49 protein-coding genes are annotated in these 57,671 nt (G+C 67.5%); 8 read left to right on the forward strand and 41 right to left on the reverse strand.

Features of this window, described 5'->3' with window-relative positions; genetic code table 11:
• Positions 1-165: 165 nt before the first annotated feature.
• Both FPZ12_RS16120 and FPZ12_RS16125 read right to left on the reverse strand, forming a co-directional pair.
• Positions 166-612 (reverse strand): VOC family protein, encoded by a 447-nt coding sequence (locus tag FPZ12_RS16120; protein ID WP_144752436.1) that lies wholly within the window; start codon positions 610-612, stop codon positions 166-168.
• A gap of 437 nt (positions 613-1,049) precedes the next feature.
• The gene (locus tag FPZ12_RS16125; protein WP_208025866.1) at positions 1,050-1,913 is read right to left on the reverse strand and encodes a fumarylacetoacetate hydrolase family protein; all 864 of its coding nucleotides are present in this window, start codon (positions 1,911-1,913) and stop codon (positions 1,050-1,052) included.
• A 36-nt stretch (positions 1,914-1,949) separates the two neighbouring features.
• Here FPZ12_RS16125 and FPZ12_RS16130 point away from each other — a divergent pair, with 36 nt between their 5' ends.
• Together FPZ12_RS16130 and FPZ12_RS16135 are read left to right on the forward strand one after the other, a co-directional pair.
• Entirely contained in the window at positions 1,950-2,645 is a 696-nt protein-coding gene (locus FPZ12_RS16130) for a FadR/GntR family transcriptional regulator (RefSeq protein WP_144752433.1), read from the forward strand.
• A gap of 17 nt (positions 2,646-2,662) precedes the next feature.
• The gene (locus FPZ12_RS16135) at positions 2,663-3,895 is read left to right on the forward strand and encodes a DUF3500 domain-containing protein (protein ID WP_144752430.1); all 1,233 of its coding nucleotides are present in this window, start codon (positions 2,663-2,665) and stop codon (positions 3,893-3,895) included.
• A gap of 28 nt (positions 3,896-3,923) precedes the next feature.
• Here FPZ12_RS16135 and FPZ12_RS16140 read toward each other — a convergent pair whose 3' ends face one another.
• The 5 genes from FPZ12_RS16140 to FPZ12_RS16160 form a co-directional block, all read right to left on the reverse strand.
• On the reverse strand, positions 3,924-4,658 hold the full coding sequence (locus FPZ12_RS16140; RefSeq protein ID WP_144752427.1) for a hypothetical protein: 735 nt from the start codon (positions 4,656-4,658) through the stop codon (positions 3,924-3,926).
• Positions 4,659-4,668: 10 nt separating this feature from the next.
• The gene (locus tag FPZ12_RS16145) at positions 4,669-6,810 is read right to left on the reverse strand and encodes a hypothetical protein (RefSeq protein ID WP_144752424.1); all 2,142 of its coding nucleotides are present in this window, start codon (positions 6,808-6,810) and stop codon (positions 4,669-4,671) included.
• A gap of 13 nt (positions 6,811-6,823) precedes the next feature.
• Entirely contained in the window at positions 6,824-7,342 is a 519-nt protein-coding gene (locus FPZ12_RS16150; RefSeq protein WP_144752421.1) for a hypothetical protein, read from the reverse strand.
• Between the two features lie 257 nt (positions 7,343-7,599).
• Positions 7,600-8,868, reverse strand: coding sequence for an ROK family protein (locus tag FPZ12_RS16155; RefSeq protein ID WP_144752418.1), 1,269 nt, complete (start codon positions 8,866-8,868; stop codon positions 7,600-7,602).
• Positions 8,869-9,005: 137 nt separating this feature from the next.
• Positions 9,006-10,643: a CocE/NonD family hydrolase gene (locus FPZ12_RS16160; RefSeq protein WP_166462766.1), complete on the reverse strand. Its 1,638-nt coding sequence runs from the start codon at positions 10,641-10,643 to the stop codon at positions 9,006-9,008.
• 395 nt (positions 10,644-11,038) lie between these two features.
• Between FPZ12_RS16160 and FPZ12_RS16165 the strand changes: the two genes are divergently transcribed.
• From FPZ12_RS16165 to FPZ12_RS16190, 5 genes are all read left to right on the forward strand, one after another.
• Positions 11,039-11,506, forward strand: coding sequence for a C-glycoside deglycosidase beta subunit domain-containing protein (locus tag FPZ12_RS16165; RefSeq protein WP_144752412.1), 468 nt, complete (start codon positions 11,039-11,041; stop codon positions 11,504-11,506).
• Entirely contained in the window at positions 11,503-12,474 is a 972-nt protein-coding gene (locus FPZ12_RS45600) for a sugar phosphate isomerase/epimerase family protein (RefSeq protein ID WP_166462767.1), read from the forward strand. The genes FPZ12_RS16165 and FPZ12_RS45600 overlap by 4 nt, the downstream gene beginning before the upstream one ends.
• Positions 12,471-13,964, forward strand: coding sequence for a GMC oxidoreductase (locus FPZ12_RS45605; RefSeq protein ID WP_166462768.1), 1,494 nt, complete (start codon positions 12,471-12,473; stop codon positions 13,962-13,964). Before FPZ12_RS45600 ends, FPZ12_RS45605 begins: the two co-directional genes overlap by 4 nt.
• Positions 13,965-14,004: 40 nt before the next feature.
• Positions 14,005-15,417 (forward strand): MFS transporter, encoded by a 1,413-nt coding sequence (locus FPZ12_RS16185; RefSeq protein ID WP_144752406.1) that lies wholly within the window; start codon positions 14,005-14,007, stop codon positions 15,415-15,417.
• Positions 15,418-15,556: 139 nt separating this feature from the next.
• The gene (locus FPZ12_RS16190; RefSeq protein WP_243769875.1) at positions 15,557-16,768 is read left to right on the forward strand and encodes an FAD-dependent oxidoreductase; all 1,212 of its coding nucleotides are present in this window, start codon (positions 15,557-15,559) and stop codon (positions 16,766-16,768) included.
• An 89-nt stretch (positions 16,769-16,857) separates the two neighbouring features.
• Here FPZ12_RS16190 and FPZ12_RS16195 read toward each other — a convergent pair whose 3' ends face one another.
• The 13 genes from FPZ12_RS16195 to FPZ12_RS16255 form a co-directional block, all read right to left on the reverse strand.
• Positions 16,858-18,282 carry a C-glycoside deglycosidase beta subunit domain-containing protein gene (locus tag FPZ12_RS16195; protein ID WP_144752403.1) on the reverse strand — a complete coding sequence of 475 codons (1,425 nt, stop codon included), beginning with the start codon at positions 18,280-18,282 and terminating at the stop codon, positions 16,858-16,860.
• 37 nt (positions 18,283-18,319) lie between these two features.
• Positions 18,320-19,936, reverse strand: a complete 1,617-nt coding sequence (locus FPZ12_RS16200; protein ID WP_144752400.1) for a GMC oxidoreductase — start codon at positions 19,934-19,936, stop codon at positions 18,320-18,322.
• 130 nt (positions 19,937-20,066) lie between these two features.
• The gene (locus FPZ12_RS16205; RefSeq protein ID WP_144752397.1) at positions 20,067-21,212 is read right to left on the reverse strand and encodes a flavin reductase; all 1,146 of its coding nucleotides are present in this window, start codon (positions 21,210-21,212) and stop codon (positions 20,067-20,069) included.
• Positions 21,213-21,227: 15 nt separating this feature from the next.
• A complete protein-coding gene (locus FPZ12_RS16210; RefSeq protein ID WP_144752394.1) occupies positions 21,228-21,833 on the reverse strand; it encodes a carboxymuconolactone decarboxylase family protein in 606 nt (201 codons plus the stop codon).
• Positions 21,830-22,939: an LLM class flavin-dependent oxidoreductase gene (locus FPZ12_RS16215; RefSeq protein ID WP_144752391.1), complete on the reverse strand. Its 1,110-nt coding sequence runs from the start codon at positions 22,937-22,939 to the stop codon at positions 21,830-21,832. The genes FPZ12_RS16210 and FPZ12_RS16215 overlap by 4 nt, the downstream gene beginning before the upstream one ends.
• A gap of 109 nt (positions 22,940-23,048) precedes the next feature.
• Positions 23,049-24,236 (reverse strand): PucR family transcriptional regulator, encoded by a 1,188-nt coding sequence (locus tag FPZ12_RS16220; RefSeq protein WP_166462769.1) that lies wholly within the window; start codon positions 24,234-24,236, stop codon positions 23,049-23,051.
• 100 nt (positions 24,237-24,336) lie between these two features.
• Entirely contained in the window at positions 24,337-25,329 is a 993-nt protein-coding gene (locus FPZ12_RS16225) for a Gfo/Idh/MocA family protein (protein ID WP_144752385.1), read from the reverse strand.
• 62 nt (positions 25,330-25,391) lie between these two features.
• A complete protein-coding gene (locus tag FPZ12_RS16230; RefSeq protein ID WP_144752382.1) occupies positions 25,392-26,624 on the reverse strand; it encodes an alpha/beta hydrolase in 1,233 nt (410 codons plus the stop codon).
• Between the two features lie 43 nt (positions 26,625-26,667).
• A complete protein-coding gene (locus FPZ12_RS16235; protein ID WP_166462770.1) occupies positions 26,668-27,732 on the reverse strand; it encodes an ABC transporter substrate-binding protein in 1,065 nt (354 codons plus the stop codon).
• Between the two features lie 95 nt (positions 27,733-27,827).
• On the reverse strand, positions 27,828-28,772 hold the full coding sequence (locus FPZ12_RS16240; protein WP_166462771.1) for a cyclase family protein: 945 nt from the start codon (positions 28,770-28,772) through the stop codon (positions 27,828-27,830).
• Between the two features lie 52 nt (positions 28,773-28,824).
• The gene (locus tag FPZ12_RS16245) at positions 28,825-29,943 is read right to left on the reverse strand and encodes an ABC transporter ATP-binding protein (RefSeq protein ID WP_144752373.1); all 1,119 of its coding nucleotides are present in this window, start codon (positions 29,941-29,943) and stop codon (positions 28,825-28,827) included.
• 81 nt (positions 29,944-30,024) lie between these two features.
• Complete coding sequence (locus FPZ12_RS16250; RefSeq protein ID WP_144752370.1) at positions 30,025-31,839, reverse strand: ABC transporter permease; 1,815 nt, start codon at positions 31,837-31,839, stop codon at positions 30,025-30,027.
• Positions 31,840-32,332: 493 nt separating this feature from the next.
• Positions 32,333-33,871, reverse strand: coding sequence for a GMC oxidoreductase (locus FPZ12_RS16255; protein ID WP_166462772.1), 1,539 nt, complete (start codon positions 33,869-33,871; stop codon positions 32,333-32,335).
• Positions 33,872-34,319: 448 nt separating this feature from the next.
• Between FPZ12_RS16255 and FPZ12_RS16260 the strand changes: the two genes are divergently transcribed.
• Positions 34,320-35,306 (forward strand): LacI family DNA-binding transcriptional regulator, encoded by a 987-nt coding sequence (locus tag FPZ12_RS16260; protein WP_166462773.1) that lies wholly within the window; start codon positions 34,320-34,322, stop codon positions 35,304-35,306.
• A gap of 12 nt (positions 35,307-35,318) precedes the next feature.
• Here FPZ12_RS16260 and FPZ12_RS16265 read toward each other — a convergent pair whose 3' ends face one another.
• The 21 genes from FPZ12_RS16265 to FPZ12_RS16360 all read right to left on the reverse strand — a co-directional run bounded on the left by FPZ12_RS16265 (position 35,319) and on the right by FPZ12_RS16360 (position 57,460).
• Entirely contained in the window at positions 35,319-36,722 is a 1,404-nt protein-coding gene (locus FPZ12_RS16265; protein ID WP_144752360.1) for an MFS transporter, read from the reverse strand.
• A gap of 141 nt (positions 36,723-36,863) precedes the next feature.
• Positions 36,864-37,304 carry a cupin domain-containing protein gene (locus FPZ12_RS16270; RefSeq protein ID WP_150980350.1) on the reverse strand — a complete coding sequence of 147 codons (441 nt, stop codon included), beginning with the start codon at positions 37,302-37,304 and terminating at the stop codon, positions 36,864-36,866.
• A gap of 12 nt (positions 37,305-37,316) precedes the next feature.
• Positions 37,317-37,793, reverse strand: a complete 477-nt coding sequence (locus FPZ12_RS16275; protein ID WP_144748057.1) for a cupin domain-containing protein — start codon at positions 37,791-37,793, stop codon at positions 37,317-37,319.
• Between the two features lie 48 nt (positions 37,794-37,841).
• Positions 37,842-38,702: an aspartate/glutamate racemase family protein gene (locus tag FPZ12_RS16280; protein ID WP_144748058.1), complete on the reverse strand. Its 861-nt coding sequence runs from the start codon at positions 38,700-38,702 to the stop codon at positions 37,842-37,844.
• Positions 38,699-39,652: a sugar phosphate isomerase/epimerase family protein gene (locus FPZ12_RS16285; protein ID WP_166462774.1), complete on the reverse strand. Its 954-nt coding sequence runs from the start codon at positions 39,650-39,652 to the stop codon at positions 38,699-38,701. The genes FPZ12_RS16280 and FPZ12_RS16285 overlap by 4 nt, the downstream gene beginning before the upstream one ends.
• 410 nt (positions 39,653-40,062) lie before the next feature.
• Complete coding sequence (locus FPZ12_RS16290; RefSeq protein WP_144748060.1) at positions 40,063-40,605, reverse strand: cupin domain-containing protein; 543 nt, start codon at positions 40,603-40,605, stop codon at positions 40,063-40,065.
• 270 nt (positions 40,606-40,875) lie between these two features.
• Positions 40,876-41,028 (reverse strand): hypothetical protein, encoded by a 153-nt coding sequence (locus FPZ12_RS45610; protein ID WP_166462775.1) that lies wholly within the window; start codon positions 41,026-41,028, stop codon positions 40,876-40,878.
• The gene (locus tag FPZ12_RS16295; RefSeq protein WP_144748061.1) at positions 41,025-41,663 is read right to left on the reverse strand and encodes a TetR/AcrR family transcriptional regulator; all 639 of its coding nucleotides are present in this window, start codon (positions 41,661-41,663) and stop codon (positions 41,025-41,027) included. Before FPZ12_RS16295 ends, FPZ12_RS45610 begins: the two co-directional genes overlap by 4 nt.
• A 3-nt stretch (positions 41,664-41,666) precedes the next feature.
• Positions 41,667-44,111, reverse strand: coding sequence for a glycoside hydrolase family 3 protein (locus tag FPZ12_RS16300; RefSeq protein ID WP_144748062.1), 2,445 nt, complete (start codon positions 44,109-44,111; stop codon positions 41,667-41,669).
• 2 nt (positions 44,112-44,113) lie between these two features.
• On the reverse strand, positions 44,114-45,214 hold the full coding sequence (locus tag FPZ12_RS16305; protein WP_144748063.1) for an LLM class flavin-dependent oxidoreductase: 1,101 nt from the start codon (positions 45,212-45,214) through the stop codon (positions 44,114-44,116).
• A 23-nt stretch (positions 45,215-45,237) separates the two neighbouring features.
• Positions 45,238-46,356 (reverse strand): flavin reductase family protein, encoded by a 1,119-nt coding sequence (locus tag FPZ12_RS16310; protein ID WP_166462776.1) that lies wholly within the window; start codon positions 46,354-46,356, stop codon positions 45,238-45,240.
• 154 nt (positions 46,357-46,510) lie between these two features.
• On the reverse strand, positions 46,511-47,569 hold the full coding sequence (locus FPZ12_RS16315; protein ID WP_144748065.1) for a maleylacetate reductase: 1,059 nt from the start codon (positions 47,567-47,569) through the stop codon (positions 46,511-46,513).
• Positions 47,556-48,428, reverse strand: a complete 873-nt coding sequence (locus FPZ12_RS16320; protein WP_144748066.1) for a dioxygenase family protein — start codon at positions 48,426-48,428, stop codon at positions 47,556-47,558. The genes FPZ12_RS16315 and FPZ12_RS16320 overlap by 14 nt, the downstream gene beginning before the upstream one ends.
• Positions 48,429-48,433: 5 nt before the next feature.
• The gene (locus FPZ12_RS16325) at positions 48,434-49,171 is read right to left on the reverse strand and encodes a siderophore-interacting protein (protein ID WP_208025867.1); all 738 of its coding nucleotides are present in this window, start codon (positions 49,169-49,171) and stop codon (positions 48,434-48,436) included.
• A gap of 2 nt (positions 49,172-49,173) precedes the next feature.
• Complete coding sequence (locus tag FPZ12_RS16330) at positions 49,174-50,112, reverse strand: VOC family protein (RefSeq protein ID WP_144748067.1); 939 nt, start codon at positions 50,110-50,112, stop codon at positions 49,174-49,176.
• Positions 50,109-51,290 carry an alpha/beta hydrolase family protein gene (locus FPZ12_RS16335; RefSeq protein WP_144748068.1) on the reverse strand — a complete coding sequence of 394 codons (1,182 nt, stop codon included), beginning with the start codon at positions 51,288-51,290 and terminating at the stop codon, positions 50,109-50,111. Before FPZ12_RS16335 ends, FPZ12_RS16330 begins: the two co-directional genes overlap by 4 nt.
• Positions 51,280-53,085 carry a CocE/NonD family hydrolase gene (locus FPZ12_RS16340; RefSeq protein ID WP_144748069.1) on the reverse strand — a complete coding sequence of 602 codons (1,806 nt, stop codon included), beginning with the start codon at positions 53,083-53,085 and terminating at the stop codon, positions 51,280-51,282. Before FPZ12_RS16340 ends, FPZ12_RS16335 begins: the two co-directional genes overlap by 11 nt.
• A gap of 26 nt (positions 53,086-53,111) precedes the next feature.
• Positions 53,112-54,236, reverse strand: a complete 1,125-nt coding sequence (locus FPZ12_RS16345) for an FAD-dependent monooxygenase (protein WP_144748070.1) — start codon at positions 54,234-54,236, stop codon at positions 53,112-53,114.
• Positions 54,237-54,415: 179 nt separating this feature from the next.
• On the reverse strand, positions 54,416-55,477 hold the full coding sequence (locus FPZ12_RS16350; protein WP_144748071.1) for a sugar phosphate isomerase/epimerase family protein: 1,062 nt from the start codon (positions 55,475-55,477) through the stop codon (positions 54,416-54,418).
• Entirely contained in the window at positions 55,474-55,869 is a 396-nt protein-coding gene (locus FPZ12_RS16355; RefSeq protein ID WP_144748072.1) for a C-glycoside deglycosidase beta subunit domain-containing protein, read from the reverse strand. The genes FPZ12_RS16350 and FPZ12_RS16355 overlap by 4 nt, the downstream gene beginning before the upstream one ends.
• A gap of 40 nt (positions 55,870-55,909) precedes the next feature.
• Positions 55,910-57,460, reverse strand: a complete 1,551-nt coding sequence (locus FPZ12_RS16360; protein WP_144748111.1) for a GMC oxidoreductase — start codon at positions 57,458-57,460, stop codon at positions 55,910-55,912.
• Between the last annotated feature and the right edge of the window lie 211 nt (positions 57,461-57,671).

Below are 57,671 nucleotides of genomic sequence, written 5' to 3' on the forward strand. Positions count from 1 at the left end.
GGAGCAGGCGGGCCCCGGCCCCGGCCCCGGCGCCCGCCTGCTCCTGGTCACCTGGCATCCGGCCGGCCGCACCGCGACCGCCGCCGGGCTCGTGCGCAATGCGGCGGGGCACCTGGCACCGGTGGTCCGACGGCGGCACCGAACCGGCCAGGACGGCGTTCGTCCTCATCGGCGCGGAGCAGGACCGGCGAGTACCACGACACCGTTACGGCTGCGCGATTTTACCCTCGGCTGGCTCGCCGACTGGCTGGCGGGCACCACGGCCCAACCTTCACCGACTGTGAGCAGCTCCGGCGATGGCCGGTCACCGGCCTGCCCGGTTCCTGATCCGCGGTCAGGGAATTCCGCGCCATCCCGCTCCACATGAAGCCACTGGACGGTCCCCTCCGGCTGGCCGGAATTGGCCTCGAACTGGGAGAGTCGGACTGGAATGTCCTCGCGCTTCTCGATAGCGCGATGCTGCCGGGTGGCGACATCCGAGGAGACCGCGGCGACGTAGCCGTCCCCGTCGAAGAACCGCGCGCCGTAGCCACCCCCTGGGGTTGCCCAGCTTTTGGGCTGGTGGACGAGCCGCACTCCCTGCTGGACGAGCTGGGCGGTCAAAATGTCCACGTCCTCAGCCGAAGCAGCGCGTTCAAACAATCTCTCGCGATATGGCACATCAACCAGGTTGACAGGGTGTCGCGACATGGACTTCAACCGCGTCGACCTCAACCTGCTGATCGTCCCGCGCGAGGCGTTCGAGGGACACGCGCTCTTCCCGCATGCCGAGCTCTTCACGGACCGGTACCTCGTGGCCGTCGACAACGAGCATCCGGAGACCGGCGACGAGATCACCCTCGGGCAGTTCAGCACGCTCCCCTACCTCGCCACCTCGTCGGGGCATCTGAGGTCGCGCTCCGAGATGCAGCTGGACCTCCTGGGTGTGCCGAGGAACGTGGAGATCACCACGGCCTTCGGCCTCGCACCCTTCCTGCTCAAGGGAACCCGGCTCATTGCCCTCATCCACGAGCGGCTCGCGAACCGGACAGTCGTCTGCGGGGATGGGGTCACGCCGTTCCCGGACTACGGCGGGAAACGATCGTGTTGCGCAGCACGCCGAGCCGGTCCACCTCGACCTCCACGACGTCTCCCGGCTGGAGCAGCCACCGCGGGGTCCGCGCGTAGCCGACTCCCGAGGGGGTCCCGGTCGCGAGGAGATCCCCGGGCCGGATGGTGAACGTGCGTGAGATGTGGGCGAGCGTGTCTCCCACGGTGTAGACCATCTCGCTCGTGCTGCCGTCCTGCACGGTCTCGCCGTTGACGCGGGTTCGCACGCGCAACCCGTCGCGCAGATCGCCGACCTCGGCGGCAGGGACCATCGGCCCGAGCGGGCCGGAGGAATCGGCGTTCTTGCCCAGGATCCATTGCGAAGTCAGCTTTTGCGCACGCCGCGCGGTGACGTCGTTGAACGTCGAGTACCCGGCGACGGCGGCGAGCGCCTCGTCGGGCCCGGCGTCGGCGAGCGTCCGGCCGACCCAGGCGACGACCTCGCCCTCCCAGTCGAGCCCTTCTTCACTGGACGGCACCGGGATCTCCGCGCCGCCGACGGTGAGCGACTGCGTCCAGCGGGCGAACAACGTCGGGTACTCGGGCAGCTCGGCGTCGCGGTAGGAGCCCTCGGCGACGTGCTTGAGGTAGTTCAGCCCGATGCAGATCACCCGTGCACCGGGCAGCACCGGTGGAACGAGCCGCATTTCCGAGACCGGCACGGTCGCGCCGGCCGGCGGGCGTGCCAGGAAACCCCCGGCGTCGCACCAGAACTCCTCCAGTCCCGCGATGACGGTGGCGGTCTCGCCGTCCTCGGCCAGGCTCGCGACCTCGACGCCGCCGTCCCGATCCACTCCCACGATGCGCATCCGTGCCTCCTCCATGCCTAAAGGTTAGAACCTTTATGGTTGAATGACACTATGCCGAACGACACGCCGGGTCTGGCGGCCGGACTGGCCACGAGTGACCGCACCCGGGCCGAACAACTGGCCGACCTGCTGGAAGAGCGCATCCGCGCGTTGGGGCCGGGCGCGCCGGTCGGCACCATCGAGGAGATCCGCGCCGAGTCCGGCCTGGCCCGCGCCACGGTCAGCGAGGCTATCCGCCTGTTGCGTGACCGCGGGCTGCTGGCGATCAGGCCGGGCCGCGGCGGCGGGCTGTTCGTCGCCGAGCAGGGGCCGGTCGTGCGGATGCGGCAAACACTGCTCGGCGTCCGCGAGAATCCCTCGACGGTCGCCGACGCGGTCGAGTTGCGCAACCAGCTCGAAGAATTGATCGATGTCGGCGCCGCGCGCCGCTGCGGCCCGGACGACGCGGCCGAGCTGCGCGCCTGCCTTGCCGTGATGGAAACGGCATCGTCGTGGGAGGCGTTCGTCCGCGCCAACTGGGCACTGCACGAACGCATCGCGCAGCTATGCCCGAACGCCATGGCCCGCGCCGTATACCTCGGCACCCTCGGACACCTCGCGGCCACCGAACCGCAGCCGTCCGGCACCCGTGCGGACGCGTACCGCGCCAGGCGCCTGACTGTCCACAGTGAACTCGTCGAAGCCATCGCCGCGGGTGACACCAGGAAAGTGCGCACCGTCGTCACCCGCCACAACAAAGCCGACTGAGCGCGAAGGAGCCCCGCATGTCCCCCGCCGACTTCCGCCGCTACCTGTTCCCGCCCGACTCGCCGCGCATCACCGCGGTCAAGGGCCTGGACGCGTACGAGTACCGGGAGGCCGCCAAAGCGCACCCCTTCACCGGCGGGCTCATCCGCGGCTGGAAACCGTTGCAGCTCCAGGAGTTCCGCGGGATCACCGAGGACGGACAGCTGCAGCCGGACGTTCATCCGTTCACCCCCGCGCGCCCGGGCGAAGAGGCGCCCACCGAGCCCATGATCGCGGCCGCGCGGGCCTTGGAAGAAGCCCTCGACGACGAAGGGCGCGCGAAGCTGTCGTACCCGGTCGACGCCGTCGAATGGCAGACCTGGGCGAACCCGGAGTTCCTGCAGTTCGACACCGGCGTCAGGCTGGAGTTCCAGCCGCCCGAAGTCCGGCGGGCGGCGCTCGACCTGGTCCGCGCGTCGCTGAGCCCGGAGGGTTACCGCCTGGTGCACGACATGATGCTCGTCAACGGGTTCCTCGGGGAGGTCGTCGGCCTGGAACCGATCCTCAACGAGTTCAGCTACAACTTCGCGCTGTACGGCAGGCCCGATCCCGTGGAGCCGTGGGGCTGGCAGCTGTTCGGGCACCACTGCGCGGTGAACTGCCTCGTGATCGAAGGGCGGATGGTCGTCAGCCCGGTGTTCCTCGGCGCGGAGCCGAATGAGATCGACGAAGGCCCCCGCGCGGGCACGACGGCGTTCACCGACCGGATCGAGCTCGGCACCGGCCTGATGGCCGCACTACCCGAAGACCAGCGGCGCGCGGCCGTGGTCTACGAGCGGATGGTCGACCCGGCCATGCCCCCGGACCGGGTACACCCCGGCGACGAACGGCACCTGGGCGGTGCGTTTCAGGACAACCGGATCATCCCGGCCGAGGGAATCCCGGTCGCGGAAATGCCCTCGCGGGCCAAGGAAATCGTGCTTTCCATCGCGGAGTCCTTCGTGTCCCTGCTGCCCGAAGGCCCCCGCGCTGCCCGGATGCGGGAGATCCGCGAGCACCTCGGCGAGACATGGTTCAGCTGGATCGGCGGGCACGAACCGGGGGACGTGTTCTACTACCGCGTGCAGTCGCCGGTCCTGATCGCGGAACTGGACCACCACTGCGGGGTTTTCCTCGACTACGACACGCCGAAGCCCTTCCACATCCATACTGTGCTGCGAACTCCGAATGGGAACGATTATGGTCGCGCCTGGGTGCGGCAGCGGCAGTAGCCTCCCAGGACGGGGCGCGGCGTCCCGGCTACTGACCGGTCCGGGGCGAACGTCCGGGGGTGGTACCGCGAGCTCCTGGGTTGAGGTACTCGGCGAAGCGTCGCGCTTCGTCAGGATGACCGAAGCGGGCCATACCCGCCTCGACGAGCTCGATCAGGCGTACTTTCTCCTCCCACGAAAGGGCGCGGGTGAATTCGACGAGAATACGCCCTGCCTCACGCCAGGACTGCTCCGCGTCATTGTCCGAAATTTCGCCGAGCAATGTTTTTATCTTGCCATAGCTATCGATTTCTATGTCATCGGGATGCTGCATGAACCAGTACGCCATTGCCGACCCCGGGTTGGCCAGAACGCTACGGCGGAATCTCTCGAGCCTGGTGATCTCATGCGAGAGAAGCTGGTCCTCGAGCTTTTCCCGCCGAAGCCGGGACTGGTGTTCTCGCGCTTCCTCCATGACACTGGCAGGAACGTAGAGCCGGGCAGTCGCGGACGTTATCCGCACCTCTCCGCGCCCGTCCTCCCGGAGACGGCCAAGTTCACTGTCGACCCGATCCTGAGCCGACGAGCATTCCAAAATCGAATAGCCTGAGGCGGCCCGCGCGGCATCGGCAACAGCCACCCGGACGACGGCCTCAGGGTTTCGTTGCAGCCCGCGCCTTCCCGGTCGCCACTCTGCCACGAAGTCCGCGGAAAACGACAAGCCGACGTCACGGCTCGGTATTTCACCACCAAACCTGATGAAGGTTGATCTACGTTTCCACATTGCGACGTTGTTACACTCGAAGGTGCACGTGCGACAAAATCACATCACGAACTCGCGCGCGCGATTCAGCGTCCGCCGAGTCGTCGTCGACCGGGGCCCAACGGTACAGAAGGCGTGTCAGGAACACCGGCCGCCGTTCGTCAAGTTCCCCGGGTTGCCATCCCTTTGCGGCTGACGCGAGGAGTTCGGCCAGGTCGGCTTGGAACGCCGGATATCGAATGGCAGCCCCGAGCCATGAGGCAAGCACCTCGCCGGCCGCCGGCGGCCGGGTGTCCAGCACGGCTCTCCACCCTTTGATCAGCTGATCACGCGTTGCTTGGCCACTCTCGTCCGTGCGCGCCAGCTCCGGCAGGTCGGCGCGCCGGTCATGGAGGGCCGCCAACGCGAGAAAGACCGTCGCACCGAGGGGCCGGTTGCCGGGGTCCTCACACCACTTGACGACACGGCCGAGAATGTGCCGATCAGCATCCTGACGCGCCCAGAGGGCGCCGATCGCGTCGACGACCGCCTGGCGTACCTCCGGGTCGGAGTTCTGCCCGATCTCGCCCAGCCTGCGAAGCGCGAGCCGGGGATGGATCAATCCCCACGGGCCGCCACACACCGCTGCAGCCAATAACGGGAGTGGCGCCTCGTCTTTTCGTTTGGCGAAGGCAAGCAGGTCAGCACGTGTCCTCTTACCGACGTCGTCATCTCTCAACGCGACTGCCGTAACGAGATCCGCGACGACCGGGCGCAGTTCGACATCGACGGCCCACTCATTGGTCACAGTGCGAAGGAGCTCGACCTCCCCCTGCCGCTCTGTCCACCGCAGCACATACTGCGCGACACGGTTGGCAACCACGACGCGATCGGTGGCTATGATGCGCGGCAGGGCACCCAGCCACTTGACGAAGCGGGCTCGCAGATGCTGGCGATCAGCCCAGAAGTAGTCCAGCACCGCGTCTGCGTACCCCGGCCTCGTGAACTTGACGCGATCATCGTCAGCAAGTTCAGCACGAACCTTGCGAGTCAGTTCCAGAATTCCCGGGCCACGCTGCCCCGCCACATCGGGTCCGCTTTCTCCCAGAGCGACGGCCAACTCCACTGTCGCCTCGAATACGGCACCGGCTGTCCCTCCCTCCATGGCCGCCGCGGCGAGCAGGTAATTACGAACAAAGCTGTCGCCATTGGCTATATGCCAGTCGAGCAGCTCCTTACGCCAGTTGTTGAGGATTCGGAGGACGGCATCGATCCGGTACCGCATCCGGTCGTCCGCCGTCCATCGGGCGGTGTCGGCATCGGTGTCTTTCAGGACCAAGGTTTCGTCGCCGGAGTAGTGAACGGTCTCGATCACCTGGGCGTGACGCAAAGCCTCGGCGGGCGTCGCTGACGACAGCCTCTCGACCAGCTGTTGCTCCCGAAGATACGGCTCCGGATCAACAGGCCTGTCGCCGACCGACAGCTGCTTACGAACTATCACGCGCGCGGGAACGCGAGCCAGCCTGTACTCCAGCGGTTCAGCGCCACCACACACCCGGCTCCACGTATTCGGCTGGACGATCACGACCAGGTAAGAGCCTTTGTCACGTAGTTGGTCCTGCAACGACCACAGCGTGAGACCAAAGGAGGGATCGAGCTCGGTGTCGTTGCGCAGATCGAGCAACCACCCGGAACTCCGATCCAGCTGCAGGGCGTCCAAGTCGAGGCGATCACCGGGTTCCCTGAACACCTGACGTGGGACGACGTCCCCGCGACCGGCCAACAGCGTCACCGCCGCATGATGTCGCCCGGCATCCTGTTCGGCGACGACCACCACCACGTGGTGAAAGTCGAGTATCCTCCTCGATTTCGAGAAATCCTCAGGGGCGGCGAAGGTCTTCCCACGCTGCTCGACATAGGCTGACGGCAGGTTGTGCGCGGCCATCGCACGGCCGACGACTTGCTGGACGAACCCGGCTACCGTCCCGCCGTCGTTGCGGTCGACCTTGACCTCCACCCGCACGGGGACGTGCCGGGAATCGCGCGGATCTTGCTCGGCCCCGGCAGCGGGCTCGAGGTTCTGGCTCGGTTCGCCCTCAGGGTCTTCGGTTTCGGTCGAGCCTGGATCCGCTTCGGCCGCCGACGACTCGCCGATGCTCGGATTGCTGAAATCAGCCGGCTCCGGACTGCCCACGGAAGTTGCCTCCTCAGCCAATCTCGTCCGCCCGGACCCCGATGACCGAGCCCCCTCGGCGGACCTGCTCGACATCGACGTCCACAGTTCCCCGACGGACCCGTTTCGCGTCCATCCCGACCATTTCTCCCGAAACCGTCTTGGCTTTCAGCTCGGCATGAATCTCCGACCGTCCGGCCTCGCCATCGAATGTCAACGGCTGGTCATAGATCTGCTCCAGCATTGTCCGCAATCGCCCGAGCGCGGACCGGAGTTCCCCATCACCGATGTCCAGCTGATCAGGGTTGCGATCGTAAGTGCTCAGCATTCCCATCAGCTCCCGCAGTTGCGGAAGAGCCCCCTCGACCAGATCAGCGCGTGGCTTCAGCGAGGTGAATTCTTCCCGGAGCACCGCGGGACAATCGACCTCGTCCTCGCGCTGCTCTCCCCGCCCGCGTTTGTCGAGCAAACTGGCAAGTCGGCCGAACAGAAAATTGAACGCCTGATTCAACGCCGCCCCGGCCAATGCCGGAAAACTCAACGGATCAACCACGACGACCACGCTACCGAGAACCCCATGCGCCGCGCGGCGGTTTCGCATGGGTCCACTCATTCAGCCCAGCTTCCCGGACCGGGCGGACAATCGACTCCGCCACCCGTCGTATCAGGTTTGACACCAAGTCACGCGGAAATCGCCTCCGTCCCCCGGGCGGCGGCATGGGAACGCCTCAGCGGGTCACTCTTCGAAACGGCGGCGCGCTCGGGCAGGGCGCCGTTCGCCGGAAAGCCGGGCCCCACACGGTGCCGGACTCAGGCCGCGGAAGTCGGTGCGGCCGTCGTCGCTCGTTCGAACCACAGCGCGGAGTCGTCGGCCCGGAACAACTCTTGCAGGGCAAGCCCCGCGGCCGCGCTGACGCCTTCGTCCGCCGCGATCGGATGGTGCAGGACCTTGACGCTGGTGGCGGAAGCCTGGAACGACCGCTGCAGCAAAGCTCGCCGCACCGTCGCCTGGTAGTAGTCACCCACGTCGGGCAGGACCCCGCAGAGATACACGATCCCCGGATCGAAACCGGTGGCGAAGTTCGCCAGCGCCTCCCCCAGTTTGCTGGCGGACCTCTGGAGCAGCGCGACCGACACGGGGTCGAACTCGCGGGCGCCCTCGATCACGTCCTGGACCGTGAGGCGCCCGGCTTCAGCCAGGCGGGCCGACAGGGCCCGCGTCTGGCCATCCCGGGCGGCCTCGGTCGCGTCGCGGACCAGACCCCAGCCGGCCGCGACCGTTTCCAGGCATCCGGTCTGCCCGCAGATGCAGGGCGCGGCGTTCTCGCCCGTGACGACGACGGAGTGGCCGATGCCTCCGGCTCGCCCGAATCTCCCCCGGTGCACCCGCCCACCGGACAGCATCGCCATCCCGATGCCGTTGCTGACCTTGACCAGGAACATGTCACTGTGGTCGGCATCCTGGGGCGAGTGCTCCCAGACTTGCCGGGCGAGCAGGTTCAGGTCGTTTTCGACCCAGACGGGCACCGCCGTGTAGCCGGCGAACCAGCCGGGGATGTCGAACTCCAGCCACCCCGGCATGTCCAGCGCGCTCGTCAGCGACCGGCGGCGATCGGCGTCCACGGGCCCGGGAAACCCGACCACAACCGCCCAAGGGTCGCGCGGGTCGCCCAGTTCAGCCGCCAGGGAGGCCAGGCTATCCCGGACGACGGTCAACGTCGCCTCCGGACCGATCCGCAGATCGGAGGCCACCGTTCGCCGGCCGAGCACCCGCGACGACAGATCCGTGATCGCCATGGAGATGTGCGCCCCGCCGATGTCGACGGCGTGGATGCGGCCGCGGTCGCCGCGGAACCGCAGCCGGCGCGACGGCCGCCCCCCGGTGGATCCCGCGTACTCGTCGTCGGCGAGTATCCCGGCGAGGATCGCCTGGTCGACACGATCCTCGACAGCCGTCCGGCCCAGCCCGGTAACTCTCATGAGCTCCCGCCGGGTGGTCGCCTGACCCGCCCGGACGAGGTTCACCACGCGAGTGGTCAGCTCATCGGGTGCGCGGAGCGATGTGACTTTGGCCGACATCCGTGCTCAAGCCCCCTTCTCTCCCTGTCCACCCGGCGCGGGCGGTTCCGCTGTGCGGCAAGACATCCCGGCCTGTCCGGCCATGCGGCTCAACGATAACGCCCCCGGACTTCGCCACCGCGCCCGTCGCGCGGTCGCTACTCGGTGCCGGCGGGCACCACCGGCACCAGCAGGTGGGAGTCATATCGCCCACCGGTGTGAACGACGTGGCTGCCGGTGTTCACCAGCTGTGTATGAGTCATGATCACGACATCCTCGGGATAGTCGAACGTGTCTTGGCCCTGAACGGTCACGCGAATCGACTCGCCGGCCTGGAAACTCGTCGACGACGGCCAGATCTCGATGTCCACCGGCACGATCTCGCCCGGCTTCAGCTTTTTCTCGCCGGTGTGCCGGTGCACGGGCTGGTGCTCGGTCGACAGATCCGGATCGAGTTCGCGATGCGAGGCCCGCAGCCAGCCGAGCGCGACGGGCCCGTCGGTGAACACCGAGAAGAACGCGAACGTGACCCGTTCGCCGGCCGCGTCCAGCTTGTCGATGGCGACGAAGAGGTCCAGATCGTCGCCGTCCGGGGCTTCGACCCAAAGCCGGAGCTTCATGTGCCCGGTCAGCTCGGTGGTTTCGGCGAACGTGTGGACGAACTCCGCACGGCCGTCCGCGGCCGCTGAATCGTAGACGGTCCGGCCCTCGTCGGTGACCCGATCCGGGCCGAGCCTGCCCGTCGACGCGTCGAGATACAGCGGGACGTACCGGGTGCGGGCCGGCGGCCATTCCTGTTCGTCGCGCCAGGTGCCGGCGTAGGCCCGGTCGCGAACCTCCAGGCGCACCGGCGGCCAGGACGTCAGCTCGTTGTCCTGTCCCTTGAGGAAGTGGTCGAAGAAGACGCGGAGCCGCTCGACGTTCTCCGGCCGGTACTGGTACTCCCACTTCTTCTGGCCGTGGACCTCCAGCCATTTCCGGCCGGACCCGATCCCCTTGAAGCCCTCGAGGGTTCCGCGGGTGTGCAGACCCTGGTCCGACCAGCTTGCCACCACGTAGGCAGGGACCTCGATGCGGTCCAGATCCGCCTTGTTCTCCGCCCAGTACTCGTCGAAGAACGGATGCTCCGCCATCATGGCGATCCCGTCTTCGGTTTCCCGGAGCGAATACGCCGTGTCCGTCGTCCACCAGAGGGTGTTCAGCCCGTCTTCCAGGATCCCGCCGTGGAAAACGGTTTCCCGGTACCGGTCGCTGAACCCTTCCCACGGGCTGATGGCGGCCAGGTGCGGCGGGCGGGTGGCGGCCGCGAACCACTGGATGATGGCGTAATAGGAGACACCCGCCATCCCGACCTTGCCGTTGGACCAGTCCCTGGTGCCGAGCCATTCGATGAGATCGTGGACGTCTTCGGCTTCGTTCTTGTTCAGGTGCCCGCGGACCGTGCCGTCCGTGTACCAGGTGCCGCGGGGATTCACGTAGACCACCGCGTAGCCGTGCGCGGTCCAGTACGCCGGGTCCGGAGCCTCGAAGATGCAGTACCGCGACGTCCATTCCGGCTTCACGTCGGCGTCCGGCGCGTACCGTCCCGGAACGCGCTGCTTGCCATAGGCACCCCAGCCGATGATCACGGGGATGTCCCGGTCCTGGCCATCGGGCAGGAACAGATCGGCCAGGATGTGCACCCCGTCCCGCATCGGCACGGGCTGGTTGTACCGGATGGACATCCCGTCGGCGGTGACCTCGCGGTAGGACGGGTCCAGGTAACCGCTGTCGGCGGGGTGGGCTCCAGGTTTCATGATTCGCTTGAACCCTGGCTCGGTCATGTCGTTCCCTCCGGCTGGATCGTTGAGCTTGACGAGCCGCGGCAACGGCCCGGGAGATCGGCTGGCCGTACCGGGCTGACGCACACCCGGGGCGCCGAAAGAGGCACTGAGCACCGTATCTCCCACTTTGGCATATCGCAACCTTAAGTCACTTCGCCCACCATTGAAGTCTCTCACCTGCATGAACTGACCAGCAAGGAGCGCAAGATTAACTATTGCCAAGAGAGAGAGGTCTCCCTACTATTGCATTTCATAAGCCAAAGTTCGGCGCGTACGACTCGAAACTCTCGACACCAGCCCTCGGGCCCGGCCGGGCCCCTGTTCGGTCACGAGTCCAGCCGATCACCCTCAGGACCAAGGAGAAGACAGTGGAGTCGGCCTCCGCGTTCGCGCCAGCGACCTCCCCGCCATCCGCGGCCGTACCGGTACGGCAAACCGACCGCGGCCGCGCTTTCATCAGCGGCCACCCGCTGACCCGCACCACCTTGGACGGACAGCCCGCAGTGGTGGTCAAGGTGCGCCTGACCAGCTACCGGTCCCTCCCGCTGTCCTGCGTGGAGCGCATCGCGCTCTCCATCGACGGGACCGAGATCCCCGAGGACGACCTGCGATTCGTCCTCGGGGCCAGCACCTTCCGCCTGTCCGACCTCGCGGCGCAAAGCACGGTCTGGTGGTTCATCCTCGACCACGCCGAACTCGTCGTCCGCACACCGGAACCGCTGAGTCAGGGGACTCATGTCATCGCCGGGACCCTGGTCACCGTCGAGCCGTACATCTCGAACGGCCGGTTCCACTTCCACTTCACGTCCACCCGGGAACTGGAGGTCCGGCCATGACCACGGATCCCGGCCTGCGCCTCGGCGTCACGCTGCACAGCTTCACGAACGAGTACTGCTCGTTCGTCTGGTCCTTCGAAGACCTCATGCGGATCGCCGGCCTGCTCGGCGGCGGCGTGGAGATCGTGGGACCCGCCCACCACCGCGGGTTTCCCTTCGTGACCGACGAGTTCGAGTCGCAGTTCAAGAGCTCGGTCGACCGCAACGGCCTCACGCCGACCGCCTACGGCAGCTACGCGGATCCCTTCCGGCTTCCCGACCGGGACCTGACCGGCGACGAACTGGTCGAATACACGATCCCCCAGCTGCAAGGCGCGAAGAAGCTCGGGTTCCCGATCGTCCGGCTCCAGCACTTCACGGCCGAGGTGATCGACCGGCTGCTGCCCTGGGCCGACAAGCTCGACCTCATCCTAGGCTGGGAACTGCACGTCCCGATGACCATCAACTCGGACCGGACCCAGCAGCTCCTGGAACTGGTCCGCAAGTACGACACGCCTCGTCTCGGCCTCATCCCGGACGCGGGGATCTTCGCCCGCTCGGTCTCGCAGGGGCATCTCGCGATCGGCCGCGACGCCGGAGTTCCCGAGGAACTGATCGGCATCGTGGTGGACGCCTGGAACCGCGAGCTCACCTTGGAAGAAGCGCTCGCCGCCGTCGGGAACCCGGCCCACGACTCCCCGATCACCACCTGGGTCGGGTTCGTCTGGGACACCTTCGGGCATTCCGACCCCGCGGAACTGACCGAGCTCCTTCCGCACGTGGTTCACGTACACGGCAAGTTCTTCCACATCGAGAACGGCGACGAGCCCGACCTGCGCTATCGCGAGCTGGTGCACGTGCTCCACCAGGGTGGCTACGCGGGATGGATCTCCAGCGAGTACGAGGGCGACGCTCCCGACTCCTTCGAAATCGTGTCCGCGCACCAGACGATGATCCGTCGCCACGAAGCCGAGGTTGCCCGATCATGACCACTGCCCTCACACCCGGGACGGCCGAGCTCGTCACCGATCTGGCGGATGGGACGATCCTGACCGCCGATGTCGCCATTGTCGGCACAGGCGCCGGCGGCGGCGCTGTCGCCGGCGAACTCGCACGGGCCGGGCTCGACGTGGTGATGATCGAGGCGGGTGGGCCGCTGGCGGGCTCCCGGCCGGGCGCGCACATCCGCAACGCATTCCCCGCGGAGGCGCAACTGGAGACGCACTACGGGCCGGAGGTCTGGAACAGCCTGACGCCCTACGCCGGCGGCAAGGAGCGCTTCGACGCGATGCGCGGCGCACTGGCGATCCACTCGGTCGGCGGCATGTTGTCCTACTGGTCGCACATGTGCGCCTCCCCGGATGTCGAAACCGAGACGGAGCCCGCGATTCCGGCGCCCTCGATGCGCGACCTGCTGGAGAGATCCCGCCGCCTGCTGTGGGCGAACCTGGACATCGAGGCACCGGGAGTGCGGCAGCACCGGGTCCTGGCGGCCGTGCGGCAGGCCTTCCCAGGATTGCCCGCAGGACGTGAAGTCCAGCAGCTGCCCGTGGCGATGCAACGCACTGCCGCCGGTCCGATCGAGTTCGCCGGGATCGATGCACTCCTGACACCAGGCGAAACAGGTGGGGCCAAGCCCGTCCGGATCGTGGCGGGCCATCCAGTCCGGCATGTCGAGCCGGGCCGGTCCGCGGGTTCCGGAGCCACCGTCACCGCAGGCGCGTCAGGCGGCTCGGGCCGGGTGCAGGTGCAGGCGGCGACAGTCGTGGTCGCTGCCGGCGCGCTGGGGACGCCCCAGCTGCTGCACGCCTCCGGGATCCGGCCCGCGGCGCTCGGGCGGTATCTGACCGATCACACGCAGCTGGTGTCCAGGGTGAAGCTCCGGGACGACCTGCTGGACGGTGTCCCGGCGGACGACCCCACGTTCTCCGTCTGGATCCCGGCGAGTTCGGCCCGGCCGATGCACACCCAGATCTCCCGTGGCTGGATCACCAGCTCCCCCATCCTGGCGGATCTGCCGTCCTGGCAGACCGCCGACATCGGCCAGTTCACCGGAGTCGACCCGCGCCCAGAGAACCGCCTGGTGTTCGACCCCGTCCACCTGGACGGTTTCGGCCTGCCTCGCGTCTCCGTCGAGTTCAGCCTCAGCCGCGCCGATCGCGACCGGGCAACGGAAATGTTCGCCGATCACTACCGCGTCGCCGAAGCGATCGCCGATTTCGGCTACGCATTGGAAGCGTCCGCGATGCCGGCCGGCACCAGCCTGCACCTCATGGGCACCCACCGGATGGGCAGCAGGGACGACGGCACCTCGGTGACCGACAGCGTCGGCCGGGTCTGGGGCCACGACAACCTTTACCTCGCCGGAAATGGCCTGATCTCCACCCGGAACGCGGGAAACCCCACCACGAACACCGTCGCGCTCGGGCTTCGGACCGCGGACGCGATTCTCGGCAGGCCCACACGGGACGCCTCCTAGCAATCCAGGGCAGCACCTGCCCACCCTGACTGGAGTCTCAATGACGAGTGCAGCACGGGATACATCCGGCACCTTGACCGACAAGAACGGCCGGCCCGGCCCGAAGCGAACCGTCCCGGTTTCCGAGAGAATCGGATTCACGATCGGCGACCTCGCGTCGAACCTCACCTGGTCGACGGTCGGGAGCTACCTGCTCTACTTCTACACCGACGTCGCGCTCATCTCCGCTGCCGCCGCCGGGACACTTCTCCTGCTGGCAAGGATTTTCGACGCCGTGATCGACCCGCTCGTCGGCGTTCTGCTGGATCGCACCAACACCCGGTTCGGGCGGGCCAAACCCTATTTGCTCTTCGGCTCACCCGTTCTCGCGATCCTGACGCTCTTCACCTTCTGGACCCCGGGGACCCACGGGACGTTCGACCTCGTCTGGGCCTACCTCACCTTCATCCTCGTCGGCATCGCCTACTCCGCTGTCAACGTTCCCTATGGCGCGCTGATGGCGATGGTCACCCGCGACTCGAAAACGAGGATGGCGCTGGCGAGCTTCCGCAACGTGGGTGCCACGGGCGGGTTGCTGATCGTCTCGATAGCCACCACCCCACTCGTGCGGCTCCTGGGCGGCGGCGATCAGCAACGGGGATGGTTCCTCACCGTCGCGCTCTACAGTGCGCTGGGCATGGTCTTCTTCTGGATCGTGGTCAAGCTGACCAAGGAGCGGATCCCCGTCGAACAGGCGACGCGTGCCAGGGGTTCACTCCTCGCCGACCTCAAGGCGCTGGTCCGGAACCGGCATTGGGTCGCGGTGTTCCTCGCCTCGCTCACCCAGTTCGCGCGGCTCGGCGTCGTCACCGGCGGCGCGATCTACGTGGCGGCCCACGTCTTCGACAGCCCTGACACCGTGGGCCTCATCCTGCTCGCCTTCTCGGTCTCGGGGTTGCTGTCTTCCTTCGTCGCACCGGTGATCACCCGGATCTTCGGTCAGCGACAAGGTCTCATCCTCTCCCTCGTGGTGTACGTCGTCCTGACGCTCGTGCTCGCGCTGCTGGTCCACAACCTGCTGGCGTTCGTGGGAGTCTTCTTCGTCGCAAGCCTGTTCGGCGGGATCGGCTTCGTCGCGCTGCCGGCACTGGTTTCCGACAGCGTCGAGTACCAGGACTTCAAGACCGGCCGGCGCAACGAAGGGCTGCTGTACTCCGGATACAGCTTCTCCACCAAGGTCGGGGCCGCGGTCGGTGGTGCGGCACTGGCCTGGGGACTGAGCGGTATCGGCTACTCCGCCGAAAGCGAGAGCAGCGCGGTGTCGGGCGGGATCGCGGCATTGTTCATCTGCCTTCCGGTCGTGCTGGCGGCACTGCAGATCGCCGCCCTTTCCTTCTACCGGCTGGAAAAGGACCTCCCTGGAATCACCAAGGCACTCGAAGCACGCAACTCCGGAAGCACGGTCGGCGAGTAACCGCGCACGGCAAGGAAAAGGTTCCAGCGCAACGGCTGCGAGATCCGGCCGGCGCCGCGCGATCGGGATAGCGCGGCGCCCGGCCCGCTCGTAATGTCCGCGGCGTCCGCCGTTGTCCGACGCCAAGTCTGGAGCCGTTGTGACATCACCCTCGTCTCCCGGGAACGTCGCCGTGCTGGGCTGTGGACCGGCAGGCATGGCCGCGGCGATGTCGATTGTCCAAGCAGGACACGACGTCACGCTTTTCGAGCGCTACCCGGAGGCCAGGCCGGCCGGAAACATCCTCAACCTCTGGCCGCCGCCGTTGAAGGCACTCGGCATCCTCGGCGTGGACACGGAAGACCTGGGCGCGCCGTGTCGGCAGGAACTGCGCTCGGCACGCGGCCATCTCCGGGCGAAGGTCGCGCTCCCCGGTCCGATCGAGCGCGAGTTCGGCGGCACGTTCATCGGTTTGCTGCGCCCGGAACTGTACGAGCGGATGCTGGCGGCATTGCCATCCGGTGTTCTCGAGACCGGCCGAGAGGTCACCCGCGTCGACCAGGACGCGGAAAAGGTCACCTTGCATTTCCAGGACGGAGCCACCGGGCGATTCGACGTCCTCGTCGGTGCGGACGGCATCAACTCCACGGTCAGACGGAGTCTCTGGAACGACGGGCCGCCGCGGGAACACAATCTGCGGCTCGTCGGTGGCTACACCTTCGCGCGGGACACCGGTGCCGTGCCAGGCCAGGCTGTCATCATGTTCGACAGGAAGTCCCAGGGGTCGCACACTTCCATCCGGCACAAGGGCCGCGACGGCTTCCAGTGGTGGGTGCTGGGTGCCTACCCGGCCGATGCTCCGGCCCCGTCCGATCTCCCGGCGCACGCGGCGAAACTGGTCCGGAACTTTCCCGGTCCGATGCCGAAGCTCGTCGCTGCCACGGATCCGGACTGCGTGCAGACCTGGATGATCCGCGACCGGCCGCCGATCCCGCAATGGTCCCGGGGCCGCATCACCTTGGCCGGCGACGCGGCCCACCCGACCTCTCCGTACGCCGCTTACGGGGCGGGGATGAGCATCGAGGACGGCTACTTCCTGGGGCGCGCCCTCGCCCACCGTGACCTGACCGACGCCACTCAGGTCGAAACAGCCTTGCGGGCCTACGAGGACCCTCGTAAGACTCATACCTCTTGGCAGACAGAACTCGCGTACCGCAATGGCCGGCTTTTCCACCACGTACCCGCGCCGCTGCGCCCGCTCCGGGACCTCGTTCTCGACCACACGCCGCTGCTGCAGCGGCTCATGGGGCGCAAACGACCCGGCGCGATCATGGAGCAGCTGGACCTCATCGAGTCCCGTGCGGTTCTGTAGCTTTCCCGGGTTCAACCGCGGGCAAACCGACGGTGCCCCGTTCATCACATGATGAACGGGGCACCGTCACCCCCAGCGGCGGCCGACGCTCACGGCGTGCCGACCGCGCGCCGCAAACTGTCGCGCATCAGCAAATGGTGTCGCCGCACCTGCTCACAGCTGTCGGTGTCGAAGGCATCCTGGGTCAAACGCTGTCCTTCGTATTCGCTGTCGAGCGAGCCGGTGTACCCGCCGGCCACCAAAGCATCGATGACCGGGCCGTACGGGACGCTCTCCTCGACACCTTCCCGCGTGACTTCGTAGAACTTCGCGTGCACGTTCATCACGTGCGGAACGACGTTGGCCAGTGCCTCGGGTTTGTTGCTCGGCGGGCCGAACGCCGCCGTGCGCATCGCGAGCGCGCGCGCCGCCTCACCGCCGCCCTTCTCCTGCACCCGTTCGGCGATTTCCTCCGGCGCCTGCCCTTGCTCGAATGCCCGCGCCACGAACTCGACGAGCTCAGGCTCGACGCCCTGCCGCCGGGCCAGACCGAGCATGGCCGGGGGCATCCTGGTGCAGAAGACCCCCAGGTCCAATGTGAAGCCCAGATGCTTCGTGCCCGAAGCCGCGATCAACTCGAGGTAGGACGTGACGAGCGGTCCGTCCAGCCGGACGGGCGCGTGGATCTCCGGGGCGACCAAGATGCCGAGTTCCTCGGCGAAGGGCAGCGACGCGGCGATCAGCTCGGGCGCCGCGTCCGCCACCGGGCCCGTAGTGGGCCTGATCATGGTGAATCCGAGGCGCTTCGCCAGTTTCATCTGGATGACGAGGTGGTCGACCGCCTCGTCCCGCCGCATCACGCGGTGGCCACCAAGGGACACGTCCACAAAGGTGTCCATGACGGTCGGGCGGGTGCCATGACGTTCCATGAGTGCGTGCCAGGCGTCCACCCAGGACGCGGGCGGGTCGGGGTAACCCGGCATCATCTGTTCCGGCAGCAGCTGCACGCCGCGGGCCCCGATCGCGGCCACCTCGGCGACACAGTCCTCGAGCGACATCGCTCCGGTGAAGTATTCCTCCTGATAGCTGTAAAGGCTCACCCCGAGACCGATCGCCGAGCCGGTGGGCCGGTCCTGGCACAGCGTCATCGTCCGCGTCGCGACGCTGACGAAACCGTTGCCAGGCATGTAGGACGGCAAGATGGCCTGCCGGATGGTGATCTCATGCGCTCCCGGCGTCAGGCCGCCCGGTTTGAGCACGGTCAGCAGGGCCGGCTCATCGAATTCCCAGCGCGCGCTTTCTTCGGCGGCCATCTCGGACATCGTGTACTGCCGGCCGCCGACGCCGAAAAGGAGCTGCCCGTCGCGGAAAGCCTCCCCGTCGACCGCCAGCTCCAGGTCGCTGACAATGGCGAGAGAGACGCCGCGGTAGTAGCCGATTCTGATCCTGACCTCGAAACCGATGACCTTCCCGTCGGCGGTCACGTTGCGCAGGCCCTGAGTTTCCAGAAGATACTTCTCGTTGATGGGAATCACTCGCCTTTCGTCGATCGACTCACCTGCCGGGCGTCCGTCAGCCGTCCACGGTCATCGGCCGCGCCGCGGCCAGCCGGTCCACGGCGGCCCGTGCCGTGCGGACCGCGTGCGCGACGCTCGTGAGGGTGGGGTTGCCCGCGGTGGCTGTGGGAATCAAGCCGTTCCCGCCGAGGAAAAGGTTTTCGAGGCCCCAGACCCTGGCGTGCCGGTCGCAGACCGACGCACCGTCGTCCCGGGCCCCCATCCGGTAAGTGCCTTGGTAGTGCAGCGAAGACCCGTTCGGCATCAGGCTCGGCTCGCGTCCCGCGGCGAACCCGCCCAAGGCCCGCGCGACACGGCCCTGTAAGTGTTTCGCCCCTTCGATGCCGGCCAAGTCGGCTTCGGTGAGCTCGTACCGCCATCGGATCCGCGGCATCCCGTATTCGTCGGTCTCGGCTTCGGAAAAAACCAGCCGGTCGTCGAACCGGATGTCCTTCGGGACGAAGTGCCCCATCCCGATGACATGTCGCTGATCCCGGACCGGCCCCTCCCCCAGCGGCATCGGTGAGAGGTCGAGGTGCATGAGCTGGCCATGGAAAGGATGCTCGTCGGAGTAGGGAATCCAGTGCACCCCGACGAGGGCGTCCTCGGTCTGCCGACCACCGGGATGTCCGTTCAGCGAGCGTTCCGCCGCGACGGCGGACACCAAAGCAGGGTCGAGCTGAACGCCGGCCATGACCTGGATGTGGTCGTTGAGGTAGTGCCCGAGCGCCTTCGGGCGGATTCCCGAGGCCCACAACAGCTGTGGTGTCCGGAGCCCGTCGGCCGCCACCAGCACGAGATCGGGCGAGACGGTCCACCGGCCTCCCGTCGCCCGGTCCTCGAGAACGGCGTACCGGACCCGTCCCTCCTCCACGACGAGACCGCGGCAGAGTGTCTCGGGAAGCAATGTGAACGACGCCGCCGGATCGGTGGGCAGCGTGCCGAGCACGGTGTCCGCACCGGTCCATCGCCGAGCACCGCCGGGCAAAACGGTGCAGGCAAGCGGCATCGGCTGAACCTTGCGCCCGTCCGGCAACCCGGCGTCGAACTCGCCGGAGAGGGCGCGCCGGACCGCTTCCCCTTGCAGGGTGGGCGGAAACGCCTCCTGGGTCACGGCCAGCAGTTCACGGGCCCGGTGCAGCGCCGGCTCCCACTCCTTGCCGGGCACGAACGGCGGCAGCTCCCGGCCTGCCGGATACGGGCATGCGCACGTCCAGTGCGCCCCCATTCCCCCGACGACCGTGGAGAGGGCCGCAGCGACGGCGAACCGGGGGTCGGCGACCGCCGCGGCTTCAGGATCCAGGTACCCGGTACCCGGTCGCGGGTCGGCACCTGACGGGGGCTTGCCGATCAGGGCGGCCGCCCGGGCGATATCGGCCTCTGACCAGGACGGCCCCTGTGAGCGGACCTGAGCCACCAGGCGCTCCCGTTCGCCGGGGATGTTCTTCACGTGCATCCCAGGCGGCGTCGTCACCACGGGCCCGGCGTCGACCATCAGGATTTCCGTTGCCGGACGCAGATCCGCGACAACCCGCGCGAAGGCCGAGCCGATCGGACCGCTGCCGACGATGAGGACCTCCGGGCGAACCGGCCCGCGGTGGTCGGCGAGCCTTGCCTCCGGCAGATCGACCATGCGCACTCCACACTGGGTTCCGGCTGAGGTTCTCTTCGACCCTAGGGTCGAAGTCCCGCCTGTTCTATCCAGTTCTGGCGGCGGTTATCCGCTTCCCGAAGAATGTTGAAGTCCACAATGGCCAGACGAGTCAAAGAACTCCGCCGTGCATCGCCAAGACCTCCCTGGCACGGTCCTTCGCCAGGGTGTTGTAGGCACGAGCCGCATCCCGCGCACCAGCTTTGTCCCCGGCCTCGAACGCTTCCACGATCCGTTGCTGCTCCTGGAGAAACCTCTGCGAGGACTCCTGTGTCGCGCCGAAACTGCGCGTCATCACCTGTTTGATCGCCAGCCCCTCGAACATCGTGGTGAGGACCCGGCTTCCGGCGAAGTCCACCAGTGTTTCGTGGAAACGGTAGTTGGCATCGAGGTAGGCGTCGAAGTCGACGAACCGGTCGTCGCGCAGGAACTCGGCCATGGCGTCGAACCGCTGCCGGAACTTGTTCTTTTCCCTGGCACCGAGTTCACCGACCACCTGCTCGATGACACCGAGTTCGATGACCAGCCGCGCATCGAAAGTCGTGTCCGAGGTGCGCGCGTCGAAGGCGGTCACCACGTAGCCGCGATCGGCTTCACGCGTGACAAGCCCATCGGCCTCCAGCCGGGTCAACGCGTAGAACGCCGACGAAGGCTCGATCTCGATCCCGTCGGCCAGATCGACGACAGTGATGACACTCCCCGGGGCGAACGCGCGCTTGAGCACCAGGTCGCGGACCGTCCGGTACGCGGCATCCTCCTGGGCCAGCGCGAAGCGGCCGAACCCGCCACGGAAGTAGGTCAGCGGCCGCCCGGAATAGGCGGTCGCCGCGACGACCCTGCCGACGAAGATGGAGTGTGTGCCTGCCATGATCCGTTCGACGACCTCGCATTCCAGGTGCGCCAGTGCATCCGCGAGCAGAGGCACTCCCAGCACGCTGTCGAGCAGCGGCACCCCGGCGAACTTGTCGTCGTGCGGTGTGGCGAAGCGCGTGGCGAGGGTTCCGTTCGCCTCGCCAAGGACGTTCACCGCGTAGCGGCCGGATCGAGCTACGGCGGCGGCGGTGGGCCCCGAGTTGTTCAGGCAGGCGAGCATCGTGGCCGGATCCGCCGACAGCGAGGTCACCGAACTGGCGGTCATCCCGTACGTGATCTCGTCCTCCGCCGTCGTGACGATCGTGACGCCACTGGCCAGATGACCGACGACGTGCCGGAAGTGACGGCCATCGACGCCGGAATGCGGACTGGTTGCCGATGTCATCGAGCATCCTCCTTGCTACCGAGCGGATCCGGGTTCGCCGCCACGCACGGCTGCCCGGCCACCGAGTGGTGGCAAAGCCGGCGCTCCGTCGGGAGGCGGCGTCCGGGCGACATTCATCATCAGCGCGAGAGTCGTGTAGTAGCCGACTGTCCCCACCAGTTCGACGATCGCCTTCGGTCCCAGGCCGGAAAGCCGGTCGTAGAGCTCGTCTGTCAGCGATCCACGGTGCAGGAGCGTGTGCACCGCGTCCCAGACTTCGGCCAGTCCTGGTCTGCCACCGCTGGGACGCCGGCACTGGGCGACATCCTCGACCACGGCTTCCGGTACGCCGGCCCGGTTGGCCAGCGGCCGGTGGAATCCCCACTCGAACCCCTGATCCCAGTGCCGCGCCACGATCAGGATCGTGAGCTCGAACAGGTCGTCGTCGAGTGCCTTCCCGAATCGAAGGTGTTCGCCGACCAGCTGAAGCCGGGTCATGAACTCGGGGCTGTGCATCAGCGGCACGAACGGCCCGTACAACTCGCCCCGTGGCCCCGAGACGATCCGTTGCGCGGCCTGGTGTTGCTCGTCCGACCACGCCTCCTCCGGCGGCAGGGGCAGCCGCTGCGGCCCCGGGGTCACCCTGCCGCCGCCGGCGAGATCGCGGCGTTGACGGCAGGCATGACCTTCTCGGCCATCAGCTCCATCGAACGACGCCCGAGCCGTTGGTCGGCCCAGTCCATGCCGGCGTAGACCAGCTCGCCGAAGTCACCGATCCGTTCCCGGAGCGCGAGGATCTGTTCGGCGACCTCGTCGGGCGTGCCGGCGAGGACCAGGTCGTCCAGGACTTTGTCGAGCGTGACCTCGTCGTCGGCCTGGTCCCGGCTGGTCTTGAAAAGCTCGAGCCGTCCCAGCATCCGCATCTTCGCCAGCATCTGCGAGTAGTAGAAACGGTAGGGGCTGTCGGCGGCCCGCTTTCCGTACCGTTCGGCTTCCTCGTGGGAGTCCGCGACGAAGATGGTGCGGGCGACGCGCCAGTCCGCGGGGTCCGCCTGCTTCCGGACGCTCTCCCGTCCCTGCGCGTAGTTCGGCCAGTGGGTGGCGACCCATTGCGGCAGCAGGAAGTTCGCCGACAACGGGTGGAAGTCCTGCCGTCCCATCGCGATCACGCCCTTGGAGAACGGCGCGACGACGGTTCCGACGATCTCCGGCCGCGGCGACTGCAGGGGCTTCGGCAAGACGCCGACTCCGAGGCTGAGATCGCGGGTGCGACGGGTGGACACCTTGAAGCGATTACCCGGGACGTCCAGGTCGTACGGTGATTCGGACTGCCACAAGGCGGTGATGACCTCGATCGCCTCCGCGAAGAGCTTGTTCCGGTCCTCGTCGAGGATTCCCAGCACCTCCGCGTCGGTTTTCAGGGCGCCCGGGCTCACGCCGAGGATGAACCGCCCGCCGGAAAGGTGGTCGAACATCGCAGCGTTCGCCGCGACGAGCACCGGGTGCTGGTGGGACAGGTTCGTCGTCCCCGTACCGAGCTTGATCTGCCGGGTCTCCGCGATGAGCGTGGCCAGGAAGATCATGCTGTTGGTCACGTTCTCGTGGACATCCGTCAGGTGTTCCCCGATGAAGGCGTCGTGGTAACCCAGCTGGTCGGCGAGGATCACCGCGGCCCTGTCTTCGGCGAGGGTCTCACGCCAGGTCCGGCCGAGCGGGTGCACCGGCATCGCGAAGTAGCCGAGTTTCATCAGAGTTCCTTGTCTCCTCGTGCTTCTTGGTCATCGAGTTTTCCAGCGGAATCGCCTTCCGGCAGTGGCGTACCGGACGAAATGCAGAGGCCGGAGATGACGTCTCACGTCATTCGCTTTGCCGCTTTCGGAGTAGCTTGCGAAGCCGGAGCGCCACCTGGATTTCGGTCTGTCTCTCCTGCACAGGCCCGACGAGCTCCTCCACGCGGCGAAGCCGGTTCCGCACCGTGTGCTCGTGCAGGCCCAGTTTTTCCGCGGCGGCAACGTGGCTGCCGAGCCGGAACGAAGCTTCGACAGTGGCGCGCAGCTTCTCCGCTTCGGACGTCTCGTCCGCGAGCGGGCCGAGTTCCCGGGCCACGAACTCCGCCGCGAGAAGCTCGTCTCGCAGCAACAGGATCTCCAGCCGGTAATCGGCGTAGCGCACCACCGACGAGGCATCACCGTCCGCTGCACTGGGCCGTGCCGCGTCGACCTGCTGGACCTGCTCGAACACCCGGGCGAACCCGGCCGTTCCGGCCGCGGTGTCGCTGACGACGGCGGTCAGGCCCGCGGTTCGCAGCGCGCGGACGGCCTGCCGTATCCGGGCGTCGGTCCACGCCCGGCTCGCACCGAGCCAGACGACCGAGGTATCGAGACGTGGCGCGTAGACCAGCGAATATTGCTGGTGTACCGCCGATCGCAGGGTCGCCGCCACCTGGTTCGCCTGTGCGGCGGGAACATCAGGGAGCAACACAGCGAGATGCCATGCCTCGGGCGGGTAGTCCAACGTCGCCAGGTCCTCCGCGGAGAAGCCGTCGCCGTGGCAGGCAAGGAGGTCCCGCACGAGGCGCTGCCGGATGTGCGCCCGCGACCGGTTCAGTGCGGCCTCCGAGTCCGCGAAAGTCCGCGATACCCGGGAAACCACCGCATCCGAGTACGCGTGCACCACGGCCGCCACGGATTGCTGGGCGAGAACGGACTCGGCCGTGTCCGCTCCCGCCCGCACGCCCGCCGCGGCGACCACCTTCGACCACTCCTGCCACTGCAGGAAGTGGCTGAGCCGGTACGAACGCTGCATCTCCGCTTGGCTGACACGCGCTTCGGCTTCGAGGGAGCTGAAGCGCATCCGGTGGGCGAGCGGCACCTCGCCGATCGCGAGCGCGCCCACCAGGACCTCCCGCAAGGCCCCGACGTTTTCCTCGACGCTGTGGGTCAGCGATTCCAGGAACACCGGATCGGATCGCCACGCCGGGAAGACCGACCGCACGCACCGGTCGACGACAAGGTCCCGCAGGGGCGTCACTGGCTGTCGCGACACGGCCGCCACCGCCCACTGCGGCAGCTTCAGGGGGATGTCGCTCTGAAAGCCTGCGGCGGCCTGTCCATCCGCGACAGTGCGATCCACTTCAGTCATCCGGCTACACGCGCTCGACCCGGCCGCTGCTCGCCGAACGCACGATCGCCTCGAACGTGTCGGCATTCAGCTGGATCTCGGCCGGCGTCACCGGGTACGGATCCGCGCCTTCCGCAGCCCCGGCGAACCGCTCGAGGTTGGCACGCACCCCCGAGAACGCCGGGAAAGCGTGCTTTTCGTTTTCCTCCCCCCGCCGGGACACCACGACGTCCCAGCCTTCCGACTTCTCCGGATGACTCCGGTCGCGGATTTCGGCCCAGCCCTGGGAACCGAGAACGCACACCCGCCCGATGAACGGCGTCGTCAGAACAGCGGTGATCGTCGCCGTGGCACCGGACTCGAACGCGAGCGTGATCGACAGCGTGTCCCCGTTCGCGAACGACGTGGCGAGCGTACCGAGCCTCGCCCACACCTCGACCGGCCGGCCGAGCACGCTGATGGCCAGGTCCACCATGTGGATCCCGGTGGCCGAAAGTGGTCCGGCCGGCGACAGTTCCGCGGACAGCCGCCAGTTGTCCGGTGGCAGCGCCAGGAACTTGTCCTGACTGAAGTTCCCTTCGAAAACCAGCGGGGTGCCGAGTTCCCCGTCCCGGACCAGCCGCTGAAGCTCCTCGACGGCGGGTTCGAACCGCCGTTCGTGGCCGATGCCTACCTGGACTCCGGCCGCCTCCACGGCCGCGAGCGCGTCCCGCGCCCCGGCTGAGGACGTGGCGAACGGCTTTTCACAGAAGACGTGCTTCCCTGCCTTCGCGGCCGCGACGATCTGATCCGTGTGGAACCAGTGCGGCGAACAGAGCACGACGGCGTCGACCGACGGGGAGGCGAGGGCGTCGTCGAACGACGCCGTCGTTTCGATGCCGGCCTGTTCATGGGCGGACTCGCGTCGCGCCGGGTCAGGATCCACACCCAGCACCGGGCGGATCTTGTCGCTCGTCGCGAGGTCGGACGCGATGGTGGCGCCCCACCAGCCGAGTCCCACGATAGCGGCCGTGATCATGTCTCAACTCCAACCAGTCCAGGGTGGCTTCGCGCGGGAGGTGCGCCGGTCCGGCCGTTCGTTCAGCTGGGTTGCCGGGACGCCAGCGAGAAGTCGGTGGCCTCGTGCCCGAACGGCCCGACACCGGAGGACTTCGGAATCGAGCGCATGACCTTTCCGGCCGGGGCCCGCCCGTCGAAGGCCGCCCGCAGCCAGTCCGCCAGGTACTGCATCTGCCCGAGCCCGCCGAGGCCTGCCACTCCCTCGCGGACACCGCCGTGGAAGTCGTCCTCGAGCACCCACAGCTCCTTCGGGCCGGCGACGTGTTCGAAGGTGTCGAGCGTGTCCTTCAGCGGGGTCGTCGAATCGAATTCGCCGGCGATCATGAGCAGCGGGTTGACGATCTTCTCCGCGACCCCGGCGAGGTTCCACTTCGCCGACAACTCGCGGAACTCCGCTTCGGTCTTGCACCCGGTGATGTACATGAACAGGCGCTTGTGCCGGGGAGCACCGGACTCGAAGATGTCGCGGCTCCGCCGGGAGGTGGCGCACACGCCGGCCGCGCCGGCGATGATCCGCTGGTCGAACGCCATCAACCGCAGGCCCCAGTGCGTGCCCATGCTCACGCCCGCGAAGCCGATCCGGTCCGGGATCACGTCAGGCCGCCCGGTCAGGTACGTGACGGCCGCGCTGCCCGCACGCTCGAAATTGTCCTCGGTGACCCGGATCTTCCTGAGGTTGCTGATGCCCTGGCCCGGACCGTCGATGACGAGCAGGTTCATCCCGCGGTCGGTGAAGTAGTTCCGCGACGGGTCGGCGAACTCCTCCTTGATCATGTCGAGCCCCGGGATGGCCAGCACCGTCGGCGCCTTGCCGACGCCCGGCGCGCGGTGGAAGACACCCTGGATGTGCTTGTCTCCCCAGGGGATCTCCACGCGTTCGACGAGACCGTCACTGAGCTCCAGCACCCTGTCGAAACAATGCGTCAGGCGCTCGTACAGGAAGATCTTGTCCGCGTTGTCGTCCTCGAAGATCGCGTGCTGGCCGACGTGATAGCGGTTCAGGGCCTTCAGGTAGAGGTCACGAGCGGTGAGGCGGCTGCCCGCGGCTTCCGCTGCCGCGGCGACGGCCTCGTAGTGACCGCCTGCCCGCTGCATCGCGCGCGGGATCATCGCGAAGGTCTTCACATCCGGCGGAAGAACCCGGTCGTCGTACTCGAGCACGTGTGTCCGGCCGGTCTGCTTGATGACCCAGTCGTAGACCCACTGCTGCGACTCCGAGTAGCCCTCCATCGATTCGGAATTCCTTTCATCCATGGCGAAACCCTTCCTCCACCGAAAAACTGACGACTTGTCCGTGCTAGCCGACGCCGAGCACCTTCGCGAACTTCGGCGACCACGCCGGCACGACCGTTTGCTGGAAATCCAGCGGCGCCACGGCGACACCGCCCTTGTGCGCCACGTCGTAGATCTCTGTTCCGGGCTGGGTGTGCTTCATCCAGCCCAGGATGTTGTAACCGATCAAGCCTCCCGCGTTCGTCTCACTCAGGAAGTACGAAAGCAACTTCGCCGCGGCGGCATGCGGCGCGTTCTTCATGACGACCGCACCGGCCGGAATGGCACCGATCTTGAGGGGCGCGTCGGCGAGGGGCGCGCCCTGGCTGCTGAGCGGCTCGGTCCCGCCCCCGAAGCCGATCCAGCACTGACCGTCCGCGACGGCCTGCTGGACCTGGCTGAGGCTCGGGAGCAGCTTCATCCCCTGGTCATTGACCAGCTTGGTCACCAGGGACAGCGCCTCCGGATGACCGATCACCAGGCCGATCGTCGGGAAGATCGACGGCACCGCCGCCGTGCAGATCTTGCCTTTGTACTGCGGCGCGAGCAATCCGTCCCAGGTGGTCGGCGCACTGGCTTCATCGATCGCGTTGGTGTTGTAGTAGAGACCGCGGATGTAGTCCTGGATATACAGCGAACTCGTTCCCTCGAAGGTCAGCACATCGCTGTCCTTCGCACCGAGCGCCGCCCAGTCGACGGCTTCGAGCGCGTGCTGCTGACCGAGCAGGACGTTGTAGTCCAGCGAGCTCACCCAAAGGTCGACCTGGGGACTCGCGCCGGCCTTGAAGCTCTGCAGCACCTGCTGGTAGGCGACCGACGCCGAGCCGATCGAGTTCGTCGCGACCGACAGGTGCGTCCCGAAATACGCGTTGAGCGCCTCGGCCAGCACCTTCTGCTCGGCTTGGGTGTACTGAGCCGAACCGGACATCAAGCTGACGGAACCCTCCGCTTCCGCCGCGGCGATGGCCTCCTTCATTGCTGGGGTGAACGTGGCTCTAGCCGCGTCCCCCTCGGTTTTCGCCTGTGCCACAAGGCTGTTGAGGTCCACGCCCGAGCCGCCTGCCTTTCCGCAGGCGCTCAGCAGGCTCACCGGCAGTACCATCATGACCGCGGCGACCAGTAGCCGGGTCCGGAGAGAGCTCATCGACCCGTTTCCCTTCTCGACGTCAACGTTGGCTGTCCTGTTCAGAAGAGTGCGATCGGGTTCACCGGTGATCCGGTGCCGTGCGAGATCCGGAGTGGGGCGATGACGAACAGGAAGGTCCAGCGCCCCACCGAGGCACAGTGCGCAGCGAGGTCCTCCATATCGACATGGTCGAGCAGCCACAGGCCCATGGCGACGATCCCGATCTGGTGAATGGGCGCGCTGTACTTCGGGTTCGCGGCCGGATAGCTCTCGTTGGGACCATCGCCGGCGAGGACGGAGACCGACCGCTCATGCAGGAGCGGCAGGAGACTGGGATCAGGTCCCGCACAGCCCTCCCGGATCGGGTTCACGGGGCCGCTCATCTTGCGCTGCGCGAGCTGTCCTGTACGAATCAGCAGGATGTCGCCGGGAGCCACCTCGAACCCGCATTCCTGTTCGGCACGCGCGATATCGTCAGGACGGACACCGTCCTGACGGGACACGTAGTCCACGCCCCTGATCCGGGGCACGTCGACCAAGACGCCCCGGCCCACGATCCCCGCACTCGCCACGTCGACACTGTGCTTCGTCGCGCCGAGGGGCTGGCTCACGGCAGCAGACTCGAACCCGTTGTACATCCGCCCGTCCCAGAAGAAATGGGAAAGGCCGTCGACGTGAGTGACCCCGTTGCCGTGGAACACGAGACCGAAGTAGTCCGCGGCCGTCTGGAGAGCCGGGCCTTCGCCCTGGCGGAAGACATCTCCGCTGGCGACCATGTAGTGGTCGGCCGGTTTCTGTTTGTCCTCGGCCATTCCGTAGTCGATCAGCCTGGAACACCCGACCGGCACGCCGTCCCGCACGAGTTCGCTCGCCGCCTTGCGGCGCTCGTCCGTGAGGTGGTTGAGCGTGCCCCGCTCATCGGCGGCTCCCCAGCGTCCCCAGTTCGAGAGCGACTTCATCCACTCGTCGAGCTGTTCCGCACCAACGGATTCCTGCATGCTCATCCTTGCCTCGTTCCCCGCGGTCCCGTCACCGGCGGACTTGCGCGTCATCCGGTCACGCCGCCGGGAAGAGGTGCAGCCGCTCCGCGGGGAGCTGCACCCACACCGGCTGCCCTTCGGACAGCGCTGTGGTCCCCGGCCACCTCGCGGTGATCTTCACGTCCTGGAGATGTACTTCCCAGACGGTCGTCTCACCGAGATAGGACCGCGCGCCCAGCTTCCCTTCGAAACAGTTCGGCCCCGGGCCTGACGCGAGCCCCACGTCCTCCGGCCGGATCCCGAGCGACAGGCGGTCACCGGCCTTGCCCGCCGCCTTCGTTCCGAGCTCGATCTCCCCGATGCCGGTCGAGGCGGTACCCGGTGTCCCACCCGCGTCGTCCCCGCTCACCTTCGCGTCAAGCAAGCACATGTCGCCGAGGAACTGCCCGACGAACGCGGTCTCGGGTTCTCCGTAGATCTCGGTCGGGCGGCCGGACTGGACGACCTGGCCGTGGTCCATCACCGCGACGCGATCGGCCATCGTGAGCGCCTCGGCCTGGTCGTGGGTGACGTACAACGTCGTGATTCCCAGCTCGCGGGTGATCCGCTTGAGCTCGACCCGGAGCCGGGCGCGCAGCTTCATGTCCAGATTGGACAGTGGCTCGTCCATCAGCAGGACCTGGGGTTCGAGCGCCAGCGCGCGAGCGAGCGCGACCCGTTGCTGCTGTCCACCGGAGAGCATCGCGACGGACCTCGCCGCCTGCTCCTGGAGGTTGAGCAGCTCGATCACCCGGTCCACCCGCTCGGCTACCTCGGCCCGCTTCGGCCGCCGGGCACCACGCCGCAACGCGAACGCGATGTTGCCCCGGACGTCCAGATGCGGCCACAACGCGTACGACTGGAAAACCATGGCGATCGGCCGCTGCTGCGGCGGGACGTTCTTGCGGCCCTCGTTGCCGAAGACCGGCACTCCGCCGATGCGGATCTCGCCGCCCGTAGGCGTTTCGAGACCCGCGACGCACCGCAGAGTCGTGGTCTTTCCCGAACCCGAAGCACCGAGAAGCACGAAGAACTGCCCGGCGTCGACCGAAAGGGATACATCGCGCATCGCGTCGACCGGCGTTCCCGCCGCCTTCCGGCCGCGGACCTGGAAAGACTTCGTCAGGGCATCGATCTGGATCATCGGAGTGGTCATCTTTGGTCACCTCGGAGTCGTCTGCTCAGTTGCTTCGTTGCACTGGCGTGCGGCCACGTGTTCGCGCGGCAGTCCTTCTTGTCAGGTGGACCTGCGATCCATGCGGCGCATCAGCAGCTGGAACACGCAGACCACGATGGCGATCGCGATGAGGAGGATCACGCCGATGGCCGATGCCAGGGTGCGCTGGCCCGCGTCGGTGAACTTGAGCACGATCGTGGAAAGGACCTGCGTACCGTCCGTGCTGAGCAAGGCGGGAACGGTGAGCTCCCGCAAAGCCAGCAGCGCGATCCAGAACCACGAGAACAGCAGCGACGACCGGACGATGGGAGTGATCACCCCGGTCAGCGTGCGGCCCCGCGACACCCCCGCTGTCGAAGCGACCTCTTCCAGCTCGGGGGCGATCTGGATCATCGAAGACGAGATCGTCCTGTTGGCCCACGGAATCTGCCGCGCCAGCATCGCCAGCACCAGTATCCAGATCGTGCTGTAGATCGGGAACGACTGGTAAACCGACAATCCCAGGTAGAGGAAAGCCACCGCACCGACGATCGAGGGAATGGCGACCGACACCATGATCCCGCCGTCGAGATACTTCGCCGCACGCGACTTAGTGCGGGTGGAGACCCACGCCGTGCAGGCCGAGATCAGCACGACCAGCGTCGGCACGGCGATGACGACCACCGCGGTGTTCCGGAACACCGGCGCCATCTCTTCGAAGGCAGTGCCGTACGCATCGAGGTTGGCGGTCTCGAACGCCGCGCTGGAAGGCGTTCTGAAGAACGGCAGTACCGAGGACCACAACAGCGAAAGCACAGGCAGCACAACGCCCATGACGATATAGACGCCGATGTAGACCCAGCAGGCAACCTGGGCCTTCCGGCTCAGCTTCGCCCTGGCCGCGCCACTCGGCTTGCCCGTCACCAGGATGTTCCGGCGCGCCCGGCGCATCGCGTAGAGGTAGCCGATCATGAGGATCGCGATGACCACGACGGCCAGCACGCCGAGCGCCGAGGCCTGGCCGTACTGGGGACTTCCGGTGGCGGGCTGGACGAGCTGGTACATCCAGGTCGAGAGCAGCAGCCGCTGGACCGGCAGCCCCAGCACGGCGCCGAAGTCGAACATCTCGATCGCGACGATGAAATAGAAGATCCCGGTGGCGATGATGGCCGGACCGACCAGCGGGATGCTGATGCGCAGCGTGGTCGTCAGCCGGCTCACCCCACTCACCAGCGACGCTTCCTCGAGCCGCCCGTCCATCGCCTCGAAACTCGGCACCAGCATGAAGAACGCCGGAGTGGTCAGCACCATGCCTTGCAGGAAAATGAGCCAGAACATGGAATAGACGTCGAACGGCAGGTTCTCGATGCCCAGCCAGTCATGGAGCAGCAGGTTCGCCATTCCGTTGGTCGGGCTCAGCCAGAACGTGTAGCCGATCGCCACCAGGAACCCCGGCATCGCGATCTGCACGGTGAGCAGTACGAGCAGCAGGCCGCGGCCACGAAGGTTCGTGCGGGCGTACATCCACGCGAACGGCACCGCGAGCAGCAGCATGATGGCCACGCTGCCCAGGCCCAGCACCAGCGTGTTCCTGATCGTGGGCCAGAAAACCGGGTTGCGGAAGACCTCGGAGAAGTTCCGGAGCCCGGCCTGGTAGCCATCGAAGAGGGAGATGTCGTTGGTCGCCGACACCACCAGCATCACGAGCTGGATGGCGATCAGGAGCAGTCCCAACGTGACGAACACGCCGACCAGCGACAGCCGGCCGTCGATCCGCATCAGGCGGCGCAGGCGCCCTGGCCCGCGCCCGCCTCGGACCGGCGGTCCGGCGAACCCTGCCGAACCCGCGGGCACCCTCCGTTCGAGGGTCGCCTGCTGGTTTCCTGGATTGGTCACAGATTTCTCCAAGGGTCGCGACAATGAGGCCTTAGATCTGCTGGGGAAAGTCTCTTACGCCGGCACCGTTTTCCGGTGCGCTCGACGTCGCTCCGCCACCGCGGGCGACGACTAAGCAGAGAGTCCGGGCGACCGCCTCAGCCGGGCGGAAGCCCGCTCACCCGGACAACCGGCCGACGCACCGCCCGAAACCGTCGCCCGTGGCCAAAGTAAGGGGTACCGGCCGACTCACGTCCCGTATCGATCATCATCGATCGCTCCTGATCTCCGGCCGCACTCGGCCGCAAGGGGCCTTACCCTGAAATTCACTGGCCGCGCCGTGATCCCGGTAGGGCATCCGCGCGATAGTAAAGCTTTACTATCTGGCCGGTAGCTTACGTGGTCACGATGCCGACAGTCAAGAATTGCTTCCACTGGCCGAAAGAAACAGATCACTTGATCTCACCTCGGACATCTAGCGGCCGACGGCCCGGCGCACGAAAACGACACCCGGCTAGTTCCGCGCCGCGGCGCGGAGCCGGGCAAGCCGGCCGACGAGGTCGTCGGAGGCGAGGGTGGCGAGCGCGACCGACGTCAAGGTGGGGTTGCACGCCGTCGCTGTCGGTATGACGCCGTTCCCGCCCAGGTAGAGGTTGTCCAGCCCCCACACCCTTGACCGGGTGTCCACAACGGACTCACCGTCATCGGTGCCGCCCATCCTGGTAGTTCCCTGGTAGTGCAGGGAACTCCCGCTCGGCAGGAGGCTGGGCGTCCCGTCCTCGATGTAGTCGCCCAGAGCCGAAGCTCCCCTGTGCATCTCCTTGATGGCGAGTTCCACCAGACGCCTGTCTTGTTCGGTCAGGTCGTAGCTGATCCGGATCCGCGGCAGGCCCCATGCGTCGAGCTCGTCGCCGGCAAAGGACACGCAGTCCTCGAAACGCACATCCTTCGGGAGGAACCAGCCCAGCGAGACCAGATGACGGTTCGCGGGCTGAGCGCCGCCGGGGACCGGCACCGGCGAGGCCTCCATCTGCATGACCTGTCCGTGCATGGGCCGCCGGTCGTCCACCAGCGGGATCCAGAGCGCACCCGTGAGGTGGTCGCGCGTGTCGTCCGATGTCACGAACTCCGCTCTGGAATCCTTCAGTGGCAGGCGACTCGGATCCAGCTCGAGGAAGCTGATGATCTGCGGCTGATCGTTCAGGTAATGCCCCAGCGCGGGCGGGCGGATTCCGGACGCCCACAGGAGCTGGGGTGTTCGCAGCGCGTCGCAGGCGACGACCACGAACGAAGCCGACACCCCGGTGCTGTCCCCCGTGCGGACGTCGGACAGCACCGCCCCCGTGACCCGGGCCCCGTCGCGGACGAGCTTCGTGCAGACCGTGCTGTCCCGGAGCTCGAAGTTCGGCCGCGAGCCGTCCGCCAGGTCGTCCAGGATGGCATCCGCACCGGCCCATCGCGGCAGACCCGCGGACTGCGCGGCACAGGCCAACGGCATCGGCTGTACCGGTCGCGCGCCGTCATGCCCTGTTTCGTAGACCTCGGCGAGCACCTGGGCAACCGAGCGCGTCGTGTCGTTCTCCGCGAATCCGGACTGCGTGACACCCAGCAGGCTCTCGGCACGGGTGAGCGCTTCGTCCAGCACGCTGCCGGCGATCATCGGGACTCGCTCACGCCCGCTCGGACGCGGGCACGCGCAGGTCCAGTGGCTGCCCATACCCCCGACGTTGGCAGCCATCGCCGCCGCCGGCATGCCGTCATGCGGATCCACGGCGCGGCCCCCGTCCGCCACGAGGAAAGTGCCAGGACGAGGCTCGACCGCGCCCTCGGACGCCGGATAGCTCACGAGTCGGCGCAGTTCGGCGACCAGGTGCGCCCGGTCCTCGGGAGACCGGTTGCGGATGTTCTCACCGGCGCGGCTGGTCAACCGCGGCCCCGCCTCCACCATCAGCACCGACGCGTCCGGGAGCGCGTCGCGGATGCACCGGGCGAAGGTGGAGCCGACCGGGCCGGAGCCCACGATCAGGACGTCGACCACTCGATTCTCACTCAAGGACATCTCCCTCGCTGCCACACGCCGGGCACTCGGCACACACGGGTGCGGGTTGCGGCGCGGGTGAACACCGCGCCCCCAGGACTTCAGACGGGCCCGCACCTCGATCGGATCTCCCCGTGCTGCGGGCCCTGGCAACAGTAAAGCTTTACTGCCCCGGCTGGCAAGAGCACCGGTCCAGGGCCCGGCGATCCCGGCCCGGAACCGGAACCCGGCAAGCGGCCCAGCGCAGGCACGGACCTGCGAAAAGACGAGACCTGCCAAGGAAAGCCCGGAATCATTTCGTGCACAGGCGGGGATGTTCGCGGCCGGGCGGGCAAACAGCCCTCCCAGTTCCGCTAGACTGCCGGCACCACGAACAAGAATCGGAACACAGGTGAACGAACCAGCTAAGAACCGAGTTTCCCGGTCCCGGCAATTCACACACCAGCGCGTTACGATCCACGACGTGGCACGTGAGGCCGGCGTATCCACCGCCACGGTCTCCCGTGTCATCCGCGAAACCGGCTATCCCGTTTCCGCGACCGCAAGGCAGCGAGTGGTCGATGCCGTGCGCAAGCTGGGTTACTACCCGAACGACCTGGCGCGAAGCCTGCTGAGTGAGCGCACGAACAATATCGGCGTCATCGTGCCCGATCTGTCGAACCCGCACTACCCGGCGGTCATGATAGGCCTCGAAGAAATCGCTTCCCGGCATTCCTACTCGGTGATACTGCACACCACCGACGAACAGCCTGAAAAGCTCGCGACCTACCTCAAGTCGCTGGCCTCGAAACGGGTCGACGGGGTGGTGCTCGCGGCGGGCGGTACCGACCCCGACGAAGAATCACTTCGCGCGATCGCGGACATGCGCATGCCGGCCGTGGTCGTCGGGCGCTACACGGACACCCGTTTTCCCACTGTGGAGTCGAACAACCACCTTGCCGGCAAGCTCGCCGCGGAGCACCTGCGCCAGCTCGGGCACCGCCGGATCGGGATCCTCACCGGTCCTCCGGAATCGAGCTCTTCGGCGGACCGGACCGAGGGTGCCATCGCCTTCCTGACCAGCAACGGGGCGCCGGTCGACGAGTCGCTGGTGGTGGGCGGGGACTACCTGGCGGAGAGCGGCTATCTCGCCGCCAGGCAGCTACTCGGGCTCGCCGGCCCGCCCACCGCGCTGATCGCGGCCACCGACCGCATGGCCGCCGGTGCCATGGCCGCGGCACACGATCTCGGTTTGTCGCTGCCTGACCAGTTGTCGATCGTGGGATACGACAACATCGACATCGCGCAGTACCTGCGCCCGGCCCTGACGACGATCTCGCTGCCGGACAAGCTCATGGGCCGCATGGCGATGACGAAGCTGCACGAGCTGATCAACGGCCGCGCCGTGGAGCACCACTCGGTTTTGGACGTTCAGCTGATCGTGCGGGCGTCCACGAGCCCGGCGTCCTGACGGACGCGCGACTCAACGCCGGCTGAGTCCCCAGCGCTTCTCCCGCTCGGCCATCGCCCAGCCGCAGCCGACGACGACTGCCCCGAGGCCGATCATGAGGATCCAGATACCGTTGTCCGCCTGACTCCACGTACCCGCCCCACTGGTCGCGCCAGGTGACACCACATAGCCGACCACTGCCACGCCAAGGCAGGTGCCGATGGATCTGGACGTCGACGCGAGGCTTGCCGCGACAGTGGCGTCTTCCGGCGGAAACGCGGCCAGCACGATGTTGCTGATCGGCGGGTTCACAAACGTGACGCTCCCGGTGATGACCACGTAGGCGAGCGCCACGTACACCAGCGGCGTCGACGGAGTCAGCCCGGTCAGCATCGCGGCACCGGCGCAGATGCCGACACCGGTGAGCACCAGCGGCAGCACGTTCCCCCGTGCTTCCGCCAGACGCGCCGCGAGCGGTGACGCCAGTGCCATCGCCACTGCCGCGGGCACGATGCACAGGCCGGCGACGATGGGGCTCAGCTGCCGCACGTACTGGAGATAGAGGGTGTTTACGAACAACATCGTGCCCATCACCAGGTACACCAGCGCGCCGGCGGCCAGCGCGGCGACGACCGCCCGGTTCTTCAGCCTCCGGTAATCCAGAATCGGATTCCGCGCGACACGTTCCCAGCCGACCAGCCCGCAGAGCCCGACGGCCGCGAGTGAAGCGGCGACCACCACGGCCGGCGAGCCCCACCCCAGCCGCGGCGCCTCGATCATCGTGAACGTGGCCGCGCCGAGCGTCACGAGGATCAAAGCCTGGCCAGGGACATCGAGGGTGGTGTCGCTCCGGCGCGGGATGACCGGGATGTGCCGGCGACCGGAAACGATCATGGCCAGCACGATCGGCACGTTGATCCAGAAGATCGATCGCCACCCGATGCAGTCGGTGAGCAGCCCGCCTGCACAAGGGCCGAGCCCCTGCGTGACACCCATCGTGGCGCCCCAGACGCCGATGGCCCTCGCGCGCTCCTTCCCCGCGCTGAACACCGTCGACAGAATCGCCAGAGCGAGCGGGTTCAGCATGGAGCCGCCGATCGCCTGGAGACTCCTGAAGGCGATCAGCCAGGAAGCGTTCGCCGCCAGACTGCACAGGAACGAACCGATACCGAACGCCGCCAGCCCGAACTCGAAGACCCCCCTGCGGCCCAGACGGTCACCGAGTCCGCCGGACACGATCAGCAAGCTGGCGACGACCAGCGTGTACGCGTCGACGATCCACTGCAGACCGGTGACGCCGGATCCCAGCTCGGAACCGATCCGCGGCAGCGCGACGTTCACGATGGTGCTGTCTATTCCGACGAGGACGACGCTTGCGCAACAGATGACCAAAATGATGTTCGGCCTGATCGGTCCGCTACGCAAGGGCGCCTTCAATACATCTCCTCATGGGAAAAAAAGGGGCGAACCGCGGCTGATCGCGCCGCGCGGAAAAAGAAAGGCAGAAAAAGAAAGGCACTGGCAAGGGCGTTCGGTCCGGCCCCTTCCCGGGGCCGGACCGAACGCCCTGTCCGCCGGCTACTTCACGCCGTGCTCGGCGAGAATCTTCCGGGCTTGCTCCGGCACGTCCATGACGCGCCCCTTCGCGGTCTCCTTGCTGTTCGCGCCGTAATGCGCCATCAGCAGCTCCGCCTCCTCGTCGCCGATGTTGGAGAGCAGGAAGCCCTCGCCCGGCGAGATGTAGCCGCTGGTACCGCGCGGGCAGAGGTGGCCTTCCGATTCCTGGCCGTCCTCGGAGACCAGCACGGCCAGAACCGTGCCACGCGAGACGAAGAACGCGATCTCGGTGTCATGCGCGTGCAGCTCCGTCGTGGCGCCCGGGTCCGCGGTCGCGTCGACGTAGAAGAGCTCCTGTGACTCGCATTCCCCTGCCGAGCAGATGATCTCGGAGTGGAAGCCGGGCCAGTAGCTGTCCGTCTTGTCGGTGTTGGTCCGGTCGATGACCTTGGTCAGTCCCACTGTCCATTCCTCTCAGGTGCGGGTCTCGAGGTCGAGCTCGTCCAGCGTCAGCCCCCGCGCGGCGAGGTGCTCGACGACGACCGACGGCGGGTCGACCCAGACCGTCCCCGCGCCTTCCTTTTCGTTGGTCCCCGCGTAGCAGAAGATGACTTCGCCGGGCTCGGTGTCACTCCGGTTGATTCCGACGTGGATCTCGCCCTTGCCGACGTACCCGAAGGTGCCGGGGTCGCAGTCGGTCGACTTGAAGTCGTTCGTCTCCTCGGAACCCGACAGGTGGGTGTTGTGGCCCGAGAGAAGGTGCCAGATGACTTCGACGTTGTTGTGGACGTGCGCCTGGTTCCGCGCACCCGGCGGCATCAGGGTGTAGCCCATCACGATCTTCTTCGAGCCCGTCGTCTTACCGCTGACGGCGAATTCGATACCGAAACCGGTCTCGAAGCCGAGATCCAGGTCCCGCTTCTCGGGCGGCGGATTGATCTTACTGCGCACTGACTACTCCGTTTCCTCGATTTGCCGCGCGTATTTCTGCACGGACGCTCAGAGAATCCGTGACCGGGACCGGTCCGGCCGGTCCGGCGGGAACTGCAGCGCACTCGCGCTGAGCCCGAGTTCCATCAGGAGCTTCAGCTGGACGAACGCACTGGAATATCCTTCGAGTACCGGGATGTCCCAGCCCCGTTCTTTCAGGCCGGCCCGCACGAACGGCTGCAGCCAGAAGGTTCCCGAACAGCCGAAGGTGATCACCTCGGCGCCGTCCTCGAGTATCGCGCTCTCCGCCGCGTCGACCGCGGCCTCGACCGCTTCGGTCTTCTCGCCGGCCAGTGCGCGCTCCTTCTGGACCGGCAACGAGTTCCGCTGGTCGTCGTATCCGGGACGGCCGAGCGGATAAGGAATCAACCGCATCGACGCGAAACGCTGCTCCATTCCCGCCTGGCGAACCAGATTCCGGTAGTACATCGCGTGGCTCTCCGCCAGGTCGATGACGGAGAACTTCGATCCGACCATGGCCGCGACGTGGAACTGCGCCGTCGCGCACGAGGTGACCGGCACGCCGTGTTCGCGGCCGATCTCGCGCGATTCCAGCGCCCCGGGCTCACCCCCGCCGAGCAGCATGATGCCGTCGTAGTCACCCGACTTGGCGAGCTCCTCGACGATCGCGAGCCGCGCGGCCGCGACGAGCGCGAACTCCTTGCGGTTCTCGACCGGCCAGTCACCATAGGGCGCCAGCGGGCCGGGGTGGAAGTCCCAGTCCACGTCTTCCAGGTACTTCCCGAGTCCGAGGTTCTCGTAGTTCATCAGCAGTTCTTGCTTTTCGCCCCGGACGTTCCACGTCAGGAACTCGCTGTCCTCGGGCAGCCGGAAAGGCTGGACCAGGACAATTCGCCGCCGCCCGCTCATGAGTAGATCGGGGTCAGGGAGGTCTCGATGAACTCCTTCGCGCCCGCGATGGTCGCGGGCGGGTTCGACGCGGCGTCGAGTTCGACGATCGCCCATCCCTCGAAGTTGTGGTCACGAAGTGTCCGGACCCATTGCGGCCAGTCGACTTCCCCCAGGCCCACTCGGGCGAAGAACCGGTGGTGCGACTTGAAGACACCGTCGTCGAGGACCTGCCGGCGCGGTACGCCGGACTTCGCGTCCTTCCAGTGGGTGATCTCGATGCGAGTGTGGTGGTCCTTGAAGATCTCGCTCGGGTTCGAGCCGCCCGTGGTGATGTGCGCGGTGTCGGGGCAAAAGTTCACGTAGATCGGGTCCGTGCAGGCGAGAAAAAGATCGATGTCACGCCGGAGCCAGAGCACCGCGTGCGTCTCGGGGTGAATGGAAAGATTGACCCCGCGCTGAGCGGCGATATACCCCATCCTGTTGAGGACGTCGGACAGCCGCCGCACATAATCGTGATCGATGAAAGTGGGCGGGTCGGCATTCCAGGTCGTGCGAATCGGCAGCCCGGCGATCATGATCGAACAACCGGCGGCGCGCAGGAAGTCCGCATAGTCCGCGACATCGGCGTAAAGCTTCTTTTGCTGCGCTTCGTCCCGCCAGTCGCCGTCGAGCACGAGACCGGTGAAGAACCCGCTGCAGACCTCGAGTCCACGTTCGGCCACCGCGTCCTTGAATTTCTCGGCGCTGCCGTACCGAGTAAGGGCGTTCTGCCAGTGCCCGGGCCCGAAGGTGATTTCGATGCCGTCGATCCCGGATGCACCCAAAATGTCGAGCGCCTTGTCCCAAAATGCTTCGGGCTTGATCACCGTATTGTCGTAGAACTGGTTGAAATCGCTGATTCCCCACAACTCCGTGTCGTAGAGCGTAATCAGGTCGATACCGTACTTGATCTTGCGTTCTTGCACCACGTCCGCACTCTCTCCTCTCCCTTGAGCATCCCCGCGGTCACCGGCCGGCTGAGCCTCGGGATCGCCGTGAACCGGGGTCGCGTGACCGTCCGTGACGGGGCGTCCGGAATCGTGCCCGCAGCCGATAGTAATGCATTACTATTGCGAGCGGTAGGGCTGATGCTCTGCGCGGCGGCGGGACGGGACAGGAGAGAGACCCCCGGAGGGGCGCGTCTTGGTGAGCTTCGAAGGCCTGGGGTGGTGAGGAAACAACCTGGTAAGTGCACGAACGCGCGTCGGCTGCACGCACCCGGAGACGCCATGCCCACCGGGCTGCCACGGCGGGAATGTGGCACGCGTGGATCGTTCGGCGGACAGGGCCAAGTGCCCGTCCCCGACGAGCTGGACGGGCACCGCTGGCCTGCTGCACCTTAAGGCTTGGTACCGCCGATGAGGACGAACGCAAGGACACAGGGACTGTCGGACCGGTTGGACCATGCATGGGCGGTGCCACGCTGGACGAGCACGTCCCCGGCGGTCATCTTCACCTCCGTGGCGTCGAGAACCGCCCAGATCTCTCCACTGAGGACGATCGCGTAGTCGATCGAATCGGTGGTGTGGAACGCCAGGGGCTTGACCTCGGTCCCGTCGGCATCGAACCGCCAGTCCTTGTCCGGTGGCAACTCGAGAACCCGGAACACCGAACCGTTCCGCGTCGGCCCGACGGACAGGGGTTCGTCGGTGGCATACGGGTCGGCGAGCGGCGCGTGGTTGTCGGCAGGGCTCTCGTCTGTGCGCCACAGGTTCGTGACCACGTAAGCAGGGGTACCGTGCCCGACACTCGCATGTGGACACTCCTCGTCCATGACGATGGTCGACTTGCCCGTCGCGTCGAGACCCGTGACCAGGCGGCGCACTTTCGTGGTGCCCGGTGCGGGCTCCAGGCCCGCGGTGAAGGGGTTGTACTCGGCCACAAGAACTCCTCGGGAACGGCTCGTGGCGGCTCGGCGGAGCCACCGGTCGCCTGGACGGTAAATCCGTTCCCAGGGCGCGGCTATCCGGATGCGGCGCTCGTTGTCCGGTTCTGGCGCCGCTTACGGTTCCCGGACCACGTGCGCGCGGATCCGCCCCTCCGCGTCAGTCCACCCCTTCGAGCGCGCGAAGGCGTTCATACCCTCGAATTTCGTCAGCCAGCCCGTGTCGTTTTCTCCGCCGGCCAGCGTTTTCACGACGAGCGGCGGGATTCAGACGGACGACCCGGTGTCGTCGGCAACGCACCCTTCCCGCTCGACGATCGCCGTCAGCTCCACCACGTTCAGTCCTGTGTGGACACTGAACGAGGTGAACTCTTCGGCGTTTTCCAGTGCAAGCCCTGCCCTGCCGACGCGGATGATCACGAACTCTCCTCGCGCTGGTAACTGAGGTAGCCGACGACGGTCAAGGTGAGCTGCCGCAGCGAAGCATCCCAGTCTCCCTCATAGGCGGACTCCGCGGAGCTGCCCAGGCCCAGGTAACGAGCGAGCACACTGTAAGCGACTGTGAAGGACCACGAGATCGCCTCCTCCACGTCGGGCGCGGCGATTTCATCACCCACTTCGCGCAGCCGCTCCGCCCAGTGCTCCACCATGACCGCATGCCCTCGCTTGCCCATGGCCGCGATGCGCTCGTTCCGGAGTGCCGCCACCATGCTCGGCCTCAACACGGCGGCATGGTCACTCAACAGCGAGCCGACCACCCGCACCAGCCAGTCCACCCGGCCGGGGAGATCGTGCGCGATCCCTGGCGCGGTCATGCGCGCTCGCACGTCGTCGACCATCGCCTCGACGCCCTGCTCGTGCAGGTGCTCGACGAGGTCCTGCTTGCCCGCGAACCGGTTGTAGATCGAACCGATGGATACGCCGGACCGCTCGCTGACCTCGTCGAGGGTGAACCCGTCGTTTCCCCGCTCGGTCCAGAGCTCGCGGGCGGTGCCGACGATCCGCTCGAGCGTCAGCTTGCTCCGTGCCTGTCGTGGTGTGCTGGGGCCTGCCATGCTTCACTTCTGTGGGATTTCGTCCGGGTCCGCGGCCGTGCTGATGGTGCGCGGTTCATCCCATCGCACGTAGCCGTGGCCCAGCATATCCACCGAGGACCGGCCGACCAGCACCTCGTAGAGCGCGCCGTCGTCGATCACCCAGGCCCCGCCGGCGTCGAACCATCCGGCGAAGGCGCGGACCGGCAGCGTCAGGCGGGTAATCCCGGTTTCGCCCGCTTCGAGGTGGACCCGGGCGAACTCGGCCAGCCGCGTCCACGGCTGGTGCGCGCGCCGCACGTAGACCTGGAACACCTCACTGGTGGCCCTGGTCCCGTCGTTGCGTGAGCGCACCGTGACCCCGACCGAGCCGGGGCGCGCGCCCTGTTCGATCGTCACCGAGTCGACAGTCACCCGCCCGTACCCGAGGCCGTGGCCGAACCCGAACCGGGGAGCCGTGCCGGTCGCTTCGAAATGCGCGTGGCCGACCGGTTCGCTTCGGTCGTAGTCCAGCGTTAGATCGGTGTCGAGCTCCTGTCCCCAGCCGGCGTGGTCCTGGTCGCGTACCGCGATGGTCACCGGCAGCCGGCCGCCGGGCTCCTCCGCGCCGACGATGATGCCGGCCAGCGCCTCGGCCGCGGCCTCCCCGCCGTACCACGACATGAGCACCGCGCCGGCGTCGTCGGCCCACGGCATGTCGACCGCCCTCGAGGCGTTCACGACCACGACGACGGGCTTGCCCGTCCTCGTGAGTTCGCCGATGAGCGCCTCCTGGTCTTCGCCGACCCCGCTGGCGGCGAGGTCCGCGCTCTCACGGGAGGTGCTCTCGTCGTCGCCGACAATGACTACGGCTAGATCACTGTCTTCGACGAGCCGCATTGCGCTCCCGAGAGCCGCTTCCCGCGAGTCCTGCGGCGTCAGCACTGTGAGCGAGAGGGCCTGGACGTGGCTCGCCTCGAAGTCTGCGGTCGCCGCCAGAACCACCTCGTCGCCGGCTTCGAGGTCCACCCATGCGCGCTCCGGCTCGCTCCGGGCGACAACTCCCATGACGTCCGCGGGCGCGGGCGCCGGGCGGGTCACGACCTCGCGGCCGTCGATTTCGAGACGGAGCTGACCGGTCCCGGCGACGCCGAACTCATACCTGCCGGTTGCCGGAGCCTCGACGACGGCCCGCACCCGCACCCGTCCTTCGGTCCGGGTGGATCCATACCGCGGAATCCGGTGGAACCACACGAAACTCGCGGCCGTCCGCACCTCCTCCCGCGCGGCTTCACCGGCCGGTTCGTAAGTGACGAGCACACCCCTCTCACCGCTCGGGGTGCGCGGGCGGACACTCGCCAAAGGACGGTGCTCTCGCACGGGGATACCTTGTGCCCAGGCGATTTCGGTCGAGGTGCCCTGGCATCTGCCGGCGAGGGCGGTGACGAGGTCGGCCGGGTCCCTAGCGGGAGCGACCCGTCCGAAGGTGCCGCCCTGCAGGGTCAATCGCCGCGCGAGAGGTCCGATCACAGCGATCTTGCGTGTCATGCCCGGGACGACCGGGAGCACGGCCTGGTCGTTCTTCAGCAGCGTCGTGGCCATGGTCGCCGCTTTGACGAGCACAGCGTCCGCATCGGCAGAGCGGGCTTCCTGACGACGCCGGAGCCACGAACTCAGCGCCCGGATCCGGCGGATCATGTCTTCGAGGCGCTCCGGGGTCACCTCGCCACGCTCGACGGCACCGGCGAGGAACGAGCCGAAATGCCTTGCCGGGCCTGGCATTTCGAGGTCCACCCCGGCATTCGCCGAAGCGGGCCCGTCCTCGATGCCGAACCAGTCCGACGTGAGGACGCCGTCCCAGCCCCACTCCCGCTTCACTACATCGACCAGCCTGGGATTCGCCACGCAGGGCACACCGTTGAGCCGGTTGTAGGCGGTCATCATCGCCCGCGCACCGCGTTTGGCGGCGAACTCGAAGGGCACGAGGTAGGTCTCGCGCAGTACCGGGGTACTGACCGCGCTGTTCATGGCACGTCGTCCGGTCTCGGTGTCGTTCGCGACCAGGTGCTTCGGACTCGCGGCGACGCCCTGTGCCTGGATCCCCCCGATCATGGCCGCGGCCAGCCGGCCGGTGAGCAGCACCTCCTCGGAGTACATCTCGAACGCCCGGCCCGAGAAGGGATTCCGCGGCACACCCAGGTTCGGCCCCAGCAGCACGTCGATGCCACGCTCCCGGGCCTCGCCGCCCAGCAGGAGACCCAGCTCCCGGGCGATCTCCGCCGACCAGGTCGCGGCGATCGCGGTCCCGCTGGGGATCAGCGTCGACCGGTCTCGCTCGTCCAGGGTGAGGCTCACGACGCCCAGCGGGCCGTCGGCCAGTACCGCGGCGTCGATGCCGAGCGCGGGCACCGCGACAGTCGTGTGCGAGTCCGCTCCGGCCGTTGCCGGAGCGGACTTCACGGGATCAAGGCCCGTAGCGGGGTCGGGCATGATCAGCGATCCCGGAACGCGGGAATGACGTCACGGCCGAAGAGTTCCATGGCCTGCGCGGTCATCGCCGCCCGGAAGGGGGTGAGCGGACCGCCCATGAACCCGCCGAGCACGTTGCCGATCCCGATCTCGCGGTAACGCCGGAGCTGCTCGGTCACCGACTCCGGGGTGCCCCACAGGCACCAGGTCCGCTTCCATTCCTCGGTCCGGGCATCGGGTGCGTCGCGGAGTCGCACATTGCCGATCGTCTCCGCCTTCTTGTTCGCGACGTGCTCCCGCTCGACCGCCGCCTGGTACTCGTCGACGAGCCTGTCCAGCTCTTCGCGGGCGCGTTCTTCGGTCTCGGCCAGGTGCACGAACTGGAACGAGACCGAGGTCCATTCGAGCGCGTGCGTGACGACCTCGTCGGGATGCCCGGCGGCCAGCAACGCCGTCTGGTAGTCCGCGAAGTGGCTTTTGACGTGCGACACGGGATCCAGCCCGGCCAGGACGGGCGGGGTGAAGGTCGGGATGAACGCGGGCTGGGCGAACCGCGCGGCCCGTTCGACGCTGGAGGGCCGGGCCGCCACGGACATCATCGTCGGCCGCGGCCGGGTGTAGGGCACCGGGACGATCCGGGACACGACGGTGCCCCGGTACCTGCCGTTGTCGAACACGACCGGATCGTCGTCCGGTTGCTTGGCCCACAGGCGTTCCACGATCTCCAGGTTCGACCGGGAAAGCTCGGACGCCTCCGTGAAGTCCACCCCGAAGCCGATCATCTCCTCGGGCGTGGTGCCGCTGCCGACGCCGACCAGGATCTTGCCGTGGGTCAGCTGGTCGAGCAGTGCGAGCCGTTCGGCGAACCGCACCGGATGGTGCAGCGGGACGGTCTGGACGGAGAACCCGAACCGCATCCGCTCGAGCCGCCCGGCGAGGTAGGCCGCGAACATCATCGGGTCGGACGCGGGCGGCGAGTAGCCGGTGAAGTGGTGGTCCGGCAGGAAGACGGCGTCGAAACCGTTCCGTTCGGCGTCCACCGCGTGCTCGGTCATCGCGCGGATGACCGGCGCGTCTTCGGCCGGGCCGGCGGAGCGGGTGGTGAGAAAAACCGAGAAGTGCATTGTGGACTCCCGTCGTGCTGGATTCAGGGCCGGCTGAGCTCGCCGGCGGCGCGCAGCAGCTCGCCGGCTAGCTGTACGGCCACGGCAGGACTTTCGCCGCGCCGGATGTCATCGAGTACGAGCGCGAGTTCGACCGATCCCGCGGGGCCGAACACGGGGACCTGGATGGAGGTGATCTCCGCTGGATCTCCGGCCGCCGGACTGGCGGCGGCCGCGAGCTCGCGCCACAGGTTCACGAACGAGCCGCGCGCCGCGGTGCTTCCTCCGGCGAGCCCCTCGAACCGCCTAGCGATGCCAAAGCCGGTGGAGATCCCATAGCCCCGTGCGCGGGTCCGTTCGAGTACCGAGCCGATCGCCGCGCGGTCGACGGCGCCCACGAGGTGCCGCGAGTTTTCGGTCCAGGTCCGCCGCCGCTCGTCGTCCCAGGCGACGAAGACGCTCCCGAACGGGGCAGCGAAAGGAAAAACGGCTGCGCGAAGCGGCTTCGCCGGCCGAGGCGAAGCACCACCGAGTGCGACCACGGAGTCGCCGGCGACTCCACTCACCCGCACGCGTCTGCCGATCCGCCGCGCCAGCGCGTCGAGCGTTCCTTGCCCGTTCTCGATGATCGCGAGCCGCCTCGCGAGGCGAGCCGGGTCGAGGTCAGTGCCGGGCGCGGCGAACCTTCCGTACCCACCGCGGAGAAAGAGCAACGGGAGCCCGGAGTCACCGTTCCCGACGCCGAAAGCGGTGACCTTCCCGACCGCCAGACTGTGATCTCCGAGAGACGTCACCTGGGTGATGTCGGCGTCGAACCAGGCGAGCGCACCGGCCGGGCGCGGGATGCCCGCCTCCCCGGTGACCCAGGCCCCCTTCGCGAACCGATCCGCATCCTTCTTCGCGACAGCGCGGCAGAGTTCTTCGTGGCCGTCCCCCAGCACGCTGGCGGTGAACCGACCGGCGTCCGCGATCCGGGGAAAGGTGCCCGATTCGCGGCCGGGGAAGAACCCGACCAGCGGCGGATCCTGTGACACGGCGGTGAAGGTGCCGACGACCATGGCGACGGGCTCACCGCGGACGTCGACCGACGAGATGAGCGTGACGCCGGTCGGGAACTCGCCGAGGACGGTCTTCCACCACCCGGTCTTGTTCGTCTCGGTCATGCTGTGCCCTCTTCCTGGAAGCCCCATATTAGAACCTGAGTTCGTGTTCTAATATTGCGAAAATAGCGCCCACTCGCGCGGGTGTCAACGTGGTCCGCGGCGGTGTCCACGGCACCGCCGGTCGAGCGCTTCACCCGCGCGCGGCGTTGCCGGGTCATGGCCGGACAGAACCGGTCCAGGCCGAGCGAACGACGTCCAGAACCGCGCTTTCGGTTACCGGACGGGGATTCACGTAGGGCCGCGCCAGCACTTCGTGCACGACGAGCGGGATGTCCTCTTCACGCATCCCCAGCTCCGCAAGGGAGGTAGGTGCCCCAAGCCGCCGCGCGAGAGAAGCGATCGCGCGGGCCGGCGCGCTGTCGCCGGTGGCACGGGCGAGCGCGGCGGTCGCCTCCGGCGCGGCGGGCAGGTTGAACGCCAGGACATGCGGCAGGACAACGGTATGCGTCGCCGCGTGTGGCAGGTCGAGCATGCCGCCGAGTACGTGGCAAAGCTTGTGGTGCAACGACATCGTGGTGACGCCGAGCACCGATCCGCACAGCCAGGCCGCGTAGAGGGCACTCGCGCGGGCGTTCCGGTCTCCGGGGGTCGCGTGCAGCCGTGGTAAGGCGGCCAGCATCGCCCGCGCTCCCTCCTCGGCCATCAACGAAACGACTGGAGAAGCATCACGCGCGTACAGCGCTTCGGCGGCGTGCGCCACCGCGTTGAGCCCGCTGCTCACCGACACCGCGACCGGCAGCTCGTGCGACAGCAACGGGTCGTAGAGCACGCATCGCGCGACGACCGCCGGGTCCCGCCCAGTCCGTTTCACGCCCTGGTCCGTCAAGCCCCACACCGGAGTCATCTCGGAGCCGGCGTACGTGGTCGGCACGGCCAGGATCGGGAGCTGGTTCCGCAACGCCAGCCCCTTGGCGAGGCCTGTCGTGGAACCGCCACCCACCGCGAGCAGACCGTCCACTCCGGACAGTAGTGTCTCGGCGGCCACGACGGACTCGACAGGCACGTGCATCCGCGCGCCTGGGAATACAGCCGCGATCCGGTCTCCCAGCGGAGCCGCGACCGACCGTGCGAGAGCCTCCTGTCCAGGTGTGCAGAGCAGAAGAATCCGCTTCAGCCCAAGACGCTCGGCCTCCGCGCCGATCTCGTGTGCTCGCCCCTCGCCGAACACCACCCGCACCGGGAACGGCTGGTGGTCGAACTCAGCCGGAACCATCGCCCTCCTCGGGTTCGATGACGATCCGCGGCGTCGCGAGCACGAACGGAACGGTTACGCCGTACTGGCGGGCGAGGTCCTCGTCCCGGGATTCGGTGAAGTCGGTGAGCAAGCTCTTGCGCACCGCGAACACCGCGTCCGAGTCGATGTAAGGACTGCCGGCCACGAACAAGTGCGTCGTGAGCGCGCGATGCCCCTCGGCCTTGGCGATGAAGTGCACGTGCGCGGGGCGGTACGGATGACGGCCCGTCGCCTTCAGCAGCTCGCCGACCGGCCCGTCCTGGGGAATCGGATAGTGGCTGGGCACGACGGTCCGGAACCAGAACCGCCCGCCCTCGCCGGTCCGGAACAGGCCCCGCCCGTTCCCCGGCGGCTGGATGCCGGGTTGCTGCACGTCGTAGAACCCGTCCTCGGTGCACTGCCACACGTCGACTTCGGCGTCCACCAACGGTTTCCCGTCGGTGGACAGCACCGTGGCGTCGATCACGCACGGCCGGGCACCGCCCAGCAGGTCGATCGACTCACCGTTCTTCCGCTGCGGCGAAGCGACCATGTGGAACGGGCCGAGCACGGTGCTTTCCGTGCCCTCCTGCTGGCCGTTGATCGTCTCGGTGAGCATGGAAACCCCGAGCACGTCCGACAGCAGCACGAACTCCTGCCTGGTGTCGTCGCACTTCTGCCCGATCCGGGTGAGGAATTCGATCGCGTACTCCCACTCCGCCAGTGTCGGCCGGAACTCGAACACCAGATCGTGCAGATGCGGCACGAGCAGGCGCAAGAACGCGCGGAGTCTCGGGTCGGTGGTCTCCTCGAAGCTGGCGAGGACCGCATCCGTGGCGGTGTCCTCGTTGTAGTCCACGGTTCTCACTCCTCCCCGGGATCGAGCGCGGTTCGCTGGTCGGCGTCCGCGGTCCCCCGCCGCCAGTAACCCCGGACATCCGCCTGTTCCGGGGCAAGACCTAGTTCCCGCCTCAGATAACGCCGCACGGGAACCAGTTCCGTCGCCTCGCCACGCGCCCAGACGTAGCTCGCGGTGAGGTCTCCTTCGTCGCGCATCGCCGCGACCGGGTCACTGATCCACCGGATCGTCACGTGTGCTGCTCCGACCTGGTCCAGATACGCACGGTCTTCCTCGTCGGCCAGCCACGCCAGCAGCGTGATCCGCGCCGGGTCAGGTGCCTCCTCGATCCACCGGCAGGCCGCGGGAAGCGCTGTCTCGTCGGCGAGGAGGAGCACGCGCCCGGCATCGGCGGGCAGCGCCGCCGTACCCCGCGGGCCACCCACGTAGAGCCGGTCACCCGGTCGCGCGCGTGCTGCCCAGGCCGTGGCCGGGCCTTGGTCCCCGTGCACCACGAAATCCAAGTCCAGTTCGCGGGCATCCGGGCGCCAGGCGCGGGGAGTGTAGTCACGCGACGGACGGCCTTCGGTGTCGGGAAAGAAGACCTTGACGTGGTCGTCAGGCGACGGAGAGGAGAAACCATCGAGCTCCTCCCCGGTGAGGGTGACGCGCACGAAAGACCGGCTCAGCTGGTGGACCCGGCTGACCGTGAGATCACGTCCGCGAGCGTCCAGCCGGCGGCGCGGCCTGGAGTACCTGTTCACGATCAGACCGGCGGCGGGACGAACAGTCCCTTGTCGACGTCGTTGAACGACCGGGCCGCGACGAACTCGTTCATCTCGTTCGCCGTGCCCCACTGGTCGATGATCTCGGCGTTGGTCAGGTCGTGCACCGAAGGATGCCAGGTGTCCTCGTCGACGAGCTCGAGTTCAGTGGTGTATTCGACGGTGTTTCCCACCGGATCCAGGAAATAGCTGAAGGTGTTGTCCCCGGCGTGGTGCCGGCCCGGCCCCCACACCTTCTCGACCCCGTTCCGCAGCATCCGCCCGGAGCCGCGCATGTACTCGTCGATGCCCCGCATCTCGAACGAGGCGTGGTGGAGTGCGACGTGCGGTCCACGGGCGACGGCGAAACTGTGGTGCAGCGCGTTGCAGCGCAGGAACCACATGAACTCGCCGCGGGCACCGATGCGGAGGGTGTCCGACAGCCGGAAGCCCAGATGCTTGACGTACCAGGCAACGGTGGCCTCCGGCTGGGCCGAGTTCATCACCACGTGCGAGAGGCGGACCGGAATCGGCTCGCGTTCCTCGATGCGCCGGTGGACGCGGGTCTCGACGCCGGCCGACACCTCGACGACGCGGCCGTCACCGTCGAAGAACCGCACACCGTAGCCACCGCCGAGGGTTTGCAGTGCCTTCGGTTCGTGCACGAGGTTGACACCGGCGCCCGCGAGCCGTTCGGCGAGGAGGTCCACATCGGCCGGAGTCGCCGCTCCGAAGGCGACGAGGTCGAGGCGTTTCTCGGGGCTCTTGCGCAGCCGCACGATGTAGCGTTCCGGGGAACCTTCGGCGGCCAGGAAGCGGACATCCGTGTCACCGCCGACGTCGGTCAGGCCCCACAGGCCGGTGTAGAACGCGCGTTGCCGTTCGAAGTCGGGCATCGCGATGTCGACGTGCCGCAGGTGCGTGATCAGGTGCTCGGTCATGAGCTTTCTCCGGTTCGCGAAGGGACAGTGGGCTGCAGGCGAGCACAGAGCCAGGTCACGATCGTCGGCATGACGGGCCCCTCCCCCATGTGCCCGCCAGGGAACATCCGCGCGGTCTTGGGATCGCCGTACCGCAGGCTCAGCGGGATGTCGTCGGAGGAGTTCTGCTTGTCCGCCACGCCGTTCACCATCAGCAGCGGCGCGGAAGGCCGATCGAGCAGGCCTTGGTCCAAAAGGGACAGTTCAGGGCACCGCGCGACGTAGTCGGCGAACGTGTGTCCGCCGAAGATCCGCGCCCTCGTGGCCATCAGGTCCATCAGGTACGAAGACGCGTTGCGGGACTTCTCCTGCCATTCCGGCTGGAAGGTCAGGTGCACCCCGCCGCCCCAGTTCACCGCCGCCGCGAGCTCGTCCTTGTGCACGTAGGCCAGTTTCATCGCCCAGTAGCCGCCGAAGGAGAGCCCGAGCGCCGCGCACCGCCCGGCGTCGAGATCGCTGTCCGCAAGCCAGCCGAACACCGGCTCCCACATCCGCTCGGCGTCCGCGCTCGCGAGTACCGGGGCCTCCCCCACGCCCGGCATGTCCACGTGCAAGGTCGCGAACCCGTGTTCCCGCAGCAAACGACCACGGGCGTAGGACTCTTCCTTCCACACGTCGATGCCGCCCCACATCATCACGACCGGCGGATGCGTGACCCCAGCAGGCCTGGCCACGTGGAAGACGACCTTTTCGCCTTCACCCGCGCGTCCCCGGAACGGGACTTCGACGCGCTCGACCGGGGGAGATTCCAGAGCCATGGCTTGACCGAAGTATTCGCGGGCACGGTCGTAGCACGCCAGCTTCGCCGGATGGACGGGCGAGGGATAGCGTCCAACGGCCGAGAAGACGTACGCCTGGAAATAGGCGCCACGGGCGGCCTCGCGGTCACCGCGTTCAGCGGCTTCCACGGCGGCGGCCGCGAACTTCCCGGCGCCCCGAGTCCAGTCCTCGGCCCAGGTTTCCGGGTCGGTGCCACGAAGATCGCCGATCACGCGGGTCGCGGCTTCGACGTCGATCGCGCTGAAGGGGTTGCGCCGGATCTTCAGGTGGGCGTACAGCCATTCCTTGGCGTCGGGAAGCGACCGGCCTTCACCGACGGTTTCCTTGAGGTCCTGGAGTTCACTGGTTTCAGAGTTCATCGGGGATCACCGGGAGGAGGAGTCGGGACGGGTATCGGGTGTTGTGGAAGATCTTGTGCAGCGTGGTCTTCGCACTGTTGACGTGGTAGGGCACGTATTCGGCGTTGGTCGCGCCGGCGACACCGGTCGGGGCGTCCATGCTCATGACGTCCAGGCAGATCCGGTGTCCCTTGCGGAACTGGTTCGCGGTCGCGAGGATCTCGATGTTGTACTCGACGACCTCGCCGGGCCGGACGGCCTGCCGTGCCGCCCTCGTCAGTTTGTGGAAAGGCTTGTACGGCAGGGAACGCTCGTCGTCCAGCGCCCGGTTCGACGCTTTCAGCCAGCCACGGGTCAGCTCCCGCTCCGGCAGGTCCCTGCGTACGTCGCGTTCACCCTCGCGCACGGTCTGGACATGGTCGTCGGGACCGACATCGCTCAACGCCACGATCCAGTTGGTGTCCTCGGCATCGATCGACGCGAACAGCTTCAGCGAGGACGGGCCGACGACCGTGAGGTCTTCGTTCAGCGGCGCCGAGAGAAAACGCAGTCGCGAGACCTGGCGGGTCTGGGAAAGCGGCATCTGGACGAACGCGTCGGGCGGGATCCGATCGTCCACGGAGGACGGCGTGAACGGCTCGGTACGCAACCGCTCCCAGCTGTCCAGATAGAACGGCGTCCACTGGGTGCCCGGCAGCGGCCAGTCCGCGTCGGTACGCCATTCGTTCGCGCCCTGCAGCCAGTAGCGGACGGCCGGTTCCTCGACGACGCCGGTGTCCATGCCCTTCAGCCAATGGTCGTACCAGCGCAGGATTTCGCCGTGCAGCCCATGGAACGGACGCTCGATGTGAGCGGGCCCGGCGAGCAGCATCTTCTTCGTGGTCCGCAGGTGTCGCCAGTAGGTTTGGGCACCCTGCAGATGGGTCTTGTAGGTGTAGCCGTACCAGCCCGACCCGGTGTAGACGGGGATGTCGATCCCCCCGATCTCCCGCTCCGAGCGGTCCGCTTCCCCTTCCGGCACGTAGGGGTCGATGAGCACGTTGAAGAAGGTGGGCAGGTGCTGCCCCTTCATCGTGACGACGTTGTACAGATGCGGGTGAAGCTTGTAGTCGTCGTTGGCCATGGCTTCGCGCCACAGCTGCTCACGCTGTTCGTCCAGCTCCCCCGGCGCGCCCTTGTCCTGGTGGAAGACCCCGAAATGCGAGACAAGGTAACGGAAGAGATGCAGCACTCCGCCGGGGTACTCCTCACGGAAGCCGCCGAGCGTGCCGTACGCGCCACGCGGGTCGAACGGGAAGATCGCCTTGAGGTGCGGCGGACCTTGCCGGGCGACGTACATCTGCTCGGCGCCGAAACCGGAGATCCCGACCATGCCGACGTTCCCGTCACACCACGGCTGCCGGGCGATCCACTCGATGAGGTCGTAGGAGTCCCACTCACGGGAGCCACCCGAGCCGGCTTTGCCGATACCACGCGGCATTCCGATCACATGGATGTAGCCGCGCGAGACCAGGAACCTGGTGTCACCGGCCTCTTGCGGGCCACACCAGGCAGAGGACCACGAAGGCTGCGGGGGCAGCGCCTCGGCCAGCGCGGGCCCCTGGATGTCCTTGTTGTAGATGGCAAAGGCGAGCAGGGCGGGCAGTGGTTCCGCGGTGTCGGGCCGGTAGATGTCGACGCAGAGTTCGACCCCGTCGCGCATCGGAACTCGTACGTCCCGCTCGACGATCAGCTTGTCGTAGTCGGGTTCTCGGGTGTACTCGCCGGGCAGGCGCTCCGCCGAGGCGGGGCGGAGGGCGGGCAGATCGGGTGACACGGTGAACTCCTTGCTGGGGTGTGGTTTCACGCCGGGGCGGCCAGGGCCCGGTGAGCACGTTCTTGCAGCGGGTAGACCTCGGCGTGGCGCCCGGCACGCTCGAGCTCGCCGATCCGGACCGACGTGTCGACGACCAGGCGGCACCGTTCCAGCCGCCGGTGCCCGAAGCCGGCGAGCGCCTTCTCCACGACCGGCTCGGCGCCGAGCTCGGCGGCGAGGACCACCGCGTCCTCGATCGCGAGCGCTGCGCCACTGACCAGCTGAGGCGACGGGGCGTGCGCGGCATCTCCGATCAGCACGGACCGCCCGGCGTGCCACGGACCGTCCACGAGCACGACCTGGACCGGGCGGCGCACGATGCCGGCGGGCTCGGTGATCGTCTCCCGCAGCTCCGCCACGCGGCCTCCGAAGGGCGAGAGGAGTTCCCGCATCGTCGAGGCCAGCGTGTCCTCCGGCAGGGCGTCGCTGGGAGCGTCGTTCTCGGTGACGAACACGTAGGCCTGTTCCTCGGAGATCGGCACGACCCCGGCCCCGTGCCGGGCGCCCGCGAAGGTGTGGAGCATCGTGGCCCACTCCGGGCGCGGGACGAGTGCCCGCCACACCATCTGACCGGTGAATCGGGGCTCCCCGGGGATACCGAGCAGCGAGCGGGTGCCCGACCGGATCCCGTCGGCACCGACCACCACGTCGACCACCCGGACCCGGCCATCGCTCAAGGTGACGACACTCCGGTCCGGCTCTTCGTCGATCGCGGTCACGGTCGACTCGGTCCGGATTTCGGCGCCGGCGTCCAGGGCGGCGTCCCGCAGGACCCGGTGCAGGGCGGGGCGCGCCAGCCCGACCTGTGCTGGCCGTCCCTTGCCGAGCAGGCTCGGCAGGTCGATCGTGTTCCGCACAACGCCTTCAGCGTCACAGTTGGCGATCTGCTGGACGCCGTACCCCTCGGCGATGCAGCTGTCGGCGAGCCCGAGGCCGTCGAGAGCACGAAGAGACGGCGCGGTCAGGCTCAGGCCCCAGCCGGCGATCATGTGGCCCGCGCTGATCTCCACGACCTCGACGTCGTGGCCTGCCCTCGCCAGCGCGACGGCGTGGGTGAGCCCGGCGATCCCCCCGCCCACGACGAGCGCGGTCCGGGTGGTGGATGAGTTCACGGCAGCTCCAAAACACCGAGGTCAGTGGGTCCGGGGCCGAGAGTAGGTCGCCGCGCGATCCGGAACTATCCGCTTCCGGCGGCCGGTGGCCGGTTTTCGTGCCCAACTTCCGCGTCCACAGTGGACAAAGCAATGCGGCCGCCCCCGCGATGGTGGGGCGGCCGCATTGGCGGGAAGTCTCAGAGACTGGTGACCAGCCGGGAGCCGAGTTCCTCGGCGGTCCGGCGCAGCAGGGCCTGCTGCTTGCCGATGATGTCGAAGGCGTCGTCGTGGTCGTTGAAGTGGAATCCCTCCCACTCGCTGGAGATCACGCCCGAGTAGCCGGCGCGCAGGTAGACGTCCATGATCTCGCGGATCGGCACCGACGGTTCGTCACCGTGCTCGTCGATCTCGTAGAACTTTCCGTGCGTGTGCACGGTCCATTTCATGACCTCCAGCCAGTCCTCCGGCTTCTGCTGCCCGAACAGACCCGCGGCGTTGACCATGATGTCGTGGGCGAACTTCTCGCCGCCGAACCGCCTCGCGAGGTCACCGAACGCCTGCCGTTCGGCGCCGATCTCGGCATCACTGAGCAGCGGGCCGCGTTCCAGGCCGGCGTCCCACATTTCGTCGATCGCGTTCAGGAGCTTCTCGTCCGCGCCCTGCGCCCGGAACCGGGACAGCAGGGTGCGCGGCACCTTCCGCATCGAGACGCCCCAGTCGGGGATGAACCCCAGGTAGGGCGAACCGAGCTTTTCGTAGCGTTCCAGTAGCGCCTGGATGATCGGATGCCGGACCGAGTGCTTGCTGTGGATCTCCATGCCCAGCCGGACGTCGTTGGCTTCCGCGACCGGCAGCAGCCGCTCCATGTCGTCCGGCGTGACCGAGTACTGGACCCGCAGCACCGGGAAACCCAGCCGGTGGGCGACCTCGATCTGGGCGCGCATGTACTCGACCATCTCGTCGTCGGTGAGCGCCCGGTCGCGCCGGAGATAGGCGTCCGCGTTGGCGCCCAGGGCGCTCGGCTTCAGCCCGGTGTCGGCGAGGAGTTGCTTGAACCCGTTGACGAACTCGTCGGTCACCGCCGGGAAATCCCGGATGGACTGGAAACCGACGATCTCCAGTCCGGGCCCGAGCCCGCGCTCGGCAACCTTGCGCACCAGGTCTTCGAACGAGTACCGCCTGCCGTGGAAGTCCCGGGTGAAGCTGTACAACGTCACACCCTGCATCGGTGTGCCGAGCCGGACATCGGCCGCCGTCATGAGCGCACCTCCGTGGTGAGTCGTTTCGTGTTGCTCTCGGTGATCACGAGTGGCCCGCCGGGCACCGGCAGATAAGGGATCGACAGGCTCAGTCCCGCCTCCACCTCGTGCTCTCCGGGCCCGACAGTGGTCTCGACCGCGACAATGCGCGCGCTGTCGAGCACGTACCACCACTGCTGCCATTCCTCCGCGAGCCCGGCTTCCGTGTATTCGGCGCCGTTGACCCCGAACCGGAGCTTTTCCCGCGGGATCTCCGTTCCGTCGATGGTGAGCCGGAGGTTCAGCACCGAGCACAGGGGAAGCGCGCGGTACCAGGGCATCCGCACACTTACCTCCACTCCCCGCTCGGACACGTGCATCGGCACGGGCTCGACCAGCTGATCTGCGAGCATCGTCGTCCTTTCCGCTTGCTCTCGACGCCGGGCACGGACGTCAGTCCAGCCCCGGCAGTCCCTTCGCCGCGGCCTCGGCGGCCCGCAGCACCAGCGCGACGCTGGTCAGGGTGGGGTTTCCGGCGGTGGGGGTCGGGATGACCCCGTTCCCGCCGAGGTACAGGTTCGACAGTCCCCAGACGCGGGAGGTGTCGTCGGTGACGCAGGTGCCGTCGTCGGCCGCGCCCATCCGCACGGTTCCCTGGTAGTGCAGGGAACTTCCGGGTTCCAGGATCAGCTGGTGATCCGGATCGCGCAGCCTGCCGATCGCCGCGGCGCTGCGCCGCAGGAAGATCTTGGCCCGTTCGATGTTCTTCTCGTCGGTCTCGGACAGTCCGTACTCGATCGTCATCGCCGGCATGCCGTAGAAGTCCCGGGTCTCGTCGGAGAAGACGACCCGGTCTTCCGCGCGGAGATCCTTCTGCACGAAGTACCCCAGGCCCACGGACTCCCGGTTCACGCCAGCGGCCTGCTCCTCTTCCGACAGTGGGACCGGTGACAGGTCGAACTGCATGACCTGCCCGTGGAAAGGGTGCACCTCGTCGCTGAACGGGATCCAGTAGATGCCCGCCACCGGGTCGTCCCCGCCCCGGGTGCGCTCGTCCGGCTCGTCCAGTTCGATGTCGACCAGACCCATCACCTGGGTGTGGTCGTTGAGGTACCGGCCCAGCGCGCGGGGCCGGATTCCCGACGCCCACAACAGTTGCGGCGTCCGGAACGAGTCGGCGGCGACGAGCGCGAGGCTCGTCCTGATCTGCCAGACCTCACCCGAGGACTGGTCGCGCACCTCGACCGCACGCACCTCGTCGCCGTCGACGACCAGCCGGGTCGCGAGTGTTTCCGCCCGCAGCCGGACGTTCGCGCCGCCCGGCAGGTGCGCCCAGATCGCGGCGGGCCCGGTCCACTCCCGGTGCTCACCCGCCCGGACCGCGAGCGGCATGGGCGCGGGCAGCCGGCCGATGGGCGCGGCCGCGGCGTACTCGGTGCGAAGGCCGTCGAGGACCTTTTGCCCGGCTTTGCTTACCGGATAAGCGTTCTGAGTGACCCGCAGGAGCGCCTGCGCGTCCGCCAGCAGCGCGGACCACTCACTGTCGGGGATCAGGCCGACTCGTTCCGAGCCGTAGGGCGCCGGGCACGCACACGTCCAGTGGACACCCATCCCGCCGACGTTCGCCGACATCGCGGCCGCCCGCATGTCGCCGGCGACGCCGGTCAGCGAAGTCAGGAGAAACGTGCCGGGCCGGGCCAGCGCCTCGGGATCCTGCAAGGCCCGCCCACGGGCCCGGTCCTCCAGCGGCGAGATCCCGTAGGTGCGCTGGACCGGCCCTTGCGACGCCACCTGCAGCGACGCGCGCTCCTCCAGATCCGCGATGTTCTTGATGTTCGTTCCCGGTACTCCCGGAAGCCACGGGCCTGCCTCGATGACCAGGATCGAAGCCTCCGGCCGGAGCTGGGCCAGCCGGACGGCGGCCGCGCTGCCCACGGGGCCGCTGCCGATCACGACGATGTCGGCCGAGCCGGGCTTTCCGGTTTCCCGCGACGGCGGGTGCATGTCGCTCACAAGTTCTCCTTCAGGCGCCGCACTGCAACCAGACTCAACAGGTTATGCACATTTTAAGCTAAACACAACCGAGAATGTCGACGATTGCCTACTCTAAGTGATCAACAGTGATCCCTGTTACGCAATAGGTCTTGTTTTTTGCATGAACTACACATAAGTTGACTCGCCAAGCCCGCAGGTGGGAGATCCCTGGATCCCGCCG

It is taken from the genome of Amycolatopsis acidicola (assembly GCF_007713735.2).
Classification (GTDB): Bacteria; Actinomycetota; Actinomycetes; order Mycobacteriales; family Pseudonocardiaceae; genus Amycolatopsis_E; species Amycolatopsis_E acidicola.

Excerpts from the sequence above, each read along its gene's own strand:
- FPZ12_RS16125 (WP_208025866.1), bottom strand. The coding sequence starts at position 1,913 with ATGGAGGAGGCACGGATGCGCATCGTGGGAGTGGATCGGGACGGCGGC.
- FPZ12_RS16130 (WP_144752433.1), top strand. The coding sequence starts at position 1,950 with ATGCCGAACGACACGCCGGGTCTGGCGGCCGGACTGGCCACGAGTGAC.
- FPZ12_RS16135 (WP_144752430.1), top strand. The coding sequence starts at position 2,663 with ATGTCCCCCGCCGACTTCCGCCGCTACCTGTTCCCGCCCGACTCGCCG.
- FPZ12_RS16140 (WP_144752427.1), bottom strand. The coding sequence starts at position 4,658 with ATGTGGAAACGTAGATCAACCTTCATCAGGTTTGGTGGTGAAATACCG.
- FPZ12_RS16155 (WP_144752418.1), bottom strand. The coding sequence starts at position 8,868 with ATGTCGGCCAAAGTCACATCGCTCCGCGCACCCGATGAGCTGACCACT.
- FPZ12_RS16160 (WP_166462766.1), bottom strand. The coding sequence starts at position 10,643 with ATGAAACCTGGAGCCCACCCCGCCGACAGCGGTTACCTGGACCCGTCC.
- FPZ12_RS45600 (WP_166462767.1), top strand. The coding sequence starts at position 11,503 with ATGACCACGGATCCCGGCCTGCGCCTCGGCGTCACGCTGCACAGCTTC.
- FPZ12_RS45605 (WP_166462768.1), top strand. The coding sequence starts at position 12,471 with ATGACCACTGCCCTCACACCCGGGACGGCCGAGCTCGTCACCGATCTG.
- FPZ12_RS16185 (WP_144752406.1), top strand. The coding sequence starts at position 14,005 with ATGACGAGTGCAGCACGGGATACATCCGGCACCTTGACCGACAAGAAC.
- FPZ12_RS16200 (WP_144752400.1), bottom strand. The coding sequence starts at position 19,936 with ATGGTCGATCTGCCGGAGGCAAGGCTCGCCGACCACCGCGGGCCGGTT.
- FPZ12_RS16205 (WP_144752397.1), bottom strand. The coding sequence starts at position 21,212 with ATGACATCGGCAACCAGTCCGCATTCCGGCGTCGATGGCCGTCACTTC.
- FPZ12_RS16215 (WP_144752391.1), bottom strand. The coding sequence starts at position 22,939 with ATGAAACTCGGCTACTTCGCGATGCCGGTGCACCCGCTCGGCCGGACC.
- FPZ12_RS16225 (WP_144752385.1), bottom strand. The coding sequence starts at position 25,329 with ATGATCACGGCCGCTATCGTGGGACTCGGCTGGTGGGGCGCCACCATC.
- FPZ12_RS16230 (WP_144752382.1), bottom strand. The coding sequence starts at position 26,624 with ATGGATGAAAGGAATTCCGAATCGATGGAGGGCTACTCGGAGTCGCAG.
- FPZ12_RS16240 (WP_166462771.1), bottom strand. The coding sequence starts at position 28,772 with ATGAGCATGCAGGAATCCGTTGGTGCGGAACAGCTCGACGAGTGGATG.
- FPZ12_RS16245 (WP_144752373.1), bottom strand. The coding sequence starts at position 29,943 with ATGACCACTCCGATGATCCAGATCGATGCCCTGACGAAGTCTTTCCAG.
- FPZ12_RS16280 (WP_144748058.1), bottom strand. The coding sequence starts at position 38,702 with ATGAGCGGGCGGCGGCGAATTGTCCTGGTCCAGCCTTTCCGGCTGCCC.
- FPZ12_RS16295 (WP_144748061.1), bottom strand. The coding sequence starts at position 41,663 with ATGGCAGGCCCCAGCACACCACGACAGGCACGGAGCAAGCTGACGCTC.
- FPZ12_RS16300 (WP_144748062.1), bottom strand. The coding sequence starts at position 44,111 with ATGCCCGACCCCGCTACGGGCCTTGATCCCGTGAAGTCCGCTCCGGCA.
- FPZ12_RS16305 (WP_144748063.1), bottom strand. The coding sequence starts at position 45,214 with ATGCACTTCTCGGTTTTTCTCACCACCCGCTCCGCCGGCCCGGCCGAA.
- FPZ12_RS16310 (WP_166462776.1), bottom strand. The coding sequence starts at position 46,356 with ATGACCGAGACGAACAAGACCGGGTGGTGGAAGACCGTCCTCGGCGAG.
- FPZ12_RS16315 (WP_144748065.1), bottom strand. The coding sequence starts at position 47,569 with ATGGTTCCGGCTGAGTTCGACCACCAGCCGTTCCCGGTGCGGGTGGTG.
- FPZ12_RS16330 (WP_144748067.1), bottom strand. The coding sequence starts at position 50,112 with ATGACCGAGCACCTGATCACGCACCTGCGGCACGTCGACATCGCGATG.
- FPZ12_RS16335 (WP_144748068.1), bottom strand. The coding sequence starts at position 51,290 with ATGAACTCTGAAACCAGTGAACTCCAGGACCTCAAGGAAACCGTCGGT.
- FPZ12_RS16350 (WP_144748071.1), bottom strand. The coding sequence starts at position 55,477 with ATGACGGCGGCCGATGTCCGGCTCGGCACACCGATGCAGGGTGTGACG.
- FPZ12_RS16355 (WP_144748072.1), bottom strand. The coding sequence starts at position 55,869 with ATGCTCGCAGATCAGCTGGTCGAGCCCGTGCCGATGCACGTGTCCGAG.
- FPZ12_RS16360 (WP_144748111.1), bottom strand. The coding sequence starts at position 57,460 with ATGCACCCGCCGTCGCGGGAAACCGGAAAGCCCGGCTCGGCCGACATC.